Origin of the sequence: Moheibacter sp., from assembly GCF_049672845.1 — a bacterium.
Classification (GTDB): domain Bacteria; phylum Bacteroidota; class Bacteroidia; order Flavobacteriales; family Weeksellaceae; genus Moheibacter.
The window spans coordinates 57,672-114,666 of sequence record NZ_JBATWT010000023.1; the positions used below are offsets into that span (position 1 = coordinate 57,672).

The window sequence follows — 56,995 nt, forward strand, 5'->3', positions numbered from 1 at the left end:
CGCCCAACAAACAAGTGATTTTGCCCGATGTTCAGGATACGCTCAGCTTCCATATTGAAGTTTTGGAACAGAAAATTGATACGCTTCTGGACGGCGAAAAGAAAAAGCTTGTACAACATCTGATCTTGACGAGTTTTGATCCCGGCGAATTTCTGATTCGTTCCCTTCCCGTTGTGGTGGACAATGACACTTTGCTTTCAAGTTCATTTCAAATCAAAGTGGATGAAGTGGTAATCGATTCGGCAAATCTTGCCGGATTTCCCATTAAACCCATTATGGAGGAGGAATATACCTGGAAAGATTATTGGGACAAATACTGGATTTATTTCGCCGTAGGCGCATTGATTTTCCTCATTCTCCTGATTGTAGCGATATTGTTTCTCCGCGATAAAAAACGAAAAGACATATTGGCCAAAACGCCCAAAACACCTTATGATGAAGCCAAAGTTGCGCTGAAGGCAATTGATAAAAAGAATTATCTGGCAAAAGAACAATTTAATCCTTACTATTCTGAATTGTCTTATGTTTTGAGACGCTATTTGGGAAGGGTTTTTCATTTCTCTTCGCTTGAATTATTATCCGACGATTTAATTGATTATTTCAGGAAATCCACTCATCTTGAAAAATCGGAAGTCGATAATCTGAAACAGTTTTTATATGATTCAGATCTGGCAAAATATGCCAAAGCCGTTCCCGAAAAGGAAAAACACGGATTTTATCGTAAATGGGTGGAAGAATTGATTGAAAAAACAAAACCATTGGAGCTGGAAGACGAAACCGTTCAGGAATTACGGCCCAATGAAAAATATAGAAAAATAACCTGATGGGAAGTTTTGAATTTCAAAATCCTTGGATGCTGTTATTGCTTCTTTTGATTCCGTTGTTGATTTTCCTTCGGATTAAAAGAAAAAAGCCGGATTCTGCCCTGAAAATGTCTTCGCTCAAACCCTTTGAAACCACCGACAGTTTTCTGGGTAAGTTAAAGCCTATGCTATATCTGATGCGTCTGGCGGCCATTTTCTTGATTGTCATTGCACTTGCACGACCGCAAATGGTAGAAATGACTTCAACAGTAAAGTCCGACAAAGGCGTGGACATTCTGATGGTGGTGGACACTTCGCTCAGTATGCTGGCGCGGGATTTAAAACCCGACCGTCTGGAAGCCCTCAAAGAAGTTGCTGAGGATTTCTCAATTGCCCGTCCCACCGACAGGATTGGTTTGGTTGCTTATTCGGGCGAAGCCATCGCAAAAGTTCCGCTGACAACCGACCACAGGGTTTTAATCGATGAAATCAGAAAGTTAAAAACCCGCGAATTGGAAGACGGAACTGCAATTGGTGTTGGGTTGGCGACCGCGATTAATCACCTTGCCGACAGCAAGGCAGCAAGTAAAATCATCATTCTGATTACAGATGGTGTAGAATCCATTGATTATCGAAATGATTTGCTTTATGTTTCACCACAAGACGCAACCCAAATCGCTGTAAATAAAGACATTAAAGTTTATACAATTGGCGTAGGAACCAACGGAAGAGCGCCTTTCCCGACGCAGTACGATCCTTTTACACAAGAATTGATTTTTACCATGGAACCTGTGGAAATCGATGAAAACCTACTGCGGTATATTGCTTCCAATACGGGCGGCGAATATTTCCGGGCGACGGACAATGAATCTCTGGAAGAAATTTACAACCAAATCGATCAAATGGAAAAAACGGAAATCAACGAAATAAAATATTATAATTACACCGAACTATTCGGGAAATATTTGGCGTGGGCACTGGCTTTGCTGAGTTTGGAATTAATTTTACGTAAAACCATTTTTAAAGAACTGACCTGATGGATTGGGCGCAACCTGAAAAAAGTATTTGGCTCATTTTTATTCCGGTTTTAATCGGGCTGGCGATTTATGTCTATAACTGGCGAATCAAAACCCGTGAAAAATTTGCAGATTCTCCACTTATTCCTCAATTATTTCCGACTGAATCCAATGCATCTTACTGGTTTAGAGTCATTCTCATCGCAGCAGGATTTCTTTTTGCCTCGCTGGCGCTTATGGATCCGTTGTTCGGAGAAGAAGAAGTCAAAATAAAACGCGAAGGAGTCGATGTGATTTATGCCTTGGATTTATCCAGTAGTATGAATGCCGAAGATGTGGTGCCAAGCCGACTGGAACGCGCCAAAAAAATCATTTCCGAATCGGTGGGAAGATTGGGCGGCGACCGCGTGGGACTGATTGTTTTTGCCGCCGATGCTTATTCGATTTCGCCACTTACGAACGATTACAGTGCCATTCAGTCATACATCAGTAGCGCAAGTCCGGAGTTGATTTCGCAACAGGGAACCAGTTATTCGGCGGTTATTTCCAAAGCAGCCGAAATGTTTGAAAATGCGCCCACCACAGGAAAACTTTTGGTAATTCTTTCAGACGGAGAAGACAATGAAAACAGCGTTTCCAAAGCCTTAGATTTAGCCAAAAATAAAAATATCCATATCGTCACTATGGGAATCGGAACCAAAAACGGAGGTCCCATTCCGGTTAAAGAAGGTCCGTTTGAAACATTTAAACTTGACCGATACGGCGAAACCGTTATTTCAAAACTAGTGGAAAATTCCATGCAATCACTTGCCAAATCGACTTCGGGAATATACATCAGAGTAAATCAGACCAGCCAGTCGTTAGAACAATTGCACGGTTATTTGAATACGCTCGACAAAGAAGTTCAGGATATGGCGATGAGCAAGGACAAAAAACACATTTATCAGGTCTTTTTGGCCATTGCACTTCTTTTTATTTTTATAGATACTTTAACAACTGACCATAAACTTTTTAACAACAAAAAGCAATAGTTTTGTCCCAACAATGCCTATGCTTAAACATATACTGACTATTTTAATTTTGCTGAACCTTTCCCTCTTCGTTTCTGCTCAGAAATCGGAGGCGAAAGACTACATCATCAGCGGAAATCAAAGTTATCTTCAGGGAGATTTTGCCAAGGCCGAAGCCAAATATAAAATTGCACTTTCAGAAGATTCCAATTCTCTAAAAGCTAATTATAATCTGGGCAATGCGCTTTATCAGCAAAAACGTCTGGACGAATCCCGGGTGCATTATGACCGTGTGATTCAGGACAGAAAAGCAACTAAATTGGATAAACACAAGGCCTATCACAACATCGGAAAAACCTATCTGGACGAAAACGACCCGGAAAAGGCAGTTGCCAGTCTGAAAGAAGCACTCAAATTGAATCCTTATGACGATGAAACCCGTTATAATTATGCATTAGCCCGAAAACTTTTGGAAAAACAACAAGAAGAAAAGGAAAATCAGGATCAGCAGAATCAGGATAAAGATGGAAACTCCGGTGAAAATCAAGAGGATTCTCAGGAAAATTCCGACCAAAAAGAAGGAGGAGAAGAACAGAACGACGGAGAGCAAAATCCGCAGAATCAAAGCGGAAACCAGCAGGGCGGTGAAAATGGTGAGGAAAAAGGCGAAGGTGACACACCACAAGGACAGCAAATAACCAAAGGCTCCCAAGGCGAAGGAACCGAATCGCAAAGACCGATGAATACTGAAAGGCAAGAAGGTTTGCTGGAAGCTCTGCGAAAGCAGGAACAGGAAACACTGAAAAAAATAATAAGTCAGAAAGCGCAAAAACAAAGGGTAAATACGGAAAAAGACTGGTAATGTTGAAGAATAATCTCTTGTTGATTTTTGTTATTTGCTCCGCGAATTTTTTGTGGGGACAGGAAGTTACATTCAAAGCCCAAGCCAGCAAAACCGAAGTTTCCGTAAATGAACGTTTTGTGGTTCAATTTGTTCTGACTTATGGACAGGAGAATCTTTCTGTCGATAAACCCTTGAGCTTACCTGATTTCGGAAAACTCCATCAGTTAGGAGAATCCAAAATCAACAGTTTTCAGTTCATCAACGGAAACGTCATCAATCAGTCAGGAATTGAAGTAATGCTGGTAGCCGATCAGGAAGGAGAATTTACCATCGGTGCCGCCACCGTTACCATTGACGGAAAACGATACCGAACCAATCCGATTAAAATTTCGGTAAAAAAAGGACTGAAACCCGTTACGCCTCCTGGACAAAGATTACAGGGTGCATTTCTGACGGCTGAAGTTTCGGAGGAAAATCCTTTCCTGAATCAGGAAGTAGTTCTGACCGTAAAATTATACGCAAGAGATTATTCGATTCTACACCGCCTTAGAAATTACCAGGAACCCGATTTCAATAATATGGTCGCCAAATATGTGAGCGAAAAGCTGGATGACGACGAGAAACAGGTGCTGGTAAATGGCGTAACTTTTATTCAGAAAGTATTGGCACGCTATGTTTTGTTTCCGCAAAAGCAAGGCGAAATCGAAATCGATCCTTTTTCCATAAATGTTTTGATTTCAGGATATTACGGAGCAGAAAATGTTCAGCTCACTTCTGATCCTGTTTCCATGAAAGTACGCGGACTTCCCTCAGGAAAACCCGATAATTTCAGCGGAGCAGTGGGAAATTATAAATTAAATGCTTCGCTTTCCAAAAAAGAGGTCAAAGCAAATGAAGCAGTAAATCTGGAAGTGGAAATTGTGGGTTCGGGAAATCTCAATACCCTGAAAACGCCCGAAATTCCCATACCTGAACATATTGAAAGTTTTGCGCCCAAAAAGAAAGACGCCATTGAAGTGCGTCCTTCGGGGATGAAAGGTGCCGTGGTAGAAAACCACGTTTTGGTTCCGCACTATGGCGGCGAATATAAAATCGGGCCGATTTTGTTTAATTATTTCGATCCGACAAAAGAAAAATATATCACGCTTCAGACCAAAGCATTTGAACTTTCGGTGGACGGACCGGAACCACCTAAAAATGATACGCTTGCCGGAAAAGATGAGCTTTCTGATCATATTCGCAGTGATTCTTCTACTCTGACCAAAATAATTGCACCTCAGCGAATTACGGAAGTAAAAGACAAAGTAGTGGAAACAGTTTCAAAAGAAAATAATTGGATTTGGGTAATTGTGGCAATGGCTGCCATTCTAGGTGGAATGCTGTTTTGGTTCAGAAAAAAGAAAGACAAACCGAAAGAATCGACACCGCCTACAGATAAACAACTGAAATCGCAGTTTAAAACCTCCATCAACAATAAACTCAACAATCTGAAATCTTTGGCTCAAAAGCAGGATAAGTCAGCATTTTTGTCATTACAAGAAGAAATTTTAACCCAGATCGGGATGCACTTCAGCCAGACCAATTTATCTGATTTTACAGAAAATATTGTGGATCAAAAACTTCAGGCTTCTTATGGGAGCCTTGCGCTGGAATGGAAATCTTTGATTTTGGAATGTAAACAATCCAAATATGCTTTTGGAACTGATGAAAAAAACCTGATGACAAAATACAAGGAAACCGAAAATGTTTGGAAAGCTTTTTTAAAGTGAGTTCAATTTAATTTAAGGATATAATTCTTTACCCATTAAGTCAAATCAAACCATAGGTTATACCTTTGCAAAAAAATTTCGGTGTCATGACAGATTTTTTCGCAAAAGTATCTATAAAAGAAATCGGAACCTGTTTTGCCGTTCTATTTGCGGTAATTGATATTCTGGGTAGTTTGCCGATTTTGGTAAGCATCCGTAGCCGCGTGGGATTCATCGAGTCAGAAAAAGCAACACTCGTAGCCGGACTCATCATGATTTCCTTTCTGTTTTTCGGAACCAAAATCCTTACGTTCATAGGAATTGATGTCGAGTCCTTTGCAGTGGCAGGTGCATTTGTTATTTTTGTTATTGCACTCGAATTGATTCTGGGTATCCAAATTCACCGCGATACTTCTCCCGAATCTGCCTCCATCGTACCCATTGCTTTCCCGCTGATTGCCGGAGCAGGTTCGCTTACCACCGTTCTTACACTTCGAGCAGAATTTGGCGACGTAAACATCATCATTGCCATCATTCTGAATATGATTATCGTATATTTGGTACTGCGAAATGCGGGACGACTGGAAAAACTCCTCGGACCGGGCATCATGTCGGTATTGAAAAAGGTGTTTGGAGTAATTTTATTGTCAATTGCCGTCAAACTATTTGTTTCCAACATCGGTGCATTATTCGTTCAAAGCTTTTAAAAAATGAAAACATTTGTCTATATCTCTCTCGTGATCATACTCGGATCATTTATTTATAATCTAATTTCCATGGACTATGGATTGAGCCTGCTTCATGCAGAGAATCGTCCCTTTATCATCGGGCTTGGTGCCGGAATTTGTGGTCTGATTTTATGTTTTATTTTTCTGAATTATTATCGATTGAAATCGAATTTAGAGAACCGATCAAAGCGAGCATAGCACTCTCGATTTTTTGAAAATCATGAATTTCGTTTGTCGAATAAATAAACATGATTTCCAGGTTTCCATTTAATTGAAGTTTATGTTGGTTTTGTCTGAAAGCTTCTCTCATTCTGCGTTTCAGCAAGTTTCGCTGAACTGCTTTTTTGAATAATTTTTTGGGAACGCTTACCGCTACCCGAAATTCAGGAGCAGAATTGCTATCAATATTATAAACGGCTTTCAGTGGAAATTTCTGAATTCTTCTACCCGACAAAAAAAGTCGGTCGATGCTTTTTCGGCTTTTCAGCCGCTTTTCCTTCCCTAGTTTAAGTTTCATCAATTCAGATTATGAGCCTATAATTAATTCAAAGGTAATCCATTCGGGGAAATATAGAAAGAATGCGTAATTTTGTGTAAATTTTAAAAAAGTATAGAAATGTATCCGGAAGATATTGTAATACCCATGAAAGAACAGTTGACGATGAATGGTTTTGAAGACCTGACAACTGTTGAGAAAGTTGACGAAGCCATGAAAAAAGAAGGAACAACACTTGTGATGGTAAACAGCGTTTGCGGTTGTGCCGCCGGTGCTGCCCGCCCCGGAGTGCTTATGTCACTTACCGGCGATAAAGCACCCGATAACCTTACGACTGTATTTGCAGGATTTGACATTGACGCCGTAAAACGCGTTCGCGAATACCTGATGCCGTTCCCGCCAAGTTCTCCTGCCGTTGCCTTGTTCAAAAATGGTGAGTTGGTGCACATGTTGGAGCGTCACCACATCGAAGGTCATTCTGCAGAAGCCATTGCAGCCAACCTCAAAGAGGCTTATGAAGAATTTGTTTAGTCACTGACTTCAAATAAATCTTATAACCCTTTAAATCTCGTTTTAAAGGGTTGTTTTTTTAAATTATCGTACTTTTATCGCCTATTTGATTTCAAATGAAACTAACATACATATTTATTTTCGGACTAATTTTTTCTCTGAAAATAAATGCACAAACACACAATGATTTTCACCAAAGCCTTGTAGATCAGGTTAATTACGAAAATATTGAAGAAAATCTGACCGATTTTGCCAATTTTGGCGAAAAACAATTGGGCTCCAGCGCCGCCACAAATGCGCTGAACTGGATGGTTGGATTATATCAATCCTGGGGTTATACAAATATTGAGCAACATGAAGTAAACCAATGGGGACAAACAGGCTATAATCTGATTGTTACCAAAACAGGAAGCGTTTATCCCGACACCTACATCATCATCGACGGACATTACGATACCATCAACGGTCCGGGCGCAAATGACAACGGAAGCGGAACCGCAATTATCCTCGAAATGGCTAGAATTTTAAAAGATATTAACACCGAATATTCGATAAAATTCATTCATTTCACCGCGGAAGAATGGGGACTGATCGGAAGTTATCAATACGTAGAAGACATTGTCATTCCTCAAAATTTGGACATTAGACTCGTTTTTAACATTGACCAGGTAGGTGGAATCGCGGGTGATATCAATGACACGATTACTTGTGAACGCGATGAATCTTCCCCAAATTACAATAATTCCCAATCTGCCGATTTCACCAATCAGTTGATGACTTGTATGGAACTATATTCCGATTTGGATATCAATCTGAGCTATGCCTATGGCTCGGATTACGTTCCTTTTCAGGAAGAAGGTTTTGTCATAACCGGACTTTATGAATTCAATGAATCGCCTTATCCACATTCCTCTCAGGACACAGTGGCCAACGTTGATTTTGACTTTATTCATCAGGTTGCCAAAGGAACAATGGGCGCACTCTGTCATTTCGCACAAGCATTTAATGTAATGGAAACGGATGATCAGAATTCTGGTTCGGTAATCACTTTTCCAAATCCGGTTGATAAAATTTTAACTGTTAAAACATTGCGTTCAGGAGAAAAACAAATTCAACTGAATGACCTCTCGGGCAAAATCATTTTTCAGGATGTTTTTTCTGATAATGAATTCCATATCGATACTTCCAAAATGCCTGATGGTATCTATATTCTAAATATTTTGGACGGGAAATCGGTTTCGAATCAAAAAATTATTGTTCAACATAAATAAATTCTGCTTTGTTTACGGGTATAGTTGAAAGTATGGCCACTGTGGTAAATCTGGAAAAAGAAGGAACAAATCTTCATCTTTGGCTGGAATGTGATTTTACAGACGAATTAAAAATCGATCAAAGTATCTCTCACAACGGAGTTTGCCTGACCGTTGTTGAAATCAGTGGCAAAGCCTATAAAGTCACCGCTATTGACGAAACCCTAAAAAAAACCAATTTAGGACAAATCTCATTGAACGATAAAATAAACCTAGAAAGATGTATGCGACTGAATGACCGTCTGGACGGACATATCGTGCAGGGACATGTGGACCAAACGGCGGTTCTAAAATCGGTTCTAAATGAAAACGGAAGTTATATTCTGAGTTTTGAATACGATGAAAATTCTACTGGAAATGTTACTGTTCCAAAAGGTTCGATTTGCGTAAATGGCATCAGTCTTACCGTGGTTGATTCTCAAATCGGTGAGTTTTCCGTCGCCATCATTCCTTATACATGGGAAAATACAAATTTGCATACACTGAATCCCGGAGATATTGTAAATTTAGAATTCGATATCATTGGGAAATATATTCAGCGATTGATGAATCGATAAAATATGTTTGACAGGCTCAAATTATCACAAAGGATTTTTGCTGCGATGTTTTTAGTTATACTATTCTCATCGGTTTCCGTATTAATTGTAACTAATTATAGTTTTCGCGAACAAAACAAAATTTTTGCAGAAGACTTACTGAAAAACAAAGAACGACAAGTCATAGATGCAATTGACTATGAACTAGACCGTTATCCCAATCTCGCCACCGACCAAAATATTTATGACGTACTTGAAAATGTAATCCTCGGCATTGCAGATGTACACAAAACCGACATCAATGTTTTTGACGTACGCGGTAATCTGATGCTGACTACCGAAGCGGCCGATATTTCTACACGCGTATTGCCCCAACGCGTTCTGGACAGTCTTTCCCGCAATCTTGAATACTTGGAATTGCCTGTCAATGTTGGCGATGGAAAAACCTTTCTCACCACTTATCGTTACATTACCAACTTCAAAGGCGAACCGGTTGCAATTATCAATTTACCCTATAAATCTGACAATTCTTTTTTTCGGGAAAATATGTATTCGCTTCTGAATCGTTTTGCCGGTGTGATGCTTTTTGTACTGATTGCAGGTGGATTCCTTTCTTGGTTTATGGCCAAACAAATTACCAAAAAAATCGACCTGATTGCGGCAAAAATTAAACAGACCGATGTAGTAATTCACAATAAACCAATTGATTATCAAGGCAAAGACGAACTTCGTCCATTGGTGGATTCTTACAATGAAATGCTGGAAAAACTAAACCATCAATCCAATTTATTGGCTCTGACTGAACGAGAAGAAGCCTGGCGCGAAATGGCCAAACAGGTCGCGCATGAAATCAAAAATCCGCTGACACCTATGCGGATGATGATTCAGAATTATGTTCGCAAATATGATGCAAATGACCCCGAAGCCAAGGAAAAATTAAAAGATCTTTCCGATACTTTGGTTACCCAAATCGATACAATGTCGGCCATTGCAGAAGCTTTTTCCGATTTTGCACGAATGCCCATCAGGAAAGACGAAGAGGTCGATGCCGTTGCTACCATCGAAACAGCCTTGGAAATCTTCCCCGAAAATAGCATTCTTTTTGATTCTTCCGTCAAAGAATTCAAAATCCATTTCGACCGGATTTATATGATCCGCATTATTACAAACCTTGTAAAGAACGCAATTCAAGCCATTCCACACGATAGAACACCCGAAATTCACGTAATTCTTCAAAAAATGAAAGACCAAATGGTCATCCGGATTTCAGATAACGGCGTAGGGATTCCACCCAATCTGGGCGATAAAATATTCGAACCCAAATTTACCACTACCACTGGCGGAATGGGGCTTGGATTGGCGATGGTCAAAAAGATTATCGAAGATTATCATGGCGAAATCCGCTACCAGAGTGAAGAAGATCGTGGAACGGAGTTCATCATCAAAATTCCTTATGTCAAAAGCCATTTTTAAATTCAAGGATTTTTCCATAAAACAGGAAAAATCAGCAATGAAAATCGGAACCGATGGCGTTTTACTCGGCGCATGGGTGGAAACTGAAAACCCGATAAATATTCTGGATATTGGAACCGGTACGGGATTGATTAGTTTGATGCTAGCTCAACGCTTTACCGATGCTCAAATCAAAGCCATCGAAATCGATAAGGATTCGTTTGAAGAAGCTAAATATAATTTCGAAGAAAGTCCGTTTAATGCACGAATTTCAGCTGTGCATAGTTCGCTTCAGCATTTTATTTCGAAGGAAAAATTTGACTTAATCGTCAGCAATCCGCCATTTTTTGAATTGACACATAAGGAAAATTCTTCAAGAAATACCGCAAGACAACAAGCTGAACTTAGCTTTCCCGAACTGATTTCCCATTCTGCGGAACTTTTATCAAACAATGGAAAATTGGCGGTCATCATCCCTTTTGAATCCAAAGATTATTTCGTAGAACTGGCGGTTCAGAAAGGTTTGTTTCCGGAAAAAATCACCAACGTAAAAGGCAATGAAACCTCGTATTTTAAGCGTTCTTTGCTACTATTTTCAAAGAAAGAATCGAAAATTTCGACTCAAGAATTAATAATTGAAATTTCCAGAAATATTTATACACCGGAATATATTTCTTTGACGAAGGATTTTTATCTGAAGATGTAATCAGACTTCTTCAAACCTTTTAATTCTGGGTGGTTACTAAATAAATCTCCAATTATCAAGTAGGAGTCTAACTTTCTCTTTTATCGGTTCAGAATCGGAATAATACTTCAAATGAACTTCTCCGTTTACGGCTTCAATCAGATAATCCCGACCCTGATATCGGATATCAATGACGTGAAAATCAGTTCCTTCCTCCGATTCCGAAACCTCTTCCGGATAAATCATTGCTTTTGTACCCGAAAGAATTTCAATCTGAAATAATTTTCTCATTTCATCGATATTCAGGATTGAATATTCGCCAAGCAGACTGGCAACATATTCATTTACAGGACGATTTCGAAGCGCTACCGGATTATCTTTCTGGATAATTTTTCCTTCTTTTAAAATAATAATCTGATCGGAATAAGCCAGCGCATCCTGAATATCGTGCGTAGTTAATATGACCGTGCAACCCGATTTTTTTGCCCAGTTATGGATGCTTTTTCTGATTTCAAATTTCAACGGCTGATCGAGGTGTGAATAAGGTTCATCCAATAAAAGAAGTTTAGGTCGAGCGGCAATCGCACGTGCAATTGAAACCCTTTGTCTTTGTCCGCCGCTGAGTTTTGTCGGGAATTCGTCTTTAAATTCCGACAATCCTACAACATTCAAAGCCTGTTCAATGGTTTCGTTTTTGGCTGGTAAATTAAAATTGCTAAGGTATTTTCCCACATTTTCAGCTACGGTTACATAATCGAGCAAATCAAATTCCTGTGGCACAAACTTCATATCGGAATGACCGGGAATCAGATTAAATTTAGGTCCGGTAACTTTTCCCTTTTCAAAAATAATTTCGCCCGAATCCAAATCTTCCAGTCCGTAAATCAATTTGAGCAATGTTGATTTTCCACTTCCGCTTTCGCCCAAAACAGAAACAAATTCTCCTTTCTGAACCTCAAAATTCAGATTTTGAACCGTCAATTTATCAGAAGAAAAACCAAAATTTAGTTTGTTTACACTTAACATTAAATAAAATCTATACAATATTACCAAGATTTCTCTGAAAATTATGATTCCTTATCATAAATCAATTCTTTGGGCAAAGTTTTTGCATTATGTTTGCCTAAAATTTTAAAAAAGATGAAAAAAGTATTTTTAGGATTATCTCTTATGGGAATGGTATTCTTTGTTTCTTGTGGAGGAAATAAAGACACTGTAGAAGCTACTGAAGCTCAGGATGCAGCAACTGCTTCTGCCGAATCAGAATCTTACGCAGTTAACACTGCCGTTAGTTCTGTTGCTTGGAAAGCAGGAAAAATCTTCCAGGACACTTCAAAACCTGAAGAAGGACACTATGGTGCAGTTAAATTGAAATCAGGAGAAGTGACTGTAAAAGGTGGCGTTCTTGAAGCTGGTAAATTCATCGTAGATCAGACAAGTTTTGAAAGCGCTGACCTGAACGATGATCCCGATACAAAAGCGAAATTGGATGGTCATTTGAAATCTGAAGACTTCTTGCACGTGGAAAAATTCCCGGAAGCAACTTTTGAAATTACTGCGGTAAATGCTTTAACAGAAGGAGATTATAACACAGAAATTTCTGGAAACCTTGATTTCAGAGGTACTCCAAAAAATATCACTTTCAAAGCAAATGTTAATCAGGAAGGTGACAAAGTAACCATCAAATCTGAAGAATTTAAAATCAACCGTCAGGACTTTGGAATCGTTTACAAAGGTGGTGGTGATTCTATCATCAAAGACGATGTAATGTTGCAGGTTGATGTAACTGCCGACAAAAATCAATAATTTTTGATCATAATTTCTCTAAAGCCCTGAAGTTTCAGGGCTTTTTCTTTTTCCCAAAAGGCTTAACTTTAAACCCAATTAATTTTTTGAATCGATGAAACTTATAGGTCCTTTTTCACAAATCATCACATTGGCAGGAATTGCACTCAAAGGCGCTGTCAAAGACGAACAACTTGAAATCATCAACAACGCCGGAATCCTGACCGAAAACGGAAAGATTCTGCAAACGGGGAACTTTGAAGATTTGAAAAAGGAATTTCCCAATGCGCATTTGGAAGAAATCGAAGGAAAAAATGTACTAATTCCCGGATTTGTGGACAGTCATACGCACATCTGTTTTGGTGGAAAACGTTCGCGTGATTTTGCGATGCGACTAAACGGAAAAACCTATCTGGAAATCGCCGAAAGCGGTGGCGGAATTTGGAGCACCGTGACCAATACCCGTAAAGAAACGCAAGAAAATCTCTATAAATCCACCTTTGAAAACGCTCAGAAATTACTCGAAAACGGAATTACAACCATCGAAATTAAAAGCGGCTACGGACTTTCCATCGAAGATGAATTAAAAATGCTCCGCGCCATTAATCAAGTTAAAAATAATTCCAAGGCGGAAATCGTTCCGACTTTTTTGGGTGCGCACATGAAACCACGTGATTTTGATGGTTCAAATTCTGAATATTTAGAATTATTGGTCAATGAAGTTTTTCCCATTCTGAAAGAAGAAAATCTCACCAATCGGATTGATATTTTTACCGAACAATCTGCATTTTCGGTAGAAGACAGCAGAATTTATCTACAAAAAGCCAAAGAAAACGGATTTGAAATCACCATTCATGCGGATCAGTTTACGCCGGGCGGGAGTCATTTAGCAGCAGAATTTGGTGCTTTAAGTGCCGATCATTTGGAGTTTTCAGGTGAGAATGAAATCAAAGTTCTTTCTCAGAGTGATGTAGTGGCCACAGCTTTGCCCGGCGCGTCCATAGGTTTGGGAATGCAATACACGCCTGCTCGAAAATTACTAGATGCAGGCGCTTCTTTATCGATTGCTTCGGATTGGAATCCCGGTTCGGCACCAATGGGCGATTTATTGACACAGGCATCCATCTTAGCGACTTTTGAAAAGTTATCGATGGCGGAAGTTCTAAGCGGCATTACATTTCGCGCAGCAAAAGCATTAGGATTTACCGACAGAGGAAGTTTGGAAATCGGAAAATTAGCGGATTTTGTTTCTTTCCCAACCGATGATTTCCGGGATATTATTTATTATCAGGGGCAATTGAAACCTAATGGAGTTTGGAAAAAGGGAACAAGAATATCATAAAATTATAATGATTTGATATTTGCATTTTATAGAGATTAAATTCCAAAGAACAATAAATTCATTACTTTTGACCCAAATCAAGTATTTTTTATGATTCAATCCATGACCGGATACGGTAAAGCAGTCGCTGAATGTTCTGATAAGAAAATCACGATTGAAATCCGTTCCCTAAACAGCAAATCTTTAGACCTAAACACTCGCTTGCCTTTTCTTTACAAGGAAAAAGAACTTGACATCCGCAAAATTCTTTCTGAAAAACTTCAACGTGGAAAAGTTGATTTTACTGTGAATACCGAAGCGACTGCTGACAATAAAGCACAGCAAATCAACCCCGAAATCATCAAAGCTTATATTAACGAATTCAAGGTAATCGTCCCTGAAGCTACTGATCCTGAACTTCTTGCCATCGTGATGCGATTGCCAGACGTCATGGCTTTTACCTGCAAAGAGCTCGACGAAGAGGAATGGAATATTTTCGTAAAACTTCTGAATGAAGCCATTCAGAATTTAAATGAATTCCGAAAAGCAGAAGGTAAAGTTCTCGAACAGGATTTCATCCAAAGAATTGAAAAAATAAAAGAATTATTGGTCCAAGTCGAGCCGTTTGAGAAAGAAAGAATTCAAACTTTAAAAGATAGATTTACCAAAAACCTTGAAGAATTAAGCTCTGAATATGACCAGAACCGATTTGAACAGGAATTGATCTATTATCTTGAAAAACTGGACATTACGGAAGAAAAAGTCCGGTTGAAAAACCATTGTGATTATTTTCTGGAAAATCTGAAATCCAATGAATCAGAAGGTAAAAAGTTGGGTTTTATCTGCCAGGAAATCGGTCGCGAAATCAATACTTTGGGTTCAAAATCCAATCATTCCGAAATGCAAAAAATCGTAGTTCAGATGAAAGACGAACTCGAAAAAGTAAAAGAACAGGTTTTGAATATTTTGTAAAAAAGTATTATTTCAACCTCCAAGGTTTATTTTCGTATTGAATAATAACCTTGGAGGTTTTTTAATTTAATTGGATTCAACATAATAATTCACGATTTTTGCCGGATGAATTCAGGCAAACTCATCATCGTTTCGGCTCCTTCAGGCGCAGGAAAAACCACTTTGGTTAAACATTTACTCGAAAATCTTGATTCCATCGAATTTTCTGTTTCCTGTGCGACCAGAAATCCGCGACCCAATGAAATTCACGGCCAAGATTATTATTTTATTTCAACTGAAGAATTCAAACAAAAAATTGATAATCAGGAATTTGCGGAATTTGAAGAAGTCTATGCCGGAAGTTTTTACGGAACTTTGAAATCTGAAATCCAACGAATTTGGGACAAAGGAAAATCGGTGATTTTTGACATTGATGTCATTGGTGGAATCAATCTGAAGAAAATTTATCCTGAAAATTCTCTGTCTATTTTCATTATGCCACCTTCGGTGGAAGAATTGGAAAACCGCCTTCGCAACCGAAATACCGAAAGCGAAGAAAAACTCCAGATGCGGGTTAAAAAAGCCGAAAAAGAACTGCTTTTAGCACCTGAATTTGACAAAATAATCGTGAATAATGATTTGGAGGAAAGTCAAAAAGAAATTGCGGATTTGGTAATTTCTTTTTTAAAAAAGTAAAGCCTTGTTAGGATTTGAAACCCTAACAAGGCTGAAATAAAATCCTAATTCATCACTGCAGCAACCCCGGGCAATTCTTTTCCTTCGAGACTTTCCAGCATGGCACCTCCACCGGTGGAAACATAACTTACTTTTTCGTCGTAACCATACTGTTTCACAAAAGCAACGGAATCACCACCACCAACGAGCGAAAAAGCCCCTTTTTTAGTAGCTTCAGCAATGGCCTCGCCTAATGCGATTGTTCCTTTTGCAAAATTCGGCATTTCAAAAACGCCTAAAGGTCCGTTCCACAAAATGGTTTTTGAACTTTGGATGACTTCTGCAAATTCCTTGTTGGTTTCCGGTCCTGTATCCATACCCATCCAGCCGTCGGGAATTTCATTTACCGGCACAACTTTCCGGTTGGCATCATTACTGAAATTATCGGCAATAACGTTATCCAACGGCAAATAAATATTCACATCGTGGTCGTCACAAGCTTTCAAAATATCGAGTGCCAAATCCAATTTATCATCCTCCACCAAAGATTTCCCGATGTCTCCACCTTGAGCTTTGATAAAAGTATAAGTCATTCCTCCACCGATGATCAGATTGTCAATTGCAGGCAGAATATTGTCAATAATCGTGATTTTTGAAGAAACTTTTGCACCACCCAAAACAGCAGTTACTGGTCCATCACCTGTTTTTAGCACTTTGTCAATGGCTTCCAGCTCCTGTTTCATCAAATAACCGAAACATTTAGCATTTGGAAAAAACTGAGCTATAATTGCCGTGGAAGCGTGTGCTCTGTGTGCAGTTCCAAAAGCATCATTCACATAAATATCTCCCAATTTTGAAAGTTTTTCAGCAAATTCTTTATCACCTTTTTCTTCTTCCGGATGAAAACGAACATTTTCCAATAAAAGTACTTCGCCCGGTTTTAAATTTGTCGCTTTTTTCTTTGCATCATCCCCGATTACATCTTCGGCAGAAATTACATTCACACCTAAAACTTCTGAAACTTTCGCCGCAATGTGTTTCAAAGAAAACTTATCTTCAAATCCGTTTTTTGGACGACCTAAATGCGTCATTAAAATAGCGGACCCACCATCATTCAAAATTTTATCGATTGTCGGTTTAGCAGCCTGAATCCGGGTATCGTCAGTCACTTTGAAATTTTCGTCTTGTGGAACGTTGAAATCTACACGGATTAGTGTCTTTTTGCCTGAGAAATTGAAATCGTCTATCGTCTTCATTTGGAATTAAATTTGTTGAGAGCAAAAATAGCAGAAATCTCAATCCAAAGCATTTTTAGTTGTCCACATTTATATATACATCATTATATTATTTTAAAATTTTAAAAAAAAGAAAAGCCTATGTATATGTATGCACTGTTAATATGTGAATAACTAAAGTTGGAATTATTTTATGGAGAGAAGATTAACAATTATTAATTCGTAATTTTGTTTTGGAATGAATGATTTAGGAGGTTATCAACAAATTTTGTTGATTGTTGAAACCCTAAATTTTAGATAAATTGGTGGTGTGAAACTATCAATAAGTATGTTTAAAATAAGTATGCCAAAATCAAAACTTTTGCTTGACTTGAATCGAAATATTTATAAGCAAAAATTGAAATTTAAAAAGCAAGCCTAAAAGGCAAAAATCAATTAAAAGTAATGGGGAGTTTATTAACATTTATTTTACATTACCTAAACATTGATTTATAATAAGTTAAAGAATTTAAGAAAATTTAATTGTTAATAGGATGAAAATAGCCATCGGAGCAGACCATGCAGGAGTACTTTACAAAGAGAAATTAGTGAAGTATTTAACAGGTAAAGGAATTGATATTCAGGATTTTGGAACGTTTTCAACAGATTCTGTTGATTTCCCAGATTTTGCTCATCCGACTGCTGAAGCTGTGGAAAAGGGAGAAGTTGATTTCGGAATTCTTTTATGCGGAAGTGGTCAAGGTGTGAATATGACGGCTAATAAACACAAAGGCGTTCGTTCGGCACTTTGCTGGAATACCGACATTGCCCGGTTAACCCGAATGCATAACAATGCCAATGTAATTGCGCTTCCGGCTCGTTTTGTGGCGTATGAATATGCGGTGGAAATGATTGAAATCTTTCTGAATACCGAATTTGAAGGTGGCAGACACGAAAAACGCGTAGGAAAAATTCCTTGTTAATTTATTTTACTTTTTCAGTCTTTTTTGCAACGAAACTCTCCCAATATTTGCCCAATCCGTGTTGATTGGTATAATAGAAAATTTTTGGAAAAAATCTGTTTAATTCATATCGGATTTGATGTAAAAATTTAGCCTTGCGTTCTACATTATCAGATTTAACTATCTGAGTCGGAAGATCTTGACTAGCAACTGTAGTAGGTAATAAATTATAAATCAACAAATTATATTCCCATGGATGTTGCAATTCGCAATCAATCGGACGTTGAATGATGGGTTTTTCTGAATTTACTTTCCTTAAGAATTTTTCGGCTCCTTTTCTAGTCCAAATCGCTGCGAGAGTTGTAATGGGTATGCTTTTCCCACAAGCACCAATAAAATATTTTTCATCAACCGATTGTACAAAAATATTTCGTCTTCTGTTGTTTATTAATTTTAAGACGTCCCATTGATGTTTGTCGGGCAAATCTGAATAAGCATTCAAAGTTTTTTCAATGGCAGAAACAAAATCATCCACAAATTTTGCATCATCCTCGATGATAACGGCAAAATCTTTGTCAGAATCCAGAAAGGTTTTTAAAGTTTTGACGTGACTTAAAAAACAGCCAATTTCACCGGGAAGCAGATCCCGGTCATATCGGTTTTTAACTTGAAAACTTTCTTTGTCTAAATTTTTTGCATCAACTGCAGAAATACGTATAAATGGAAGTTGAATTCGATTAAATTCATTTTCCATCATTTCCAAACGTTCAGTGGCTCTATCTAAATTGATTAAATAGGTTTGGTAAGAGGTATTTGACATAATTAGCAGTTAATTAATGCAAATATAATTAAGTTATACTTATTTTTGTTGAGGGTCCCATACGTCCTTTTCGATGAGATTCTTCAAATTATACATTTAAAACATAATCTCACGTAGATGTCAAAAAGAAAATTCAATTCAAAAAATAAAAGGAGTACTTCAGGTAAATTCAACCAGAAAATACTTGAAGTTCTTTTAAAAAATCCAAATAAATTACTGAACTACAAACAAATAGCTTCAGAACTCAAAATAACCAATATCATAGACCGCGAAATTCTCATCAAAGATCTTCAGGCGCTTTTGGCCGATAAAAAAATCAAAGAATCGGATCGTGGAAAATTCAAAGTCAATGCAGATCAGCACTATCTGATGGGAACCATTGACATCACCCAAAGCGGTTCGGCTTATGTTACCGTAGATGGATTGGAACAGGATGTATTTATTCAGAAAAACAAAAAGAAAAATGCACTACAAGGCGATGTAGTGAGGGTTTATTTGTATCCGAACAAAAAGAAAGGAAACCATCGGCCGGAAGGCGAAGTAATTGACGTTGTCAAAAGATTCAAAACGCTTTACACCGGAATTTTTGAAAAAAGTCCCAAAGGAAAATTTGGATTTGTGGTGATGGACAACCGTTCGTTGCACGTGGATTTTTACATTCCGAAAGATAAATTCAACAATGCCGAAACCGGTGATAAAGTGGTTGTGGAACTGAAAGACTGGCCTTTGGATACCGATAATCCTTTTGGAGAAATTGTGGAAGTTCTAGGTCGTCCCGATGAAACAAGCGTTGAAATGCACGCGATTTTGCTGGAATATAATCTTCCAGTTAATTTTCCTGAAGAAGTAGAACGTGAAGCCCAAGAACTGGATGTTGCGATAGATGAAGAAGAAATCCGACAAAACCGGCGCGATATGCGCGATGTGGTGACTTTTACAATCGACCCGAAAGATGCCAAGGATTTTGATGATGCTTTGTCCATCCGGAAGTTGGAAAACGGAAATTGGGAAATCGGGGTTCATATTGCAGATGTAACGCATTATGTACGTCCGGGAACTTTGTTGGAACAGGAGGCTTATAACCGTGCAACTTCGGTTTATCTGGTGGACAGAGTGGTGCCTATGTTGCCGGAAAATCTGAGTAATGTGGCTTGTTCGCTTCGTCCAAATGAAGATAAATACACCTTTTCGGCTGTTTTTGAAATGGATGACAAAGCCCGTGTTTTAAAGGAATGGTATGGCCGAACTGCAACTCACTCCAATCGTAGATTTACTTACGAAGAAGCACAGGAAATCATAGAAGGAGCAGATGGAGATTTCAAAGAGGAAATTCTGACTTTGGATAATCTGGCAAAAATTCTGCGAAAAGACAGAATGAAAGCCGGAGCGATTACTTTTGATAAAGTCGAAGTAAAATTTGAACTGGATGAAAACGATAATCCGGTGGGAACATATTTCAAAATCAGCAAAGATTCCAATCATTTGATTGAAGAATTCATGCTTTTGTGCAATCGCAAAGTATCTGAATTTGTTTCGACCGATAAAAACAAAAAACCCAATAATAATACCTTTGTTTACCGCGTTCACGACGATCCCGATCCCGAGAAATTACAGGATTTGAAACTGTTTATCAAACAATTTGGTTATACATTGGATTTGCGCGACCGATTGTCTGTTACCCGTTCTATGAACCAATTATTGGCAGATGTGAAAGGAAAGCCGGAAGAAAATCTGATTGAAACACTTGCCGTCAGAACCATGTCCAAAGCCAAATATTCAACTGAAAATGACGTCGGACATTATGGACTGGCTTTTCAATATTATTCGCATTTCACATCGCCTATTCGCCGTTATCCCGATATGATGGCGCACCGTTTGTTGCAACATTATTTAGACGGTGGAAAATCGCCTGCCGCCGCACCTGTTGAAGAAAAATGTATCCACAGTTCAGCACGTGAAAAGTTGGCGACGGAAGCAGAAAGAGATTCCATCAAATTCATGCAGGTTAAATACATGGAACAATTTGTAGGCGAAGAATTTTACGGCTTTATAACCGGCGTTCAGGAATACGGAATCTTTGTTGAAATCCCCGAAACCCGCTGTGAAGGAATGGTTCGCTTGCGAAATATGGAATCAGATTCTTTTTATTTCGATGAAAAAAACTATTCAATTGTCGGAAGAAAATCGGGAATTACGTATCAGTTGGGAGACAAAGTGATGATTCGTGTTGCTAAAGCCGATTTGCGAAACAAACAGTTGGATTTTGAGTTGTTGGGATAATTAATCGGTTTCCCAAATCAGTGAAACTTCGTATTTTTTGAAAAGATTGTCTTTGCTGATAATTGTTAAATCTTCCGAAAGAGCCTGAGCGATTAAAATCCTGTCGAAAGGATCTTGATGATGGAAATTTAAAGTGGAATTTTTTAAGATATGTTGTTGTGTAATGGGCAGCGCATCAAAACCGGAATTTTCAATGATTTTGAAAATACTTTCTAAATCAGCATTTAATTCCAATCGACCTATTGAGGTTTTTATCCCGATTTCCCAATAACTCGCAATACTGATAAAGCATTGATTTTCTTTATTTCCAATAATTTCTTTGATTGAATCTGGCAATTTTTCATCATTGGTTATGAACCATAAAACTACGTGTGTATCAATTAGATAATTCATTTTAAATAATCATTGAAACCGTCAATTGGATCATCAAAGTTTTCTTTCATTCTGATGAGTCCTTTTGCTTTGCCTGCAACTCGTTTTTCAGAAATTGAACTTTTTTTCCGGGACTTAAAATTCAGATAATCGATAAATTCTGACACTTCCTGTTTCATCGCCGAAGATAAGTTTGATAATTTTGTATAGATTTGAATATCAGTCACAACTAATTATAGTTAGAATACAAATTTATTAAATAAAGTAGGAATTTATATCAATATCTAACTAAAAATTGAATGAGTATGCCCGAAACAAACAACTAGATTTTGAGTTGTTGGGATAATTCTTATTAACTTGCAAGCTCTATGGAATTGGTCACTTCTGCCATACTGATAGGGATTCTCTTGAGCTTGATTTTAATTGGGCCCGTTTTTTTTATGTTGCTGGAAACAAGCGTTTCACGAGGTTGGAAGGCAGCTATTACTTTGAATTTAGGCGTGATAACAGCCGATATTTTATGTATTCTGGTCGCTTATTACGGCAGTAAAGATTTGGCGATTGCCATTCAAAATAACCCTTCCATCTATATTTTTGGCGGATTTTTTATTTTAATCTATGGCCTGATTATGTTTATTTCAAAGCCCAATTTTAAAATGCGCAACCTGAATCTCGTCAACCGGAATTATTTCAAAACCTTTATGAATGGTTTTTTGCTCAATATTTTAAACATCGGAGTGATCGTTTTTTGGTTTTTCATCGTAAGCACCATCGTAATCCAATATCCGCGTGAAGAGGACACACTGCTGTATATGGGGATAGTTTTAGCTACTTTTTTCATCATTGACCTCGGAAAAATTTTCCTGGCTCAAAAGGTAAAAGACAGCTTTACGGTTCGTCGGATTTTCTGGTTTAAAAAGACCATAGGTTTTATTCTGATGATTTTCGGGTTAATTGTGGTCATGAAAGGATTTGGTGCTTTTGATAAAATTGATCAACGCATCGAAAACCAGATTCAGAAAGGCGTTTCGCACGAATAATCATTCCTTCATTGCCGACTCAATTTTCTCCAAAATAGTTTCAACAGAAATCGTTTTAAAATAATCTTTTTTTTCTGCTTTTTTGGATTCTTTCCCAAAAACAGAAGTTGGTCTTTCTTTCATATTTTCATCCTGAATCACGTCATCCATTGATTGTCCATAACCCAAAAATCCCATAAAAGGATGCGTATTTCCCCAGATTGAAATCACGCGCGTGCCCACAAGAGAAGCCAAATGCATATTGGCCGAATCCATCGAAACCATTAGTTTTAAGTTTTGAATCATTTCCAATTCTTCTTGCAAATCAAATTTTCCAGCAACTGATTTTATATTCCGATTTAATTTTTCCCAGCTTTCAAGTTCAGCGGATTCGTTTTTTCCACCGAACAAATAAACTTGTGTGCCGTTTTCAGCGAGTTTTAGCGCAACGGAGCGTATTTTATCGAGCGGATACATTTTGCCTTCATACATCGCAAAAGGCGCAATTCCGACTGCGTTTTCTTTTTCTGCCGGATTTTCAGTTAATCGATTTGATAAATCAAGTACAAACCCCAAATTCCGGAATACATCGGCATATCGCTCGGGCATTGGTTTGATCGGCTTTCTGATTTTATTTTCTGTTCGGATCAACGCTTTTCTTTCTTTTCGTCCTTTGTTGAGCGAAGCCTTTTTCTTGGAAGAAATAATTTGTCTCAAAATTTTGGTTCTCAATACATTGTGTAAATCTGCAATCGCATCAAAATCATAAGATTTCAATTCTTTTGCAAGTTTAAACAATCCGCCCAAACCTTTGTGTTCATTGTCGAAATCAGCGGTATAAAAACTTAAGTTCGGGATATTTTCAAACAAAGGTTTAAACTTTCTTCTTGATAAATACAGGATTTCTACATCGGGATTTTGTTCCAGAAACTCCCGAATGACCGGAACGGTCATGGCCACATCACCCAAGGCGCTGAATCTCATGACCAAAATTGTTTTTTTACCGCTCATCAGAATTTTTATCTTCTTTATTTACAATCATTTGTAAGTTCATTCCTTCTTTTAACTTTAGCCTTATTTTTTCAATTTCCTCACGCGAAACCGAAATATATTCCTCCATATTATGGGTATGTTTGGAAAGTTTTTTAAGCGAAGCACGGTCTGCCAGTTTAAAGATTTCGCCTTGGCGGATTGCATCTTCGTGATTCCAGCCCAATTCTTCCAACGCATCCACACCGACTTCTATGGCTGTATAAAAGGTTTCTCGATATACTTTGTCATAGCCGGCGTTGAGGTAATCATAGGCATCAAAACGATTTCTGGAACGAATCAGAATCTTTAAATGCGGAAAGTTTTGTCGGACTAATTCCACTAATTTTTTATTCACTTCGGTCGGATCAATTGCCGCAATTAATAAATCCGCTTCGTCTGCTTTTACCGCTTTGAGCGTATTCAGATTGGTGGCATCTCCGAAATGTACATTATAACCAAGTTTTCGCAATAATTCCACTCGTTCACTGTCATTGTCCAGAACCGTTGCATTAAAACCGCTGTATTTGATGATTCTGCCCACCGTATTCCCGAAATCCCCATATCCGGCAATGATAACCTTCTTATCGGTCAGATCCCCGAAATCATATTCGAGATCGTCTTCAAATCCGCCGGCTTTTATTCGTTTCATACCCATCAGCGGCACGATCCATTTTTCGTTTACAATCAGCAAAATCGGTGTTACCGCCATTGTAATTGCGGTTGTAGCGAGCAATAGATCTACCCAATGTTTCGGTATTAACTGTAATTGATTACTGATATTCAGAATTACGAAGGCAAATTCACCGACTTGGGAAAGTAGAAGCGCAAATAATAAATTCTGATTAAATTTTAATTTGAAAATCCATCCGGCAATCATCAATACAATTCCTTTGATGAGCATAATTCCGATCACAAGCGCCACAATTGTCAAAGGCTCATTGGCAATCAAACGAAAGTTTATAGTGGAACCCACCGCGATGAAAAATAAACCCAAAAGCAAAGCTTTGAAAGGTTCAATATCACTTTCCAGCTGGTGTTTAAATTCACTGTTGGCCAATGTCATTCCGGCCATAAAGGCACCAAGCGCCGGGCTTAATCCGACATAGTTCATCAGAACCGAAACGCCTATGACCAGCATCAGCGCAAAAGAAGTAAACAATTCCCGAACCTGCAGTCGCGCAATGTATTTGAAAAATGGATTTACAATATAATTTCCCACAAAAAACACCAGTCCGATGGCAGAAATAATCGCCAGGGTTTTCATCCATCCGGGCGCGCCGTCCAAAAGAGTGTGATGATCGCCATAAGTAACGATTGTAGATTTCACGGCTAGTAAGGGTAAAACAGCAAGAATCGGAATTACCATAATATCCTGAAAAACCAAAACCGAAAAACTCGATTGGCCACAAGGGGTTTTGGTCAGACCTTTTTCTGAAAGTGTTTGTAAAATAATAGCCGTGGAAGACATCGCAACCGCAGCTCCAATGGCTACAGAAGCCCCGAAATTTAGTCCAATGAAATGCAAACAAATGGGCGCTACAATGAGTAGGGTTCCGAAAAGCTGAATGCTTCCGATTCCTACAATTCGCTTTCGCATTTTCCAGAATTCTTTTGGATTTAATTCCAATCCGACTAGAAAGAGCATCATTACTACTCCAAATTCAGCCGCATGCATAATGTCTTCTACTTCATCTCCTGAGGAAGTTCCCAGTACAGGCCCTAAAACAAAAGGGCCAATCAGAACACCGGCAATCAGATAACCCAGCACAGATCCCAATCCCAGACGTTTGGCAATCGGAACACAGAGCACAGCCGCGAGCAGATAGATAAAAGCCTGAAAGAGGGAAATTTCGCTCATCTTTTAGTTTTTGTTTTTTGCCTGAAAAGCGATGGCGTAAAATTTAAACTGTTTGATCATGGCCAGTAAACCATTGGCGCGAGTGGGCGATAAAAATTCCTGTAAACCGATTTCTTCAATGAAATCAGTAGAAGAATTTAAAATATCCACAGGTTTTTGGTTGTTGTAAATCCGAACCAGCAAAGCTGCCAGTCCTTTGGGCAAAATGGCATCGCTATCTGCTTCAAAAACAATTGTATCGGCCTCCATTTTAGCATCGAGCCAAACTGTTGATTGACAGCCTTTTATTATTTTGTCATCCGATTTTTTTTCTTCGGGTAAAGCTTTCAGGGATTTTCCCAGTTCAATTAAATATTCGTATCGTTCTTCCCAGTTTTCAAAGAAGGAAAACTCGTCGATAATTTCGTTTTGGATTTCTTCAATCGTCATTTTACAAAGGTAATTATTTTGAAAATTAAATGGATTGAAGAGTTGAATTTGATAATTTTGTGTGAATTTATCTAACAGAATTTGTCCCCGACATGAAAATTTTAGCGCTTGACACCAACCACGAACTTTTGATTTCCGGACTGCGCGATGCAGGATTTCAGGTGGATGAAAATTACCATTCGCCAAAAGAAGAAATCGAAAAAATAATTTCTAACTATGAGGGAATTATCATCAGAAGCCGCTTCCCGTTGGACAGAGAATTTCTCACCCAAGCTAAGAAATTGAAATTCATAGGAAGAGTTGGTGCGGGACTGGAAAATGTGGACGAAAAATTTGCAACCGAACAAAATATTGTTTTGTTCAATGCGCCTGAAGGAAACCGGGATTCGGTTGCGGAACATGCGGTCGGAATGCTTTTGATGTTGCTACATCGTTTAAAAATTGCCGATAACGAAGTCCGAAACGGAATCTGGAAACGAGAAGAAAATCGGGGTGACGAATTGATGGGCAAAACGGTGGGAATCATTGGGTATGGCAATATGGGAAAGGCTTTTGCACAAAGGTTGAAAGGATTTGGCGTGGAAGTGATTTGTTATGATATTTTGGAAAATATAGGAGATGAAAATGCGCGGCAGGTTTCATTGGATGAATTATTTGAGAAAACCGAAATTTTAAGTCTGCACACTCCCCAAACGCCAGAAACCACCCGAATGGTTGATAAAAACTTCATAGCATCTTTTCGAAATTCTTTTTATTTAATCAATACGGCAAGAGGAAAATCCGTTGTCACAAAAGATTTGGCGGAAGCCTTGATTTCAGGTAAAGTGAAAGGAGCCTGCCTGGATGTTCATGAGTATGAGAAATCTTCTTTTGAAAATCTGCTATTGGAAGAAATACCAGAAGAATTCCGCTATCTGATTGAATCCGAAAAAGTTATTCTCGCTCCACACATTGCCGGATGGACTCATCAAAGCAAGGAAAAGCTCGCACAGGTTATTTTGGATAAAATTTTGGCATGGAAGCAAAAAAATGGTTAAACTTGCAAAATATTACGGGGATGTAGCTCAGTTGGCTAGAGCGTTAGACTGGCAGTCTAAAGGTCGTGGGTTCGAGCCCCATCTTCTCCACAAAAAAAGCCGTCTCAGATCATCCGAGACGGCTTTTGTCGTTAATACATAATTTGTTATTGTCCGGCTTGCTGTTGGGCATCATTAATCATCTTATCATTTGCTGTAATGGCAAACTCCACACGACGATTTTGAGCTCTACCTGCGTCGGTATCATTAGTTGCACGTGGATTGCTTTCTCCTTGTCCAATTGATGAAAGACGTGAACTTGCAATACCCTTTGACTTCAGATAGGATACGACAGATGCAGAGCGTCTTTCGGAAAGACCTTGGTTGTAGGTGTCAGAACCTTTGCTGTCTGTATACCCAACCACCAAAATGTCGGTGTCAGGATATTCCTGGAAAACACCAACCAATTTATCAAGGTTTGATTTTGCCTGAGCTGTAAGGTCTGATTTATCATATTCAAAACGAACGTCAGACTGTTCGTCCAAAATAACCTGAATTCCTTCGGCTGTACGTACAACTTCAGCACCGGGCAATGTATTTTCAATTTTTTCCGCTTGCTTGTCCATATTACTACCAATGAGACCACCGGCTACACCGCCGATTACAGCACCCGCAATGGCTCCTAATACAGCATTGTCACCGCTTCCTACATTGTTTCCAAGCACTCCACCAATTACAGCCCCGGAAGTCGCTCCAACAGCGGCTCCTCTTTGTGTATGGTTGGTGTTTTTTACGGCCTCACAGCTTGACAAAAAAAGCCCGGCAGAAATAGAAAGAATTGCCAAATTATTTTTAAAAGATTTCATATTTTTTGTTTTTAGGTTATTAATTTTTGGTAAATGTATAGAATACACTCAAAGGTTTTCCTTCAAAGCTTAATTCTTGTTGAAGCACTATAGAAGAACCGGTGTTGCTGGCTACGCGCATTTTGTAGCCGTCCACAACATTTTTCGGCCTCTCTCCTTCGTATATTTTCTTAAAGTTAAAATAAAACTGACCATTTGTTTCGGTTAAAAACCATTTGATTTTGGTTGTTTCACTTGGACAATTTGATCCACCGTTTAATGTATAATTTCCTGTTGCATTGTTTTGCACCAAATGCCATGTACTTCCTTGAAAGCATTGTGTTTTTGCCTGATCAAAAACTGTAATGTCGACTTGGTTTTCGTTAATGCCATCAACCGAAACATCTGTGATAGTCCAGTCGCCTCGCATCATTTTTTCATTGTCCGCAACTAATTTTGTGTTGGTACACGAAGCCAAGAAAATAAATGAAGCCAAACATGCGAACATGAAATTTCTTGCTGCATTCATTTTGATGCCGAATCGGAATTCGTTAATTTTAGATTTCATAGTTTATAATTTTTAATTAAAATTCAGTAAAAAACGACCTTTATAAATTCGATTTAAGCGCATTTCTTTAAAATTACGACTTATTCCCTATCGACTATAAAAATAATTAATTATTTGGTTTAATTTTCGTTTTTGCTGATCTGATAGATGACTGACGAATAGTTTCCTGATAAAATTCCAGCCAAGTTTGACAAGGTTCCAATAATTATCGCTCTTAAAAAACCTAAACTGTTTTTCTTGTATTTCTCAGAAAGTAAACTCACATAGTAGCTATCAAACCATAACGGATACTGTTTTTCAATTTTCATACCAAAACTGTTAAAAAGCTTTTGCATACTGTTGGGAGAGAAATGCCAGAGATGTCGGGGCACATCATATGCCGCCCAATAATTTTTATAGAATTTAGCATCAAAAGATAAATGGTTGGGAACCGCGATATAAATTTTACCACCTGGATTTAATTTTGATTTGAGTTCTTCCAAAAATTCGAAGAGATTAGGGATGTGTTCCAAAACGTGCCACATGGTGATGATGTCAAACTTTTGATTTAGTTCATCAATGGGCTTATCCGTTATGAATTCAAAACCTAATTTTTCACGGGAAATATTCAAGGCTTTCGGGTTAGGCTCCACACCGAAAACTTCTAATTTTTTACCTTTTGCGTAAACCAAAAAGTCTCCGGTCCCACATCCGTAATCCAAAATTTTATTACCCGGAACGGTATCCATTAGTTTGGAAAATTTATAGCTAAGATTGTGATTTTTTACAAATTTATACATTCTATCCATCAGCGTTTTTTCAGAATCTGTATGAGAAATATAGTTCTCGCTTTCGTAATAATCATTTAGATTTTCCAAAGGCTGCGGATTTGTTTCCAGAAATCCAAAGTCTTCATTTTCTTTCAGCCGAAATTTTTCGCCTGTTAGAAAATAATCATTTAATTCAAGCGTAAATTTATTTGAAAGCCTTTCTGGATCAGGGTTTTTGTTCATGGTTTCACGTGGAACATATTAATTATCTTCCCATAAATATAAGCAGAATGCTGATGTCTGATGGTGATACTCCGCTTATGCGGGAAGCATGGGCTATCGTTTCGGGACGTAATTTTTCAAATTTTTGACGGGCTTCGGTAGAGATGGACTTTAATTGTGAATAATCGAAATCTTTCGGGATTTTCAGATTTTCCAATCGTTTTAATTTGTCTGCATTGTCCTTTTCTTTTTGAATATATCCTCTGTATTTTAATTGGACTTCGGCTTGCTCAATCTCCTCTTCATCTAATTCGTTGTCGGCAATGAAATTTTTCACACGGTCAATTTTGGTCAGATCCTCCATTAAAATTTCGGGTCTTGTAACTACCGAAACCATCTTTACGCTTTGTGTAATGGGTGAGCCATTTCCGGCTTTGATGGCATCGTTTATTTCATCGGGAAGTATGGATTCTGTTTCAAAATAATGCACTAATCTTTTCGCTTTTTCGAACTTCTCCTCTACCCTTTTCAGACGCTCTTCAGACGCCAAACCGATTTCGTGTGACATAGCTGTGAGACGCTCATCGGCATTGTCCTGTCGAAGTAAAATTCGATATTCTGCTCGGGAAGTAAACATTCTGTATGGCTCTTCTGTACCTTTGGTAATCAAATCATCAATTAATACGCCGATGTAGGCTTCATTTCTTTTCAGAATGAAAGGCTCTTTTTCATTCAATTTTAAGTGTGCATTAATTCCTGCAATCAAACCCTGACTAGCCGCCTCTTCATAGCCTGTCGTACCATTAATCTGTCCGGCGAAATAAAGGTTTTCAACAAGTTTGGTTTCCAAAGTATGTTTCAATTGGGTGGGCGGAAAATAATCATATTCAATGGCATATCCGGGACGAAAAATTTTCGCCTTTTCAAAACCCGGAACAGAGCGCAATGCTTTGACCTGAACTTCATCTGGAAGCGAAGTAGAAAATCCGTTTACATAATATTCTATCGTTTTCCAGCCTTCCGGCTCGGCGAATATCTGATGTCTTTCCCGTTCTGCAAATCGGTTTATTTTATCTTCGATGGAAGGACAATATCTGGGGCCTGTGCTTTGAATGGCGCCATTAAACATGGGCGAACGATCAAAGCCTTCCCGTAATAAATCGTGTACTTCTGGATTTGTATAAGTAATCCAGCAACTGCGCTGATTTGTCAGTTTTGGAGTTTCTGTAAATGAGAATTTTTGAGGATTTTCGTCTCCTTGCTGTTCTTCCATTTTAGAAAAATCCAAAGTTCTGCCGTCCACGCGCGGAGGTGTTCCGGTTTTCATTCGCCCGGATTCGAAGCCTGTATTTACCAATTGTTCCGTAATTCCTGTCGCTGCTTTTTCGCCCATTCTTCCTCCTCCGAATTGTTTTTCACCAATGTGAATCAATCCATTTAAAAAGGTTCCGTTGGTAAGGATTACGGCTTTTGAACGTATGCTCATTCCCATTCCGGTTTGTACGCCTACGACTTTATTTCCTTCGATTAGAAGCCCTTTTACCATATCCTGAAAGAAATCTACATTTGGGTTTGCTTCGAGCGCAAGACGCCATTCTTCTGCAAATCTCATGCGGTCTGATTGAGCGCGCGGACTCCACATAGCCGGCCCTTTTGATAAGTTCAGCATTTTGAACTGAATCATGGTTTTATCGGTAATAATGCCTGACATCCCGCCGAGCGCATCAATTTCACGCACAATCTGTCCTTTTGCGATTCCACCCATTGCGGGGTTGCATGACATTTGGGCGATGGTTTGAAGGTTCATGGTTACCAATAGAGTTTTAGAACCCATATTGGCCGCTGCTGCAGCTGCTTCGGCACCCGCATGACCACCTCCAACCACAATTATATCGTATTCGTTTAAGTACATTTACTTCTAAATTTATTGAATTGTTCCACGTGGAACATTAATTTATTTCATCAAAAAATGAGAGGTATTTATCTTCTATATTTCGCATCTCTACTGCCTGTTCATCTGTTTTATCCTTATAATTCATAAAATGGAGAATTCCATGAATTATTACTCTTGCAAGTTCTTTTTCAAAACTAACATTATTCTCTATCGCATTTTCACGAATCCTGTCAATGCTGATGTAGATATCCCCTGACAAAGAATTACCCTCAGAGTATTGAAATCCGATTACATCTGTATAATAATCATGTTGTAAGTATTCGATGTTGATTTGAAGCAAATATTCATCATCACAGAAAATATAGTTGATTTCATCTGTTTGAAAACCCTCTTTTTCCACTGCAGATAAAATCCATTTTTTCCAAAGTTCTTCGTTAGGAATCAAAAAATCTGTTTCGTAAAAAAATGCAATCATTTTGCAAATTTAAAACCAAAATCCGAGAGAAACATTGAACAAGCCTGATTTTGTGTTGGGTGAGTAAGTCCACATACCTATGATAGGCCCCAAGGGACTGTCATATCCGTAACCTAAACCATATCCGACATATTTGTAATTCAGTAGATTTAATTCGTCAAAATTGTCTTCAACATTTGCGAAGTTCACAAAACCGGAGAGATAGTGATTTTTTAATATGCGAGCTTGTAATTTCGATCCCAAAACCATTAGATTGTCTCCCGAAACATATAGGAATGGAAGTCCGTAAAAGCGCGAATAGGTCATAAATTGCTGTTCAACATATCCGCCTAATCCAAATTTTTGCGAACGAGGCGGATAATTACTTAAATAGGTGCCAAATTCACCGAAACCTTTGATGGAAATCCAAGAATTTAAAGATTTGTTTCCTTCCAGATTTGTAGAAATCATAGAAGTTTCGTTAAACTCATCTGTATTTGAGCTGAACAAATACTTAAAAGTTCCATTAAACTTCAGCCCGTTTCTTGGAAAATTCGGATTGTCCAGATTGTCTGCTTTGAAATATCCGTAAGCACTCAGAAAATAGCTGTTTTCAATTCTTCTGTTGGGATCAGATGCCGGTAAGTTTTTGGTTTTTATGTCCAGATATTTGTGTTCAATTCCACCACCCAGCGCATATTTTTCAAATAATGTGGACTGAATATACGCTTGATTTACAAATTCATTGAATTTATATAAATATGAAACATCCTCTGCAGAATCTGAATAACTTCTGGGTCGCGCATCGGTATCAAATTGTTTAAAGCCGGAATAAATACCAAAACTTGGATAAAGCCCATTGTCAACATAATAATTGAATTCGTATCTGGGAAAATCCCCTAAAACCAAATCTGCAGAAAGCGTAGAATTGTCAAAAAGAAAATGTTTACTTGTAAAATTTACCAAAAGCCCTGTTTTGAATAAATCATCATAATGCAAACCAAATTTTACGGATTGTTTCGAGGCATTTTCTCTCAAAAAAATAGATAGTGTTTTGTGTCCTTTGTCATTTTCTTTGATTCGATAGTAAATTTTGTTGAAATTCCCGGATGAATAGAGCGATTTGATGCCTAAACGAATGTTTTCGTAACTCACCAGATGAGGTGGAGTAATTCCCAGTTTTCCTTTTATATACGAACGGTTATAGTTTTCCAATCCATTGATTTCCAAATCAGTAATCAGCACATATTCATTGCTTTCAATAGGTTTGTGACTAATTTTTTGATTTCCCTGTAAACGAGCAATTTCTTCCAGTTGTTCGTAAACTCCCTCTGCGGCAACAATTCCGGCGGTGATAATCTGGTCTTTCTGGTCAAAACTCGTCACTGAATATCCAACCAAATCAGGTCGAATGCTTAAATCCACTAATTCACTCTGTTGTTTTGATTTTTCTGAAATGTTATAAGAGATAATTTGTTCGATTACTTTGGTAGCGGAATTTAACTGTTCCTGATCCAGTAAACCTTCCTGTAAATCAATTCCGATTATATAATCAGCCCCCAGATCTATTACTTCCTGCACCGGATAATTATTCCTAACTCCACCGTCAATGTACATTTCACCGTTGATGTAAACCGGCTCCAAAAGCGTCGGATAAGCGCCACTTGCCGTCACAACCTGCGGTAAATAGCCCTCATGAAATACGACGGACTCACCATTGCTTAGTTTAGTGGCAACACAAACAAATGGAATCGGAAGTTCATTGAAATCATTGATGTCATGTACATGTCGAAACAAATAAGTCAGTTCGTCGGAAGTCCCCTGTCCGCTTGAAATAGCATTGGGAAAACCCAGTTTGAAATTATCAAAAGGAAGTTCAAGTATGTACTTCTCGCGATAGGATTTATCAAAAAAAGGAAGTTCTTTTCTTGATTTTTCATTCATAATCAAACTGTTCAGATCCAGCGAGTACATGATTTCTTCAAGTTCTTCAGCCGAATACCCCGAAGCATAAAGTCCGCCTATGATGGCGCCAATACTGGTTCCGCCTATATAATCAATTTTCACGCCTGCAGCTTCGATTACTTTTAGCGCGCCAATGTGGGCATAACCTTTCGCGCCACCACCGCTCAAAACCACACCGACTTTTGGGCGTTTGTCTTGGGCAGAAAGTTGGCAGAGAGAAAAGAGAAAAACAAAAATCAAAAATGAAATTTTTCGTTTCATAGACCGCAAATGTACAACAATGTCAATGATTTATATCTGTTAAAAACCTTGAAGGATTTTGCCTAAATGTTATATTTTTGAAAAAAATTAGCAATGAAAGTAGCAGTTGTGGGCGCAACCGGAATGGTTGGAAGTGTAATGTTAGAAGTATTGGAAGAAAGAAATTTTCCTTTGACCGAACTAATTCCTGTCGCATCAGAAAGATCGGTCGGTAAGAAAATTCATTTCAAAGAAAAGGAATACACCATCGTTTCCATGCAGGATGCCATCAATATGCAACCCGAAATCGCGCTTTTTTCTGCCGGTGGTGAAACTTCCAAACAATGGGCTCCGGAATTTGCAAAAGTCGGCACTACTGTGATAGATAATTCTTCTGCCTGGCGGATGGAACCCCATATTCCACTGATCGTTCCCGAAATCAATGCAAATTCTCTGACTTCTGAAAATAAAATTATTGCAAATCCAAATTGTTCCACGATTCAACTTGTGATGGTGTTGAATCCGTTGAACAAGAAATACGATATCAAACGTGTGGTTGTTTCTACTTATCAATCCGTTACAGGAACGGGAATGGAAGCCGTTGAACAATTAAATGGAGAAATTGCAGGAACCAATCCGAAGATGAAATATCCTTATCAGATTTTCAAAAATGCCTTGCCGCATTGTGATAGTTTCGATGAAATGGGTTACACAAAAGAAGAGCTGAAACTTACCCGTGAAACACAGAAAATTCTCAACGATAAAACAATTGCGTTGACCGCCACGGCAGTGCGTGTTCCTGTTCAGGGCGGACATTCGGAATCGGTCAATATTGAATTTCATAATCCTTTTGACGAGTCGGAAATCAGAAGAATCTTACATGAAACGCCCGGTGTGGTTTTGCAGGACAATCCCGAAACCAACACATATCCGATGCCTTTGTATGCTGAAGGAAAAGACGATGTTTTTGTGGGTAGAATCCGGAGGGATTTATCTCAGTCAAACTCATTGAATATGTGGATTGTAGCAGATAATTTAAGAAAAGGTGCTGCGACAAATACGATTCAGATTGCAGAATATCTGGTGGCAAATAATCTGATTAATACAAAAACTTTAGCCTGAGTTCATGCAAATTGAAAGCGCACAAAATCCCAAAATAAAAAACCTTCTGAAACTTCAGGAAAAATCACGCGAACGCAAAAAACAAGGACTTTTTGTGGTGGAAGGCGTTCAGGAAAATCGCATGGCGATGGAATCCGGATTTGTGCCGGAAGAATTTTTCATCTGTGAAAATATTTTCAATGAGGAATTGGAATTGTCCTGTTATAAAAAATATTTCGTTTCCCCTGCCCTTTTTGGGAAAATTGCTTACCGCGAAAGTACAGGCGGAATTTTGGGCATTTATAAAACTCTAAATAATTCTTTAGAAGAAATTAAATTAAAAGAGAACCCCCTGGTTGTGGTTTTGGAGGCAGTTGAAAAACCCGGAAATCTCGGTGCGGTTTTGCGGACTTGCGACGGCGCGGCCGTAGATTTGCTCGTGGTTTGCGATCCGCTTGTCGATTTTTTTAATCCGAATGTAATTCGCAGTAGCGTCGGAACGATTTTTACGAATCAAGTTGTTTCAGCCGAAAAACAAGAAGTACTGAATTGGCTAAAAAAAAATAAAATTCAGATTATTTCTACTTTTCTTAGAGAGGAAACTCAAAGTTTGTATGAAACAGATTTCAAAAAAAGTTCTGCAATCATTTTAGGAACCGAAGCTTTTGGTCTGACTGATTTTTGGGCAGATCATTCAGATTTTTTGATAAAAATTCCGATGAACGGAAAAGTGGATTCTTTAAATGTCAGCAACGCGGCGGCCGTCTGTATTTACGAAGCAGTACGACAAAGAAGCTGAATTTTGAAAAATTTAAAGTTTTCGACCTAAAAACGACCTTTATAAATTCAATTTCCCGAAAGATTTATTCAAAAACCTGATTCAGGACATTCAAAGATTTTGGGTGGCGGAAATCGGAAATATGAAGCTCAAAGTATCGGATTATCGTGGTTAAAAGCGATTTTCTTTGTTGTTGATTGAAATTATTTTCGTTTTCCTGAAAAAATTCCAGAGAGACAAGTTTTTCAAAATTTTGAAGTTCGGATTCTGAAATGTAAAATTCGGCAGGAATTTCTTCGGAAGAAACACCGTTAGTCAGATCGAAATATTTCTCGCCTGATTTCAGATGCGGATAAAACCCTAAGTATTTTGTAAGATTAATCAGAAACCACAAATGAAAATCGGCATAAGCTTTTTCTTTTTGGTCAAATTCGTTTAAAGAATTTTTCATAAAATGAAACAAAGCCGGATTGGATTCTTCTTCTCTTAGAACTGAATTGAGAATTTCTGTTAGAAAAAGTGCGATCGTCGTTTTGGCAGGCGACTGATAAATTGAAATGTAATGATGAATTTGCGAAACTTCTTTAAAATATAAAAGTTGGTGCGTGTTTTTATCGTCAAAAATGATTTCAATCTGGTTCAGCGGAATGAAGAGTGCATTTTTCTTGTTTTTCCCTGAATAAACCGATTTGGCGATGAAAGATTTCAATCCGGAAGATTCGGTATAAACTTTTATGATTTTTCCTGAATCTCCGTATTTGAGTGATGAAAGAACAATTCCCGGCGTTTTGACAATCATTTTATCTTACGATTGCGATTTTGGTTTGTTTATTTTCGGAACCATCTCGGTTGGTCATCAAAACCAGGTAAATTCCCGAAGCGACAGGTTTTCCTTTCATATTTTTGGTATCCCATTTGGCTACGCCACCCGAAGCTTTGGTTTTGAAAATCAGATTTCCCACCACGTCCACAATTCGTACATCGGCGTCATTTGGAAGGCCTTTTATAGTTACAAGGCCATTGAATCCCGGACGAACAGGGTTGGGATAAGAATAAACATCTCCAAAGGAATCACCAGCCGTCACGGCATCACTGCGGAAAGAAACCAAGCCTTTGTCGGTCGCAAAATAAACCACACCTGAAGCAAGTTCAACTTTAATTTTGTTCACACGATTAGAAGGCAAAGGAGAGTTTTCAGCGGTAAAATGATATACTGTTTCAGTTCCGTCTTCTGAAAAACAATACACACCACCAGAGTCAGTAGCTACCCACTTTTGATTGGCTCCGTCAACTTGTATATCATTTACAGCGACATCTGTCAAAACTGCTTCCGGGATGCCGTTTTGTTCGATAATGACAGGTTCTGCCTGAAATCCTTCTGATTGTATCGCCTGGATAGGGTTATACAAAACCCTCAGACCCAAAGTTGTCCCGATCCAAAGGCTTCCGTCCAAGTCAATTGCGGCTGTTAAAACCTCACTGGAAGGAAGATTTCCTGTATTTGGCTGCGAATTGATTGTATAAACTGTTTGCATATCGGTTACCTTTAATCCACTGGCTTGACGGGGTAATGGCATGAAAGCGAATCCCTGATAAACAAGAGGTTTGCGGGCGCCAGCTGTTTCGTTTGCCTGCAGGTCAATGGCATCCCAGCTTCCGGAAGCAGATTTTCTGATGGCGTAGCTTCTTCCGCCAACTTCAACATAAGACTGACTGATCCACAAATTTCCTTCTTCATCCATAAAACTGCCACCGATTCTTTCTCTGAACTTAATTCCGCTGTTTTCAGAATTATAATGCTCTACCATCTGACCATTTTTGAATTTAAACATTCCTATGTGAACATCTGCCTGAGACCAGGAAGGATGTTCAAACCAAGGGGAAACATAGATTTCGGTTGAGTCATTTGGGTTGATTTCTATATCTATAATATCTTTGGCTCCCAGCATTTCTTCAGAAGTGTTGTGAATCCATTGGGTGCCGTTGAAATGATAAAACCCGTCAGCATTTGACTGAGGTGTATTGTAATTGTTAACCCCGCCCGGCGCAATCCAGATTTGGTCCCCCAAGGCATTGACCGAATATGATTTATTGTTATAAGGTCCGTCCGGAACGATTTCACTTAATCCATTAATTAGTCCGAATAATGAAGAACCACCATAGGTTATGTTTCCGGCTTTTAATGCCGTATTTAAATTTTGAGTAAAAGAAACAGTTTCTATGATACCGAAACTTTCGTTATAATTTGTAACGCTGTTGGGCTGTGTAATGCTTAAAACATTTCCATTAACGCTCAGATCCCGTAATCCCGGGAAGTTCCCAAAAGAAGTCCAGTTGCTGCCGTCAAAACGATAAACATTTCCGTTTGTTGCCGCTACTAAATTATTCTGAAATACTACGATTTGTTGAAATGGCGTAGTAGGCATTCCCTCTGGTTGTTGCCAAGAAACAAAATTGGCAATAAATTCATCGAGTGTGTGGGTAAAAATCCCCTTGTCACTTGCTGCATAAATAACACCATCCAAAACCGCAGATTCCTTCACTCCGAAATAAACACCTGTTTGAGAAAAATAAGTGGTTTCCATAAATTCAAACTCTTCCAGACTGAAAGTCGCCAGCCCGAATTCGCCTGAAATAACGGCCGTATTCTGATATGGAAAAATATGATTCACAATTTTGCTTCCGGTATAGGACTGATGAAGTGGAATTTCCAATAAATTGTGATTTTCATCCGGACCGAGCATATCCATCTCCCCTCTTTCATATCCGACAAGCAAAAGCTCAAGTTCCGGGCTGTAGCTGAACGCAGATACGCCTACATCATTCAGATCATTGACCTTTGAAATTTTTTCAATTTCGCCCGAATTTGGATCATAAGAAAACAAACCATTTTCAGCACTGCAAAATATAAATCCGTTTATTTCCCAAATATGCCTGATGTTGTTATAGGAGAAATGATCTTCCCACCGCGTTGTGTTCTGGGCCAGACAAAAAAAGGCAGGGCAAATCAAAAAAATCCACCGAAACAAGATGGGAAAGTAAACCGGTTTTTGTTTGGCCATAACTGAAAAGTATTTTTGAAACGAACGATTTTCAAGCATATTTAGTATAAAAAACTTTAGAAGTTTTGTTTAACCATGTATTTGTCATAAAACGCTTTGATATGACCGACAGCCTCTTCAGGGGTATCTACAAGCCGATACAGTTCAAAGTCTTTCTCGCTTATATTTCCTGCTGTCAAAGCAGTTTCTTTTAACCAATCAATCAGACCAGACCAGTATTTCTTGCCGACCAGAACGATTGGAAAACGACCGGTTTTTTTGGTCTGAACCAGCGTAAGCGCTTCAAAAAGTTCGTCCAGGGTTCCGAGCCCGCCCGGAAGGACGATAAAACCTTGGGCATATTTTACAAACATCACTTTACGAGCAAAGAAATAATCGAAATTGATACTGAAATCGTGATCTACGAATTTGTTGAGTCCGGTTTCAAAAGGAAGCCTTATTCCTATTCCCACTGATTTTCCGCCGCCTCGCTGTGCGCCTCTATTTGCCGCTTCCATTATTCCCGGTCCTCCGCCGGTAATGACACCAAATCCAAGCTGCGTAAGCTGATAGGCAATTTCTTCAGCCATTTTATAATATTCGGAATCAACCTGTGTTCTTGCCGAACCAAAAAGCGATACACTCGGTCCTATTTTGGCCATGATTTCGTAGCCGTGAACAAATTCCGACATGATTTTAAACAGCGCCCAGGAATCGTTTGATTTAACTTCGTTCCAGGTTTTGGGAACCAATTTTTCCCTGATTCTGTCTCTTTCTTCTTTCTCGCTCATCTTTAATTTTTTTTATAATTTTATAGGAATCAAATCCTTGTATTTCTCTGAAAACAAAAATCCTTTCACAATCGAATCTACGCCTTCATCATGCTCAACCGGAATCATTCTTTCCCTGATTATCTGTGGTGTTTTTATCTGGTGATTCAATTCATAATATCCATAACCCAAACAAATTCCCTTTTCAATCCAGACAAATGAATTCTCACCTATTTTTCTTCCGTTTCCGGTCATCAGAAAACTCTTGTTGTCCAAATTAATTTTCTCCAGAAACGCATCCACCCGCTCATTATAAGACTCGATACTTTCCTCTCCCACACAGGCCCCATGACACTCTCCTATTTCATAACTGAAACAATTTTCATCACATTTTGAAATGCCGTTCAAAAGCGGACAAAGTTCAAATTCTTCTGTAACAAGCGATAATAAATTCTGTGCAAAGGGAAGGCTTGTCATCCGTAAAACGCCATTTCCTTTTGCCTCTCTGGATTTTTCAATATAAAGGGTTTTGTAGCCGTTTTTTTTGCCCAGATAAATCATGTAAGGGAAACTGATTTTCTTCGAACGTTCGTTAAAGGTAGGCTTTAAACGTTGGAGTTCATGATTTTCTTTGATCCAGGAGATGAGTTCGTTTCCGGTAATTTCATATTTTACGCTTTCCAGCGCCATTCGCACTCGGTTGCTCAGGGCATTTTTTCCGGTAAGAATTTTTCTGATACTTTGCGAAATATTATGCGAACGAGACAGGTAAACCACGTTTTTATTGGAGTCGAAAATGTAAAACATCCCGATTGCATTTGGTGCATCATTGTAGAATTCCGAAAACCGGCCCGATGAAGTTTTGGTTTCATTCGAAATTTCGTTTTTCGAAATATCTTTTAAGAAATCCTTGTCCAGCAAAAGTTTAAAAATTTCGAGTGTAGCCCGTGCATCACCCGATGCCCGATGCCTGTCTGCAACCGGAATCCCGAGCTCTTTACTTAGTTTTCCGAGCGAATAAGAAGTGGCTTCCGGAAAATATTTTTCGCAAAGCGGAACCGTATCAATGGTTTCACGGTAATACGTATAGCCGAATTTTCTAAATTCCTGTTTGAGCATCCGGTAGTCAAAATCCACGTTGTGTCCAACCAAGATGGCGCCGTCTGTTATTTCAATAATCCTTTTGGCTATTTCGTGAAATTTAGGTGCAGATTTTACCATTTTCGGTGTTATCTGCGTTAATTTCTGAACATACGCATCAATTTGGCGGTCAGGCGAAACCAATGAAATCAACTGATCCTCTATGTTTTTTCCGTCAAAACGGTAAATGGCAACCTCAATGATGTCCTCTTCTCCTTTTTTCCCGCCGGTTGCTTCAATGTCAAGTATTGCGTACATCTATCGCTTCTTAATTTTTCCAAAAAAACCTCTGATGATCTGGTTGCCGATGGTGCGGATGAAACTTTTGGTGGTTGAATCAGTCAGGATGGTTTCCAATGTGGATTTTTCCTTTTTGGGTCGCCCCGGCGATCTCTTGGGTTCAGGTGCATTTGCAACGGCTGCCTCCAGCTTTCTCGAAAGGATTTCAAATGCTGACTCTTTGTCCAGATCCTGTGAATATTTACTCACCAAATAGGATTCATTTACAATCATATCAATTTCCGACTCCGTCAGCACATCCATCCGTGAAAGCGGCGCGCGCATATAGCAGTGTGCCAGCGGTGTGGGAATTCCTTTTTCGTTCAGAGCGGTTATAAAAGCCTCCCCGATGCCCAGTTGGGTAATGACTTCGTCGGCTTTATAATAAGTGGAAATCGGATAATTTTCCACCGCTTTTTGGATCTGTTTCCGGTCTTTGGCCGTAAATCCGCGCAAAGCATGCTGAATTTTCAATCCCAATTGACTCAAAACAGCATCGGGAACATCTCCTGGAACCTGCGTACAAAAATAAAGTCCCACGCTTTTTGACCGAATCAGTTTGACCATGGTTTCAATCTGGTCGAGTAAAGCTTTACTGGCTTCGTTGAAAATCAGATGAGCTTCATCGATGAAAATTACCAGTTTTGGCTTTTCCATATCGCCGACTTCCGGCAATGTTTCATAGATTTCGGCCAATAAACTGAGCATAAAAGTGGAAAACAAACCGGGTTTGTTTTGAATATCCGTCAGTCTGATTACGCTCACAACACCTTTCCCGTCGCGGGTTTTCATCAGGTCGTTTACCTCAAAAGAAGGTTCGCCAAAAAATCGGGTTGCACCTTGTTGTTCCAGGGCTACAATCTTTCGTAGAATCGTTCCCAGTGAAGCCGGTGAAATTGTACCGTATCCGGCTGTAAGTTCTTTTTTTCCTTCACTGTTTTCACTTACATATTGCAAAACTTTCCGCATATCGGCAAGATCCACCAAAGGAAGTCCTTTGTCGTCACAATATTTAAAAATAATCGAAATAATGCTGGTTTGGGTATCGTTCAGTCCGAGTATTTTACTGAATAAAATCGGGCCGAATTCTGTCACGGTAGCCCTTAATCTTACGCCTTTTTCATCGCTCAGACTTAAAAGTTCAACCGGAGCGCCTGCCGGCGAATAATCCAACCCCAATAGTGACTGACGCTCCTGAATTCCTTTGTCATCAGCATTTCCCGGACGTGCGATTCCGCTCAGGTCACCTTTTATGTCCATCAGCAAACTCGGAACGCCTTTCAGGGAAAGTTGTTCGGCCAGAATCTGTAAAGATTTGGTTTTTCCCGTTCCCGTTGCGCCTGCAATCAGGCCGTGACGGTTCATGGTTTTCAGCGCAACGGAAATTTCGGCATCGGCCAAAACCTCGCCGTTTAGTTTGGCTTTTCCCAAAACGATTTTATCGCCTTTGTACTGGTAATTTTTCTGAATTTCCTGAATGAATTCTTCTCTGACAGACATAAAAAATGATGGTTAATGGTTGTGAATTAATTCCAAAAACTAATTTGTGGTAAATATACATAATCACAACGAAAATAATTTTATCGGCTTTTTTACTTCTGAAATCAGGGAAGTTTGAACTCTGTCACAACCGGATAATGGTCAGAAAGTTTGGCATCTCTCAGGACTTCGTAGCGCGTAGGCAGAAATTCATCGGAATGGAAAACATAATCCAGTCGCAAAGGATATTTGAAATCGTGGAAACTGGTACCGGAAGATTTGCCGAGTTTGGGATAAGGATCTTTTAACCAGTATGTAATTTGCTGGTATTCATACGAATTGGGAACTGCATTTAAGTCACCTGCTAGAATTACGGGATGTCTGGAACCCGTGATGTAAGGCATCAGTTGTTTAATCTGATTTTCATGCAAAAGAAATCCTTTGGTGAGTTTGTTTTTCAGGACGATTGAATTGGCTTCGGCGGCTTCCAGATCGTTTACGCTCTCTTTCACCAGTTTTTTATCGATCAGCATCGGTTCCAAATAAACATTGATGATGCGGATCGTGTCGGTTCCGGTATCAAGATCGGCATAAGCTGCTAATCCCACGGTTTTATTTTCACCCGAAAAGATTTTTTTGAATTCGATAATCGGGTATTTGCTAAATATCTGAATCAGCGAATGTTTTTCATGGTAATAATCCGCAAAAGCGGAATCTTTCAGGTTTTCAAAAGTTTCATTTCGCCAATACACTTCCTGTAGCAGCACCACATCGGCTTTTTCTTTATTGAAAAATTCCACAAATCCGGGTTTCCGTAAATATTGTCCGTTCAGCGTAATCAATTTGAAATCAGGTTCGGTTGAAACTTCTTTTCCGAAGAACTGATAAGTTTTGACCAATGGAAAATACAATCCAACCGACAGTAAAAGAAATAGAATCGCATAAGGCGCACGACGCCAGAAAAGAAAGATGATCACCACCAGATTGATCAGCACCAAAACGGGGTAAATAATCGGTAGAAATCCAAAATAAGGAAAAGTTGAGGGCGCAATATGAGGTGCGAGATAGATGCAGTACGACAACCCCAAAAACAAGAGATGTGATGAAAAGAAAACCGGATCCAGTCCGCGCAAACGCAATCCCCTACCCATTTTTACCTGCTTTGAAAAGAAAATCTTTTTCTTCTTTGGTTAAACTTTCATATCCCGAACGAGAAATTTTGTCCAGAATTTTATCAATTTTCTTCTGTTTTTCGACTTTTTGCGAATTAAATTCATAATCATCACGCGGCGTAGCAGGTCGTGAAGTTTTGGATTTTTTCTTTTGGGGAAAGAAAACCGGACGAACGATTCCGCCGAGGAAGTCATTTCCTTTTTCAAATTGTTTCATGTACAAGAACCCGAAAGCAGCACCGCCCAAATGTGAAATATGTCCGCCTACATTTTCGCCGGAGAGAATCATCAGTACATCAAAGGCCAGTAATCCATAGCCGATGTAATCCAGCGGAATGTTGAAATTGAAAAACATCAGCTGGACTTTGGTTTTGGGAATATAAGCGACCAGTGCGAAGAATATCGCGTAAACGGCTGCCGACGCACCGACTAAACCTTGTCCGTAATCAAAAACATATGAGAAACCCATAAAAAACAGTGAGCCCGAAACCGATCCGAAAATGAAAAAAGTCAGAAAATCTTCTTTTCTGAAATAGCGCAGAAACAATTGCCCGATGAAATAAATCATCAGACAGTTCAGCGCCAGATGCAGCACACCGCCGTGGAAAAAAGTATAAGTCAGAATGCCCCAAGGCTGTGAAAAAAATTGTTCAAAACTGGGTTTGGCGTCAAAATAATGATGAATTTTCCAAACGCTGTTTCGGAAAAAGAAGAGGTCAATCAATATGGAAAACACAAAAACGCCGACACAGATAAAAATCAGTTTGACGTTGATGTTTCCGTTTTTATAATTTGTTTTTAATTGTTGAATTAAATCCTTCATATTACCATTCTCTGTTCAGTTTTTTCTTCCACGAACGTACAAGAATAAAGCCAATTATCGCTCCTCCGATGTGTGCAAAATGCGCAATGGGATTCCAGGCATAATCCTGAACGGCCATAAAAAACTCAAGCCCAATCAAAGCCGGAATAAAATACTTGGCTTTCACCGGAATCGGCAGGAAAATCAAAGCCAGTTTGGCGTTGGGATATAAAACCCCAAAAGCCACCAAAATCCCGTAAATCGCACCGGAAGCGCCCACCATAGGCGTTACATAATATCTTAATAGTTCTTCGGCTTGTTTAGGCGCGCCTTCCCCGAAGGTGGTGTACATTCCCGGCTGAATTGATTTTTTTGCATTAATTATTTCATTTAGGTTGAAATTCATCCCTTCCACAACCGGTTTTAATTGTTCGATTTGAATGTAATTTGTGAAATTAAACAAGATAAAAGAGCCAAGTCCGGCAGCGAAATATAGAATCAGAAATTTTTTAGAACCCAAAGTATGCTCAACAGTTGATCCAAACATCCACAGCGCAAACATATTGAACAAAATATGGGAAATGTTTGGAAAAGGCGCATGCATAAACATATGTGTAATGATTTGCCATGGTTGGAAATTGACCGATTCCGGATAAAAAGCACCCAAAATACTTCCTAAATCAATTCCTCTCGTAGCAAAAACAATCGTAGCCAAAAAGAACAATCCATTGATAATCAACAGGTTTTTCGTGACAGCCGGTATGGGTTGATTGAACATATTTTAATTTAATTTTTTAGTGATTTCATTTTCCGGAATCTGTACAAAAACCGGTTTTCCGTAAGGAGAAAAATTGGGTTCGTCGAGTTGCAACAATTGCTGTGCCAAATGTCGGGCTTGTTCCGGTAACAAAACTTCTCCTTTTTTGATGGCTGAATTTTTAGCGATAATCTTGGAAATTTCCACTTTGAAATCCACTTTATCGTGCCATTCCAAATCATGTAAAAAATCTGAAAATATCCCCGGGATTTCTTCCGAATCCACATCGGTAGGCAAAGCATTCACCAAAATCCTGTCCTTCACAAATTCTACATCAAATCCAAAATTGACCAAATCCATTTCAATGGTTTTCAGCATCGAAATTTCCGATTCATTCGAAGGAATTTCTATGGGGAATAAAAGCCGTTGGCTCAGCGCATTTTCACGGGCAGAACGACTCAGATTTTGAAACAAAACGGTTTGGTGCGCCCGGTTTTGATCGATGATCAGAAGTTCGCCTTTGTGTTGGGTAATCAAATATTTATTCATCCACTGAAGCACCTGAAATTCTCCGATTTCGAACTCTTCTTGACTTAAAAGCGCTTCGGGATGTTTGTTTTCAATTTCAAATTCCGAAAAGGATTGGTAGAAATCCTGAACCGGTCGGATATCCTTTTGAGTCGGATTGGTTTCAAAAGGATTATAACTTCGATCCACGCGGATTTCCGGCGCTCTGACCGGTTGGTTTTGTGGTTTACTCGGAATAAATGCCCAGTCCGGATTTTGATCGAAATCCAGCGAAGGCATGATGTTGAATTGTCCCAAAGCATGTTTCACGGCCGAACGCAAAACGGCGTAAATGCTGTATTCGTCTTCAAATTTGATTTCAGTTTTGGTCGGATGGATATTGATGTCGATTTTGGTTGGATCGATTTCCAAATTCAAAAAATAAGAAGGCACATATTGATTGGGCAATAGATTTTCAAACGCATCGATAATCGCTTTGTGAAGGTAATTGCTCTTTATAAATCTTTGATTGACAAAGAAATACTGTTCGCCTCTTTGTTTTTTTGCACTTTCGGGTTTGCCGACAAATCCGCTGATTTTGACCACATCGGTTTCTTCGGCAATCGGCACGAGCTGCGCATCCATTTTCCGTCCGAAAATCTGAACAATCCGCTGGCGTAAATTCCCTGATTTCAGAATATAAACTTCGGAATCGTTATGATAAAATCGGAAGTTAATCTGTTCGTGCGCCATAGCCACGCGCAAAAATTCTTCTTGAATATGTCTTAATTCAACTTGATTGGATTTCAGGAAGTTACGTCTTGCGGGTACATTGAAAAACAGATTTTTAACCGAAATCGAAGTTCCTCTTGGCGTTGCTGCGGGAATCTGATCCCGAACGGTTCCGCCTTCAATGACCAAACGGTTTCCTAATTCTTCCTCTTCCTTTCTGGAAACCGCATCTACCTGCGCTACTGCAGCGATGGAAGCCAGGGCTTCGCCTCTGAAACCTTTGGTTTGAATGTGAAAAATATCTTCGGTTGTACGGATTTTGGAAGTGGCATGTCGCTCAAAAGCCAGCCGTAAATCGGTAACGCTCATGCCCAAACCATTGTCCACGACTTGAACGTGCGTTCGTCCGGCATCTTTTACAATTAAATCAATTTCTGTTGCCCCTGCATCTACTGCATTTTCAATCAATTCTTTTACCACCGAAGCCGGTCGCTGCACTACTTCACCGGCAGCAATCTGATTGGCCACATGATCGGGCAAAAGCTGAATTACATCTCCTGTCGAAACCATAGCTTACAAAGGTAGAATAAGAACTAAAAAGTAAAAAACAGAATGCAGAAAGATTTAGAAATCTAAAGTTTTTTGCGGAAATCCGCCATCACAACGGCCGTTACCCCGGCTTCGGTTCCTTTGTTTCCGTGTTTTCCGCCGGAACGTTCAATGGATTGCTGTTCGTTATCATCGGTCAATACACAGAAAATTACAGGTGTATCGTACTGAATGTTGAGGTCTTTGATGCCTTGTGTGACGCCTTGACAAACGTAATCAAAATGAGCTGTTTCGCCACGGATTACGCTTCCTATGACGATAATGGCGTCGTAATTACCTTTTTTGCACAATTGACTTGCGCCGAAAATCAGTTCAAAACTTCCCGGAACTTCAAAGGACTGAATGTTTTCTTCCTTTGCTCCAAGGTCCATTAAAGTTTCAATTGCACCTTTTTGAAGATTATACGTGATATGATCGTTCCATTGTGAAACAACAATGCCGAAACGATATGCTTCGGCATTGGGCAATTTTGTTTTATCGTAAACCGACAGATTTTTATTTTCCGTTGCCACCTGTCGCGTATTTAAGTCGTTCAATGAATTTTTCCACTTCGCCGTTTCCTGCATGCGGATATTTATCGGCAAGAGTTTGGAAATATTTAAGCGCATCGGCATTTTGACCCAGCTGAATAGCCAGTTTGCCTGCTTTTGTATAATACATCGTCTGAATTATTTCGATATCGGTTCCTTCCGCTGCTTTTACGTAGTAAGGAAGTGCTTCTTTTTCTTTTTTGGACTCTACCAAAGCATTCCCGATCATTCCGTTTTTCTGAGCCGTTAAAATTTCGTCGTCTGATTTGAATTTTTCAAGCATCGAAACAGAAGAAGCATAATCGCCTAACTGATAATAAGCGATACCTGCTTTGTAACGGGCGATGTTTCCACCTTTTGTTCCGCCGTAATTTTCCACGATTTGTTCGTAACCCAAGAAACTTCCCGGACTTCCTTTCAGTGCAAGAACTACAGAATCCTGCTGGAAATACTGGTCGGCTTGAACCATTTCGGCAAAAGCTTTTTCAGATTTAGGTTCCAAAACGGTTTTCAGGTAAACGAAATATCCAATGGCTACAAGCGCCAAAACGCCCAGCACACCTACGATGATTTTTGAATGTTTTTCAAAGAAATTTTCCGCTTTGTACGCGGTTTCGTTCAAGCTGTCAAGAACTTTTTCCGTTGTATATTCTTGTTTTTTTCTTGCTTTCGCCATGGTTGTTTGAATTTCAAGTGTGCAAAAATAGGCTTTTTTACAAATTCCCCCAAAAATACCGTGTAAAAATAAAAAACCCTCAATTGTTTTCTAACAAATTGAGGGTTAAATATTTCTGTTTAAATTAAATCAGAAGAAATATCCAACTGAAAGATTCAGCATATTGGATCTGTTTTCTGTCTGGAATTCGCCTGTTCCGGCGATGTTATATTTCGTAATATTTTTTCCCAAACCGAATTCGTAACGCAAATCGATGTTCAGATTTTTGATGTTTACTCCGGTTCCGATCTGCCAGCCAAGACCAATTTCGTCTCTTTCATCCGCATCCGGAAAATTAATTCCGTCCGAATCAATTGTATCTTCAAAATTCAGTGAAAACACAGGTCCGGTCTGAACTTGCACCAATCCCATTGCAAAAGTTGTCCCTACATTTACGGGAATGTCCAGTCTACTTTTTTTCACGTCAACATCATACCCTTCTTCTTTGTATTCGTTCTTAAATGCGGTATAAAGCAATTCGGGCTGAACGTACAATCCGCCAGCTTTGATTCGTACCATTGCTCCCCCCTGAAAACCTACAGAGCCTTTTCCTTTCTCGTCGATCACTCCATTTAGCGCGGTAATGGCTCCTTTGTCGGCATTAAAAACAAGACCGGCTTTCAGTCCGAAGTTGATGTTTTGCGCATAAGCGTTCAGCGCAAACATGAAAAATCCTAATAACAATAATTTTTTAGTCACATTCATTTTAGTTGATTTTATGTTTTTGAATAATTTACTTTTTGTTTGAATTTGCTTTTTCATCCAACAAAACTTCACGTAGTTTGGTAAAGAGCTTTGAAGAATAAACGAAATCGATGACCGCTTCATTGTCTGCTGTCAAAATTTCATTTTTATCACCCGACCATTCCAGATATCCGTCCTTCAGGAAAACGATTGTTTCGCCGATTTCCATTACGGAATTCATATCGTGGGTATTGATGATGGTTGTGGTGTTATATTCGACCGTTAATTCGTGCAAAAGCTGGTCAATTACCATGGAAGTTTTGGGGTCGAGTCCTGAATTGGGTTCGTCGGCAAAAAGGTATTTGGGTTTGTTGACGATAGCGCGTGCGATGGCAACTCTTTTCTGCATTCCACCCGAAATTTCAGAAGGAAATTTAGAAAAAGATTCTTTGGTCAAATTCACTCTTTCCAAAACTTCTTCCGAACGCATATTCATCTCTTTCATAGACAAATCGGAGAACATTTCCAGCGGAAATCGTACGTTTTCCAAAACCGTCATCGAGTCAAACAAAGCACTTCCCTGAAAAACTGTCCCGATTTCGCCTCTTAATTTTTGGCGTTCTTCGTAACTGAATTTGGTGGTATCTCTTCCATCAAATAAAATTTCTCCCGAAGTCGGGGTGATTAATCCGGTCATTGATTTCAGAAAAACCGTTTTACCCGAACCCGATTGACCAATTATAAGATTGGTTTTCCCGGTTTCAAAAACCGTGGAAATTCCTTTGAGCACTTCAATGTCTTCAAACTGCTTTTTTAAATTCTTTACTTCAATCATCAGCTCAAAATCGTTTGGGTTAACACTAAATTCAGGATAATCAAAATCACCGAAGTCCAAACCACCGCAGATGTACTGGATCTTCCCACTTCAAGCGAACCGCCTTTTACGTGGTAGCCGTAATAAGCAGGAACTGTTGCAATCACAAAAGCAAAACAAACGGTTTTAACGAAAGTATAGACAAATAAACGTGTGGCCATAGGGATTTGAAGACCAATGATGTAGTCGGATTTTGACCACATTTGAGTAACTTCTCCGATGAGATATCCGCCCACCAGCCCCATCGCTATACTGATCATAATCAAAATCGGATTGAACAAAACCGAGGCGATGATTTTGGGCATTACCAAAAAGGAAGGTGAGTTGATCCCCATTACGTCCAAAGCATCGATTTGCTCGGTAACACGCATAGTCCCAATGCTCGAAGCGATGTATGAACCCACTTTCCCGGCTAAAATCAAAGAAATAATCGTCGGAGAAAATTCAAGAATCAAAACTACTTTGGTGGCATAGGAAATATAATAATCCGGAACCGGGATATCGGCTCCCTGAAAGTTCTGAGCCATTTGAATCGCCGTTACAGCACCCATAAACAGAGAAATGAAAGCAACAAGACCTACGGAGCTCATTCCTAAATCATAAATCTCTCTCATAATGAGCTTTCGGAACACTTTTGCTCCTTGTGGCTTTTTAAAAACTTTTTTCAGGAACAAAAAATAGGCTCCTATATACCCCAGTAGTTTTAACATACGGTGCAAAATTATGACTTTTTTTGTCATCCAAGTTTTTTTAACTTTCGCAAATGAAACCGGATTTGCTAAAAAAATATCTTCCGCCGGGCGCAATGCCTTTCATTTCAGATTGGCTGGAAGATGTGGGCATTGTTATAAAAATTAAAAATTCGCGCCGAACCAAACTGGGCGATTATAAATTTGACCCGAAGTCAGGAATTCATCAAATCAGTATTGACAAAGAACTTCAAGCAAATGCTTTCTTTTTTGTGCTGACGCACGAAATCGCTCATTTGAAAGTAAATCAAGAATTTGGTCGGAAGGTTAAATCACATGGAATCGAATGGAAATCTACATTCGGAAAAATGCTGGTGGAAACACTGGAAATTTACCCTGAAAACTTAAAACCTTTTATTCTGAATCATGCCCGTAACCCCAAAGCCAGCGTGGGCGCCGATAAATTTCTGTTTCAAAAATTATTTCTTCATGAAGAGCATCGGGAAAAGCTCGTGGAAAACATAAGCGAAAATCAAAAATTCAGGATTGGAAAAAGGGTTTTCGAGCGAGGTTCTAAGCGAAAAATAAGGTATCTTTGCAGAGAACTAAAAACAGGAAGATTGTTTTTGGTAAACGGGCAGGCAATTGTAGATGAAATAATCAAGGAATGAAAAATAATTACTTTGGAGTGATCATGGCAGGAGGAATCGGTTCCCGTTTTTGGCCGCTCAGTACAACTGAATATCCCAAACAATTTCACGATATTTTAGGAACCGGAAGAACTTTTCTTCAAAATACATTTGACAGGCTGAAAAAAATAATTCCGGTTGAACAGATTTATGTGGTGACACTGGAAGAATATGTGGATCTTACGCTTCAGCAACTTCCAGAAATTTCAGAAAGTCAAGTCATTGCAGAGCCAAGCGGAATGAATACAGCGCCTTGTAATCTTTATGCAGCCAAACTGATTCAGGAAACAGATCCCGAAGCCAACATCGTGGTTGCACCTTCGGATCACGTCATCTTGAATGAAGACATCTTCATCAAAAAGCTTGAAATTGCACTGAAGGAATCGGAAGAAAAAGAAAGCCTGATTACGCTGGGGATTCAGCCCACAAGACCTGATACCGGATACGGGTACATTCAGTTCATCGATAATTCAAAATCGGAAATCAAAAAAGTAAAAACTTTTACCGAAAAACCCGGGATTGAACTTGCCGAAGTACTTTATAAATCGGGAGACTTTCTTTGGAATGCCGGTATTTTTGTCTGGAAAGCCAAGACAATTTTAAGTGCTTTTGAACAACATCTTCCGGAAATGTTTGAATCCTTTCAGAGGATTAAAAATCCGCTAAGTTCCGAAAAAGGAAAAAAGGAAATCAAATCGATCTACTCGACCGTTCAGATGATTTCCATTGATAATGGAATTTTGGAAAAGGCTGATAATGTCTTTGTTATTCCGTCTTCCTTTGGTTGGTCAGACTTGGGAACCTGGAAATCGCTTTATGAGAATTCGGAGAAAAACGGTGGGAATAACGTCAAAAAAGGGAAACACATTCTTACTTACAACACAAAAGATTCATTGATTTATACCTCGCAAAACAAAGCCATCATCGTGGACGGCCTTGAAGACTATATCGTGGTCAATACCCGTCGGGCTTTGTTGATTTGCCCAATGGATAAAGATCAGGCGATTAAAGCTTTTGTAAGTGATTTAAAACTGAACAAAGGCGAAAAGTTTACTTAATTAAATTTTAATTCCAAGCTTTCTGTGCGTGCGTCGATACGCCCATTTTTCTTTGTAATCAATCCATTTCTGGCCTCTGAATTTACGGATGTAATAATCCAGATGCCGCATGAAAAATATGTTGTACATCATGCCCAGAAAACGTATCGGATCTTGTGGAAGTGCGCGCAATGACATGGAAAATCCGCCGTTCATATAGGAAATAAAATGCCACCATTCGCCCGGAATATAAAGCGCGTCGCCATGATGCATATGCGCTTCGAAACCTTGGGCTTTTTCAAGCGCCGGATATTTCTCAAAATCGGGATTGTTCATGTCGATGGATTCGATGTTACAGATCGACATCGGAACTTTATACAAATTGGTATTTTGCTCAGGGCCAAACAATAACACGCGTTTATGTCCTTCAAAATGAATATGCAGATTATCCCCCAAATCGATGTCATAATGCATAAAAGTATGCGCTTTGCTACCGCCAAAAAACAGCGCCGGAATTCGTTTGAAATAATTCATCCCTATGTCCGGATATTCAAAATCCTTTTCCAGTTGGGGCAAATTGTCTTTGACCATGTAGAAAAAAATGCGCAAGTCTGTAGGTTCGTTGTTTTGTAATTTGTCGAGGTATTCGCGCATTTTCATGTGCGTCACCGGCTCATACGAACTTTTATTGCCTTTGGTCGGTTCGTTATTGTAGAGTGGAACCATCTGGTCCCCGGCGATTTTCTTGATATAATCAAACCGCCATTTGTCATTCCAGGAATCGGTCAAACCCTCTATCAGAACGGGTCTTTTCTTTTTCAAATAATTTTTTACAAACTCCTCTTTGGAAATCCCCTTAACGCGGTCGACCGGAGCTAAATTGAATTTTCCCATAACTTTCAAAATTAATTATTTCTTCCAAATTCATAAGCCGAATTTATAAATAAAATCTGCCTAAACATAGACAGCCTTTAATCTGAAAAAAATCACAACCACTGAATATTTTTACGGATTCAGTTTTTCACAATTAATTTCTTCATGACAGCTCCTTTTTCGTTTTTGATTTGGACGAAATAGATACCGTTGCTCAAACCGTTTGTGGAGATAGTTGAACCAGAAGAAATGTTTGAGATTTCTTTTACGACTTTGCCTGTCATATCCATGATTTTCACATCCGAATTTTGACTTAGATTAGAAATCGTGAAATGATTTTTTGCCGGATTGGGATAAATGTTCATTTCGTTTGCCTGAATATCTTCAACGCTCATCGCATCACATGCATCTATTACAGCTTGCTCGCTGGCACAGTCGCCGAGATTTCCGGAAATACTTCTCCAACCTTCTCCTTGCAGATAGGTACAGAAATTAGGAAGATTACAGACCGAAAGCAAAGGGTTGTCCAGGATTAGCAAACCTTCCCAATCCGCACCGCTGATAGTTGCGGGATCCACATTTTGCAAGGCAGAAATGTCGGTCAATTGCGTATTGTCTTCAATAAAAATGGCAGTTACCGAAGTTAGATTTTCTAATCCTGAAAGTGAGGTTAGAAAACTTCCATTAATATCAATGCCCCATATAGCAGTTAGATTCTCCAATCCTGTTAAGGAGGTCAATAGCGGATTATCGAAAACAGCTAAAGTTGCATCTTCACCCATATTCAAGTTTTCTAAATCGGAAAGCGAATCCAGCTGAGGGTTGTATCCCAGACTTAGCCCGTAAGTTAGATGTGTAAGGTTGTTTAGTCCGGATAGAGAAGTAATCTGTGTGGAGTAAATCCCTAAACCACCAATAGAAGTCAAGTTACTTAAAGGCGCAAGACTTGTAATGTCAGTTGGAACATCAAAATCACCAATAGTCAGAAATCCTTCAATTTCTGTACAAGCAGCATAGGTAACAGCCATGTCATCTACCTCTGCCTGAGATGCTAAAATCACGTCCCCCCATTCGTCGGGCGTAGGACACTGTGCCTGAAGTTTTCCGGTTAAGAACAACAGAAAAAAAACGACAGATAATTGTAAAATTCTTTTCATAATCATTTGGTTTAATTGTTATTTGAATCACAAATTTTAGGAGAAATAAAGCCTGTTACAACGAACAATAGACGAATAAGCGATTTAATAGACGAATTATTTCATTTTTTTGTGTTTTTACTAAAACTGATTCAGTGAAACCCTTTCGATCTTTAATAATTGACGATAATGAGATAAACTTACTCATGACGGTTTCTTTTGTGAGAGCCCATCCCCAACTTGAATTTCTGGGAAGTTTTGAAACGGCAGATGAGGCGCTCACTAAACAAAATTTTTCCGATGTGGATGTATTGTTTTTGGATATTGATATACCGGGAACAAATGGTGTCGAATTTCGGAAAATCGTGGATAGAGTTCCGGCTTGTATTTTTATTCCGGCTTATCCCGAACATGCATTGGACAGTTTTTCGGTGGAAACGCTTGATTTTGTAGTAAAACCTTTAAAAAGAGCAAGGTTTGATCAGTCAGTTGAAAAATTGACACAGTTCATGACCCTTCGTGAAAAAGCCAAACTCTATGAAAATCACATAGGAGGCGATTTCATTTATATCAAAGAAGGACATCAGGAAACCAAATTAAATTTACACGAAATCATTTATCTGGAAGCACTGAAAGATTATACTTTAATCATAACCGAAAACAAAAGGCATTGTGTTTTGACAAGCATTGGAAACCTTTTGAAAGAAAAGAGTTTCAGTCAGTTTGTACGTATTCACAGAAGTTTTGCCGTAAAAAGAGATATGATAAAATCCAGAGGAAGCAATGAACTAAAACTCCAAAACAACATCGTACTCCCGATAGGAGGAAGTTATAAGGAAAATCTGACCCTTTTTTGACAAATTTTTCAAACCAAAAACTACTCAACTAAAACCAATTTTATGCAAAATTCTCTACTATCATTTATTTTTCTATTGTTTTTTTCATTAATGATTTCTGCTCAGAAACAAGGACAGGAAAAGATAGACTCATTAAAAACGGTACTGACCCATACAAAAATAGATTCCGTCAAATTGACTACAATGAGTATTCTTGTCAGATATCTTTATGAATTAGGGGATTATAAAGAATCTATGGCTCAATCTGAAGAGTTGTTAATGCTGGCTAAAAAAGCAAAAAACAGAAAAGCTGAAAGTAAGGCTTATAATAATATTGGCAATATTTTTTTAGATCAATCCAATTATGTTCAGGCTTTAAAATATCATAATTTAAGTCTGGAGATTTCACAAGAACTGAAAGATGAATTGGCCATTGCAAGTGCATATAACAACATTGGTCTGCTTCATTATTACAAAGGCGATTATAAAGAAGCCCTAAAAGCCCAATTAAAAGCATTAAAAATTCGAGAAAAAGATGGAGATGAAAAAATGATTGGTGTTTCTTATCTGAATATCTCTTTGGTATATGGCAGCATTGGAGAGCGTGATACGGAACATGCTTATTTAGAAAAGGCTTTATAACTGGCTCGTAAAAATAAAGATAGAGGGTTGGAGGCAAGTGTGATGGAAAATATGGGGATACCATACTACGATCAAGGAGAGCATATTAAAGCCATAGAATACTTTGATAAAGCGTTGGAAATCTATCAAAATTTAGGCGAAAAGACTTCAATTTTAAGAATATCCGTGCACAAAGCACAAGTGTATTTGATTGTAAGATCGAAGTAAAATCGGAAAAGGAACAGAGATAAAAATGTGGTTTTAGAGAAATTGATTATCTTAATTCCTTATAAGCCGAATTAATTTTATCCACCAAATATTTCCTTCCGATTAACTCCGAACAAGTCAAAACAGCTCCTATCGTCACACCCAGAATTCCATGCATACTGATGCTTTGTCCGGTCAGGAAGAGGTTTTTGATTTTGGTACGCGGCGAAAGGTAATTCCGCATCGGGAAATCGGCATCTTTGGCAAATCCGTACATACAACCCGTGGAACTTCCGATGTAATCCCGATAGGTCAGGGGAGTGGCCACATAAGTCGATTGGATGCAGTCGCGGATGTTTGGGAATTTTTTCTCCAATTCGTTCAGCAGAATTTCGGTTTTTTTAGCTTTGAATTTTTCATATTCCGCACCACGATCATCTTTTTCCGCAACCGTATTAAAAGAATCTTTCCATTTCTCAACCTCATCGTATTGCATATAAGTCAAAACGCTGATTCCATCTGCAAAACCATTGTTGTCCGATTTTGCACTAAATGAAACCATATAACCTTCCGGCCAATTTTTCTCTTCGTAATCAGCACTTGTCCAAACATTTGCCTCATTTTTAAAGTGATAATAATTATGTTTCAAATAGGGAAAAGAATTGGGTTTGAGCGTGATGTACAAACTAAAGGAGGAAACCGTATCTTCCGCTTCAGAAATTCGTTTCAAATAAGATTTTCTCAAATGAAAGTTTTCAATCAACTTCAAAGTGATTTTGGGGTCGATGTTTGAAATGAATTCTTTCCCTCTGTAAATAGCTCCATCAGAGGTTTTGACAAATTCAACTTCACCCAAATCATTCGCCGAAATTGAAACCACTTTTTTGTGTTTGAGAACGGTTACGCCCAGTTTTCGGATTTCTTTGATCAGCAATTTCGAAATCTGACTTCCGCCATTCACGCAGCGCCAGGCACTTTCGATGTAGGAATTAATCGAAAGCGAATGCACATAAAAAGGTGTTTTATTTTCAATTCCGGCATAGAGAAAATTCGTTCCGGCTAAGACTGCACGAAGTTTCGGGTTTTCGGTCAGTTCATTGATGACTTCACTCGCTTTCAACGACATCA

General features: G+C 38.8%; 58 protein-coding genes and 1 tRNA gene (2 of these 59 only partly in view). 27 read left to right on the forward strand and 32 right to left on the reverse strand.

The features are described 5' to 3' along the window. From WBF63_RS07910 to WBF63_RS07935, 6 genes are all read left to right on the forward strand, one after another. Window positions 1–824: the 3' portion of a hypothetical protein gene (locus tag WBF63_RS07910; protein ID WP_424369169.1), read on the forward strand. Its footprint begins 199 nt before the window's first position; the window shows 824 of its 1,023 coding nt (coding positions 200–1,023); its start codon lies off the left edge, out of view; it ends in the stop codon at window positions 822–824. Then, on the forward strand, window positions 824–1,840 hold the full coding sequence (locus tag WBF63_RS07915; RefSeq protein ID WP_424369170.1) for a VWA domain-containing protein: 1,017 nt from the start codon (window positions 824–826) through the stop codon (window positions 1,838–1,840). The genes WBF63_RS07910 and WBF63_RS07915 overlap by 1 nt, the downstream gene beginning before the upstream one ends. Beyond that, window positions 1,840–2,850 carry a VWA domain-containing protein gene (locus WBF63_RS07920; RefSeq protein WP_424369171.1) on the forward strand — a complete coding sequence of 337 codons (1,011 nt, stop codon included), beginning with the start codon at window positions 1,840–1,842 and terminating at the stop codon, window positions 2,848–2,850. The genes WBF63_RS07915 and WBF63_RS07920 overlap by 1 nt, the downstream gene beginning before the upstream one ends. A 19-nt stretch (window positions 2,851–2,869) precedes the next feature. Further along, window positions 2,870–3,691: a tetratricopeptide repeat protein gene (locus tag WBF63_RS07925; protein ID WP_424369172.1), complete on the forward strand. Its 822-nt coding sequence runs from the start codon at window positions 2,870–2,872 to the stop codon at window positions 3,689–3,691. After that, window positions 3,691–5,442: a BatD family protein gene (locus tag WBF63_RS07930; protein ID WP_424369173.1), complete on the forward strand. Its 1,752-nt coding sequence runs from the start codon at window positions 3,691–3,693 to the stop codon at window positions 5,440–5,442. The genes WBF63_RS07925 and WBF63_RS07930 overlap by 1 nt, the downstream gene beginning before the upstream one ends. An 86-nt stretch (window positions 5,443–5,528) precedes the next feature. After that, window positions 5,529–6,128: a MarC family protein gene (locus WBF63_RS07935; RefSeq protein ID WP_424369174.1), complete on the forward strand. Its 600-nt coding sequence runs from the start codon at window positions 5,529–5,531 to the stop codon at window positions 6,126–6,128. A gap of 157 nt (window positions 6,129–6,285) precedes the next feature. Here the strand turns inward: WBF63_RS07935 and rnpA are convergent, their stop codons facing one another. Then, the gene (gene rnpA, locus WBF63_RS07940; protein WP_424369175.1) at window positions 6,286–6,666 is read right to left on the reverse strand and encodes a ribonuclease P protein component; all 381 of its coding nucleotides are present in this window, start codon (window positions 6,664–6,666) and stop codon (window positions 6,286–6,288) included. 99 nt (window positions 6,667–6,765) lie between these two features. Between rnpA and WBF63_RS07945 the strand changes: the two genes are divergently transcribed. The 5 genes from WBF63_RS07945 (at window position 6,766) to WBF63_RS07965 (ending at window position 11,159) form a co-directional block, all read left to right on the forward strand. After that, a complete protein-coding gene (locus tag WBF63_RS07945) occupies window positions 6,766–7,176 on the forward strand; it encodes a BrxA/BrxB family bacilliredoxin (RefSeq protein ID WP_424369176.1) in 411 nt (136 codons plus the stop codon). A gap of 95 nt (window positions 7,177–7,271) precedes the next feature. Further along, the gene (locus WBF63_RS07950; protein ID WP_424369177.1) at window positions 7,272–8,426 is read left to right on the forward strand and encodes a M20/M25/M40 family metallo-hydrolase; all 1,155 of its coding nucleotides are present in this window, start codon (window positions 7,272–7,274) and stop codon (window positions 8,424–8,426) included. An 8-nt stretch (window positions 8,427–8,434) separates the two neighbouring features. After that, window positions 8,435–9,022: a riboflavin synthase gene (locus WBF63_RS07955; protein ID WP_424369178.1), complete on the forward strand. Its 588-nt coding sequence runs from the start codon at window positions 8,435–8,437 to the stop codon at window positions 9,020–9,022. Window positions 9,023–9,025: 3 nt separating this feature from the next. Continuing rightward, complete coding sequence (locus WBF63_RS07960; RefSeq protein ID WP_424369179.1) at window positions 9,026–10,474, forward strand: ATP-binding protein; 1,449 nt, start codon at window positions 9,026–9,028, stop codon at window positions 10,472–10,474. Next, a complete protein-coding gene (locus WBF63_RS07965) occupies window positions 10,455–11,159 on the forward strand; it encodes a tRNA1(Val) (adenine(37)-N6)-methyltransferase (protein WP_424369180.1) in 705 nt (234 codons plus the stop codon). The genes WBF63_RS07960 and WBF63_RS07965 overlap by 20 nt, the downstream gene beginning before the upstream one ends. Window positions 11,160–11,195: 36 nt before the next feature. On the opposite strand, the gene WBF63_RS07970 is transcribed toward WBF63_RS07965, so the two are convergent. Continuing rightward, entirely contained in the window at window positions 11,196–12,164 is a 969-nt protein-coding gene (locus WBF63_RS07970) for an ABC transporter ATP-binding protein (RefSeq protein ID WP_424369181.1), read from the reverse strand. 114 nt (window positions 12,165–12,278) lie between these two features. On the opposite strand from WBF63_RS07970, the gene WBF63_RS07975 reads away from it, so the two are divergent. From WBF63_RS07975 to gmk, 4 genes are all read left to right on the forward strand, one after another. Next, window positions 12,279–12,944, forward strand: a complete 666-nt coding sequence (locus tag WBF63_RS07975) for a YceI family protein (RefSeq protein WP_424369182.1) — start codon at window positions 12,279–12,281, stop codon at window positions 12,942–12,944. Window positions 12,945–13,038: 94 nt separating this feature from the next. Next, on the forward strand, window positions 13,039–14,265 hold the full coding sequence (gene hutI, locus WBF63_RS07980) for an imidazolonepropionase (protein WP_424369183.1): 1,227 nt from the start codon (window positions 13,039–13,041) through the stop codon (window positions 14,263–14,265). Window positions 14,266–14,355: 90 nt separating this feature from the next. Further along, entirely contained in the window at window positions 14,356–15,216 is an 861-nt protein-coding gene (locus WBF63_RS07985) for a YicC/YloC family endoribonuclease (protein ID WP_424369184.1), read from the forward strand. Window positions 15,217–15,321: 105 nt separating this feature from the next. Next, window positions 15,322–15,891, forward strand: a complete 570-nt coding sequence (gmk, locus tag WBF63_RS07990; protein WP_424369185.1) for a guanylate kinase — start codon at window positions 15,322–15,324, stop codon at window positions 15,889–15,891. Window positions 15,892–15,935: 44 nt separating this feature from the next. On the opposite strand, the gene WBF63_RS07995 is transcribed toward gmk, so the two are convergent. Next, entirely contained in the window at window positions 15,936–17,126 is a 1,191-nt protein-coding gene (locus WBF63_RS07995; protein ID WP_424369186.1) for a phosphoglycerate kinase, read from the reverse strand. Between the two features lie 512 nt (window positions 17,127–17,638). Between WBF63_RS07995 and rpiB the strand changes: the two genes are divergently transcribed. After that, window positions 17,639–18,067, forward strand: coding sequence for a ribose 5-phosphate isomerase B (gene rpiB, locus WBF63_RS08000; RefSeq protein WP_424369187.1), 429 nt, complete (start codon window positions 17,639–17,641; stop codon window positions 18,065–18,067). 1 nt (window position 18,068) lies between these two features. On the opposite strand, the gene WBF63_RS08005 is transcribed toward rpiB, so the two are convergent. Further along, window positions 18,069–18,866 carry a glycosyltransferase family 25 protein gene (locus WBF63_RS08005; protein ID WP_424369188.1) on the reverse strand — a complete coding sequence of 266 codons (798 nt, stop codon included), beginning with the start codon at window positions 18,864–18,866 and terminating at the stop codon, window positions 18,069–18,071. A 117-nt stretch (window positions 18,867–18,983) separates the two neighbouring features. Between WBF63_RS08005 and rnr the strand changes: the two genes are divergently transcribed. Then, on the forward strand, window positions 18,984–21,146 hold the full coding sequence (gene rnr, locus WBF63_RS08010; protein WP_424369189.1) for a ribonuclease R: 2,163 nt from the start codon (window positions 18,984–18,986) through the stop codon (window positions 21,144–21,146). On the opposite strand, the gene WBF63_RS08015 is transcribed toward rnr, so the two are convergent. Then, window positions 21,147–21,539: a type II toxin-antitoxin system VapC family toxin gene (locus WBF63_RS08015; protein WP_424369190.1), complete on the reverse strand. Its 393-nt coding sequence runs from the start codon at window positions 21,537–21,539 to the stop codon at window positions 21,147–21,149. Continuing rightward, window positions 21,536–21,745, reverse strand: a complete 210-nt coding sequence (gene vapB, locus WBF63_RS08020) for a type II toxin-antitoxin system VapB family antitoxin (RefSeq protein ID WP_424369191.1) — start codon at window positions 21,743–21,745, stop codon at window positions 21,536–21,538. Before vapB ends, WBF63_RS08015 begins: the two co-directional genes overlap by 4 nt. Window positions 21,746–21,886: 141 nt before the next feature. Here vapB and WBF63_RS08025 point away from each other — a divergent pair, with 141 nt between their 5' ends. After that, on the forward strand, window positions 21,887–22,558 hold the full coding sequence (locus WBF63_RS08025) for a LysE family translocator (RefSeq protein ID WP_424369192.1): 672 nt from the start codon (window positions 21,887–21,889) through the stop codon (window positions 22,556–22,558). Here the strand turns inward: WBF63_RS08025 and WBF63_RS08030 are convergent, their stop codons facing one another. From WBF63_RS08030 to WBF63_RS08040, 3 genes are read right to left on the reverse strand one after another with little or no spacing between them, the layout of a single operon-like run. Next, on the reverse strand, window positions 22,559–23,548 hold the full coding sequence (locus WBF63_RS08030) for a glycosyltransferase family 9 protein (protein ID WP_424369193.1): 990 nt from the start codon (window positions 23,546–23,548) through the stop codon (window positions 22,559–22,561). Beyond that, window positions 23,538–25,427 carry a monovalent cation:proton antiporter-2 (CPA2) family protein gene (locus WBF63_RS08035; protein ID WP_424369194.1) on the reverse strand — a complete coding sequence of 630 codons (1,890 nt, stop codon included), beginning with the start codon at window positions 25,425–25,427 and terminating at the stop codon, window positions 23,538–23,540. The genes WBF63_RS08030 and WBF63_RS08035 overlap by 11 nt, the downstream gene beginning before the upstream one ends. A 3-nt stretch (window positions 25,428–25,430) precedes the next feature. Next, window positions 25,431–25,856, reverse strand: coding sequence for a SufE family protein (locus WBF63_RS08040; protein ID WP_424369195.1), 426 nt, complete (start codon window positions 25,854–25,856; stop codon window positions 25,431–25,433). A gap of 92 nt (window positions 25,857–25,948) precedes the next feature. On the opposite strand from WBF63_RS08040, the gene WBF63_RS08045 reads away from it, so the two are divergent. Next, a complete protein-coding gene (locus tag WBF63_RS08045; protein ID WP_424369196.1) occupies window positions 25,949–26,893 on the forward strand; it encodes a 2-hydroxyacid dehydrogenase in 945 nt (314 codons plus the stop codon). 16 nt (window positions 26,894–26,909) lie between these two features. Further along, window positions 26,910–26,983: transfer RNA gene (locus WBF63_RS08050), tRNA-Ala, on the forward strand. 56 nt (window positions 26,984–27,039) lie between these two features. Here the strand turns inward: WBF63_RS08050 and WBF63_RS08055 are convergent. From WBF63_RS08055 to WBF63_RS08080, 6 genes are all read right to left on the reverse strand, one after another. After that, on the reverse strand, window positions 27,040–27,738 hold the full coding sequence (locus WBF63_RS08055; RefSeq protein WP_424369197.1) for an OmpA family protein: 699 nt from the start codon (window positions 27,736–27,738) through the stop codon (window positions 27,040–27,042). Between the two features lie 19 nt (window positions 27,739–27,757). Next, complete coding sequence (locus WBF63_RS08060) at window positions 27,758–28,285, reverse strand: hypothetical protein (RefSeq protein WP_424369198.1); 528 nt, start codon at window positions 28,283–28,285, stop codon at window positions 27,758–27,760. A gap of 119 nt (window positions 28,286–28,404) precedes the next feature. Further along, window positions 28,405–29,277 (reverse strand): class I SAM-dependent methyltransferase, encoded by an 873-nt coding sequence (locus WBF63_RS08065; protein WP_424369199.1) that lies wholly within the window; start codon window positions 29,275–29,277, stop codon window positions 28,405–28,407. A gap of 22 nt (window positions 29,278–29,299) precedes the next feature. Further along, complete coding sequence (gene mnmG / locus WBF63_RS08070) at window positions 29,300–31,168, reverse strand: tRNA uridine-5-carboxymethylaminomethyl(34) synthesis enzyme MnmG (protein ID WP_424369200.1); 1,869 nt, start codon at window positions 31,166–31,168, stop codon at window positions 29,300–29,302. Window positions 31,169–31,205: 37 nt separating this feature from the next. Continuing rightward, window positions 31,206–31,625, reverse strand: a complete 420-nt coding sequence (gene ybeY / locus WBF63_RS08075; RefSeq protein ID WP_424369201.1) for an rRNA maturation RNase YbeY — start codon at window positions 31,623–31,625, stop codon at window positions 31,206–31,208. A 9-nt stretch (window positions 31,626–31,634) separates the two neighbouring features. Beyond that, window positions 31,635–33,830 (reverse strand): patatin-like phospholipase family protein, encoded by a 2,196-nt coding sequence (locus WBF63_RS08080; protein WP_424369202.1) that lies wholly within the window; start codon window positions 33,828–33,830, stop codon window positions 31,635–31,637. A 93-nt stretch (window positions 33,831–33,923) separates the two neighbouring features. On the opposite strand from WBF63_RS08080, the gene WBF63_RS08085 reads away from it, so the two are divergent. Both WBF63_RS08085 and WBF63_RS08090 read left to right on the forward strand, forming a co-directional pair. Further along, the gene (locus WBF63_RS08085) at window positions 33,924–34,931 is read left to right on the forward strand and encodes an aspartate-semialdehyde dehydrogenase (protein ID WP_424369203.1); all 1,008 of its coding nucleotides are present in this window, start codon (window positions 33,924–33,926) and stop codon (window positions 34,929–34,931) included. Between the two features lie 4 nt (window positions 34,932–34,935). After that, entirely contained in the window at window positions 34,936–35,709 is a 774-nt protein-coding gene (locus tag WBF63_RS08090) for a TrmH family RNA methyltransferase (RefSeq protein WP_424369204.1), read from the forward strand. A 64-nt stretch (window positions 35,710–35,773) separates the two neighbouring features. On the opposite strand, the gene recO is transcribed toward WBF63_RS08090, so the two are convergent. From recO to WBF63_RS08160, 14 genes are all read right to left on the reverse strand, one after another. Then, window positions 35,774–36,487, reverse strand: coding sequence for a DNA repair protein RecO (recO, locus tag WBF63_RS08095; RefSeq protein ID WP_424369205.1), 714 nt, complete (start codon window positions 36,485–36,487; stop codon window positions 35,774–35,776). Between the two features lies 1 nt (window position 36,488). Next, window positions 36,489–38,750: a T9SS type A sorting domain-containing protein gene (locus WBF63_RS08100; protein WP_424369206.1), complete on the reverse strand. Its 2,262-nt coding sequence runs from the start codon at window positions 38,748–38,750 to the stop codon at window positions 36,489–36,491. 56 nt (window positions 38,751–38,806) lie between these two features. Then, window positions 38,807–39,520, reverse strand: a complete 714-nt coding sequence (locus tag WBF63_RS08105; protein ID WP_424369207.1) for a TIGR00730 family Rossman fold protein — start codon at window positions 39,518–39,520, stop codon at window positions 38,807–38,809. 12 nt (window positions 39,521–39,532) lie between these two features. After that, window positions 39,533–40,897, reverse strand: coding sequence for an exonuclease domain-containing protein (locus tag WBF63_RS08110; protein ID WP_424369208.1), 1,365 nt, complete (start codon window positions 40,895–40,897; stop codon window positions 39,533–39,535). Then, window positions 40,898–42,418 carry a helicase HerA-like domain-containing protein gene (locus tag WBF63_RS08115; protein WP_424369209.1) on the reverse strand — a complete coding sequence of 507 codons (1,521 nt, stop codon included), beginning with the start codon at window positions 42,416–42,418 and terminating at the stop codon, window positions 40,898–40,900. It lies immediately after the preceding gene. 104 nt (window positions 42,419–42,522) lie between these two features. Then, window positions 42,523–43,548 carry an endonuclease/exonuclease/phosphatase family protein gene (locus tag WBF63_RS08120; protein ID WP_424369210.1) on the reverse strand — a complete coding sequence of 342 codons (1,026 nt, stop codon included), beginning with the start codon at window positions 43,546–43,548 and terminating at the stop codon, window positions 42,523–42,525. Next, window positions 43,541–44,392 (reverse strand): rhomboid family intramembrane serine protease, encoded by an 852-nt coding sequence (locus WBF63_RS08125; protein WP_424369211.1) that lies wholly within the window; start codon window positions 44,390–44,392, stop codon window positions 43,541–43,543. The genes WBF63_RS08120 and WBF63_RS08125 overlap by 8 nt, the downstream gene beginning before the upstream one ends. Before the next feature lies 1 nt (window position 44,393). Then, window positions 44,394–45,149: a rhomboid family intramembrane serine protease gene (locus WBF63_RS08130; protein WP_424369212.1), complete on the reverse strand. Its 756-nt coding sequence runs from the start codon at window positions 45,147–45,149 to the stop codon at window positions 44,394–44,396. Window positions 45,150–45,152: 3 nt separating this feature from the next. Further along, window positions 45,153–46,937, reverse strand: coding sequence for a DNA mismatch repair endonuclease MutL (mutL, locus tag WBF63_RS08135; protein ID WP_424369213.1), 1,785 nt, complete (start codon window positions 46,935–46,937; stop codon window positions 45,153–45,155). 62 nt (window positions 46,938–46,999) lie between these two features. Beyond that, window positions 47,000–47,488, reverse strand: a complete 489-nt coding sequence (gene ribH / locus WBF63_RS08140) for a 6,7-dimethyl-8-ribityllumazine synthase (protein ID WP_424369214.1) — start codon at window positions 47,486–47,488, stop codon at window positions 47,000–47,002. Continuing rightward, entirely contained in the window at window positions 47,472–48,182 is a 711-nt protein-coding gene (locus WBF63_RS08145; protein WP_424369215.1) for a tetratricopeptide repeat protein, read from the reverse strand. The genes ribH and WBF63_RS08145 overlap by 17 nt, the downstream gene beginning before the upstream one ends. 129 nt (window positions 48,183–48,311) lie before the next feature. Further along, window positions 48,312–48,926, reverse strand: a complete 615-nt coding sequence (locus WBF63_RS08150) for an outer membrane beta-barrel protein (protein WP_424369216.1) — start codon at window positions 48,924–48,926, stop codon at window positions 48,312–48,314. A 28-nt stretch (window positions 48,927–48,954) separates the two neighbouring features. Continuing rightward, a complete protein-coding gene (locus WBF63_RS08155; RefSeq protein WP_424369217.1) occupies window positions 48,955–49,740 on the reverse strand; it encodes an ABC transporter ATP-binding protein in 786 nt (261 codons plus the stop codon). Further along, complete coding sequence (locus WBF63_RS08160) at window positions 49,740–50,489, reverse strand: MlaE family ABC transporter permease (RefSeq protein ID WP_424369662.1); 750 nt, start codon at window positions 50,487–50,489, stop codon at window positions 49,740–49,742. Before WBF63_RS08160 ends, WBF63_RS08155 begins: the two co-directional genes overlap by 1 nt. Window positions 50,490–50,542: 53 nt before the next feature. On the opposite strand from WBF63_RS08160, the gene WBF63_RS08165 reads away from it, so the two are divergent. Together WBF63_RS08165 and WBF63_RS08170 are read left to right on the forward strand one after the other, a co-directional pair. Continuing rightward, on the forward strand, window positions 50,543–51,139 hold the full coding sequence (locus tag WBF63_RS08165; RefSeq protein ID WP_424369218.1) for a SprT-like domain-containing protein: 597 nt from the start codon (window positions 50,543–50,545) through the stop codon (window positions 51,137–51,139). Continuing rightward, a complete protein-coding gene (locus tag WBF63_RS08170; RefSeq protein WP_424369219.1) occupies window positions 51,136–52,215 on the forward strand; it encodes a mannose-1-phosphate guanylyltransferase in 1,080 nt (359 codons plus the stop codon). Before WBF63_RS08165 ends, WBF63_RS08170 begins: the two co-directional genes overlap by 4 nt. Here the strand turns inward: WBF63_RS08170 and WBF63_RS08175 are convergent, their stop codons facing one another. Then, a complete protein-coding gene (locus tag WBF63_RS08175) occupies window positions 52,216–53,088 on the reverse strand; it encodes a cupin-like domain-containing protein (protein ID WP_424369220.1) in 873 nt (290 codons plus the stop codon). A 119-nt stretch (window positions 53,089–53,207) separates the two neighbouring features. Further along, window positions 53,208–54,224 carry a T9SS type A sorting domain-containing protein gene (locus tag WBF63_RS08180; protein ID WP_424369221.1) on the reverse strand — a complete coding sequence of 339 codons (1,017 nt, stop codon included), beginning with the start codon at window positions 54,222–54,224 and terminating at the stop codon, window positions 53,208–53,210. A gap of 134 nt (window positions 54,225–54,358) precedes the next feature. On the opposite strand from WBF63_RS08180, the gene WBF63_RS08185 reads away from it, so the two are divergent. The 3 genes from WBF63_RS08185 to WBF63_RS08195 are packed head-to-tail and all read left to right on the forward strand — an operon-like array spanning window position 54,359 to window position 55,888. Then, the gene (locus WBF63_RS08185; protein ID WP_424369222.1) at window positions 54,359–55,060 is read left to right on the forward strand and encodes a LytR/AlgR family response regulator transcription factor; all 702 of its coding nucleotides are present in this window, start codon (window positions 54,359–54,361) and stop codon (window positions 55,058–55,060) included. Between the two features lie 42 nt (window positions 55,061–55,102). Next, the gene (locus tag WBF63_RS08190; RefSeq protein WP_424369223.1) at window positions 55,103–55,681 is read left to right on the forward strand and encodes a tetratricopeptide repeat protein; all 579 of its coding nucleotides are present in this window, start codon (window positions 55,103–55,105) and stop codon (window positions 55,679–55,681) included. 42 nt (window positions 55,682–55,723) lie between these two features. Next, window positions 55,724–55,888 carry a tetratricopeptide repeat protein gene (locus WBF63_RS08195; protein WP_424369663.1) on the forward strand — a complete coding sequence of 55 codons (165 nt, stop codon included), beginning with the start codon at window positions 55,724–55,726 and terminating at the stop codon, window positions 55,886–55,888. A gap of 46 nt (window positions 55,889–55,934) precedes the next feature. On the opposite strand, the gene WBF63_RS08200 is transcribed toward WBF63_RS08195, so the two are convergent. Further along, a protein-coding gene (locus WBF63_RS08200) for a phytoene desaturase family protein (RefSeq protein ID WP_424369224.1) crosses the window boundary here: on the reverse strand, window positions 55,935–56,995 show its 3' portion. The gene runs 475 nt beyond the window's last position; only the last 1,061 of its 1,536 coding nucleotides appear in the window; the start codon falls outside the window, past its right edge — the gene reads right to left on this strand; its stop codon occupies window positions 55,935–55,937.

What these genes read in the sequence shown, in the direction of transcription:
- WBF63_RS07915 (WP_424369170.1), top strand. Translation starts at nt 824, where the DNA reads ATGGGAAGTTTTGAATTTCAAAATCCTTGGATGCTGTTATTGCTTCTT.
- WBF63_RS07920 (WP_424369171.1), top strand. Translation starts at nt 1,840, where the DNA reads ATGGATTGGGCGCAACCTGAAAAAAGTATTTGGCTCATTTTTATTCCG.
- WBF63_RS07925 (WP_424369172.1), top strand. Translation starts at nt 2,870, where the DNA reads ATGCTTAAACATATACTGACTATTTTAATTTTGCTGAACCTTTCCCTC.
- WBF63_RS07930 (WP_424369173.1), top strand. Translation starts at nt 3,691, where the DNA reads ATGTTGAAGAATAATCTCTTGTTGATTTTTGTTATTTGCTCCGCGAAT.
- WBF63_RS07935 (WP_424369174.1), top strand. Translation starts at nt 5,529, where the DNA reads ATGACAGATTTTTTCGCAAAAGTATCTATAAAAGAAATCGGAACCTGT.
- rnpA (WP_424369175.1), bottom strand. Translation starts at nt 6,666, where the DNA reads ATGAAACTTAAACTAGGGAAGGAAAAGCGGCTGAAAAGCCGAAAAAGC.
- WBF63_RS07945 (WP_424369176.1), top strand. Translation starts at nt 6,766, where the DNA reads ATGTATCCGGAAGATATTGTAATACCCATGAAAGAACAGTTGACGATG.
- WBF63_RS07950 (WP_424369177.1), top strand. Translation starts at nt 7,272, where the DNA reads ATGAAACTAACATACATATTTATTTTCGGACTAATTTTTTCTCTGAAA.
- WBF63_RS07960 (WP_424369179.1), top strand. Translation starts at nt 9,026, where the DNA reads ATGTTTGACAGGCTCAAATTATCACAAAGGATTTTTGCTGCGATGTTT.
- WBF63_RS07965 (WP_424369180.1), top strand. Translation starts at nt 10,455, where the DNA reads ATGTCAAAAGCCATTTTTAAATTCAAGGATTTTTCCATAAAACAGGAA.
- WBF63_RS07970 (WP_424369181.1), bottom strand. Translation starts at nt 12,164, where the DNA reads ATGTTAAGTGTAAACAAACTAAATTTTGGTTTTTCTTCTGATAAATTG.
- WBF63_RS07975 (WP_424369182.1), top strand. Translation starts at nt 12,279, where the DNA reads ATGAAAAAAGTATTTTTAGGATTATCTCTTATGGGAATGGTATTCTTT.
- hutI (WP_424369183.1), top strand. Translation starts at nt 13,039, where the DNA reads ATGAAACTTATAGGTCCTTTTTCACAAATCATCACATTGGCAGGAATT.
- WBF63_RS07985 (WP_424369184.1), top strand. Translation starts at nt 14,356, where the DNA reads ATGATTCAATCCATGACCGGATACGGTAAAGCAGTCGCTGAATGTTCT.
- gmk (WP_424369185.1), top strand. Translation starts at nt 15,322, where the DNA reads ATGAATTCAGGCAAACTCATCATCGTTTCGGCTCCTTCAGGCGCAGGA.
- WBF63_RS07995 (WP_424369186.1), bottom strand. Translation starts at nt 17,126, where the DNA reads ATGAAGACGATAGACGATTTCAATTTCTCAGGCAAAAAGACACTAATC.
- rpiB (WP_424369187.1), top strand. Translation starts at nt 17,639, where the DNA reads ATGAAAATAGCCATCGGAGCAGACCATGCAGGAGTACTTTACAAAGAG.
- WBF63_RS08005 (WP_424369188.1), bottom strand. Translation starts at nt 18,866, where the DNA reads ATGTCAAATACCTCTTACCAAACCTATTTAATCAATTTAGATAGAGCC.
- rnr (WP_424369189.1), top strand. Translation starts at nt 18,984, where the DNA reads ATGTCAAAAAGAAAATTCAATTCAAAAAATAAAAGGAGTACTTCAGGT.
- WBF63_RS08015 (WP_424369190.1), bottom strand. Translation starts at nt 21,539, where the DNA reads ATGAATTATCTAATTGATACACACGTAGTTTTATGGTTCATAACCAAT.
- WBF63_RS08025 (WP_424369192.1), top strand. Translation starts at nt 21,887, where the DNA reads ATGGAATTGGTCACTTCTGCCATACTGATAGGGATTCTCTTGAGCTTG.
- WBF63_RS08030 (WP_424369193.1), bottom strand. Translation starts at nt 23,548, where the DNA reads ATGAGCGGTAAAAAAACAATTTTGGTCATGAGATTCAGCGCCTTGGGT.
- WBF63_RS08035 (WP_424369194.1), bottom strand. Translation starts at nt 25,427, where the DNA reads ATGAGCGAAATTTCCCTCTTTCAGGCTTTTATCTATCTGCTCGCGGCT.
- WBF63_RS08040 (WP_424369195.1), bottom strand. Translation starts at nt 25,856, where the DNA reads ATGACGATTGAAGAAATCCAAAACGAAATTATCGACGAGTTTTCCTTC.
- WBF63_RS08045 (WP_424369196.1), top strand. Translation starts at nt 25,949, where the DNA reads ATGAAAATTTTAGCGCTTGACACCAACCACGAACTTTTGATTTCCGGA.
- WBF63_RS08055 (WP_424369197.1), bottom strand. Translation starts at nt 27,738, where the DNA reads ATGAAATCTTTTAAAAATAATTTGGCAATTCTTTCTATTTCTGCCGGG.
- WBF63_RS08060 (WP_424369198.1), bottom strand. Translation starts at nt 28,285, where the DNA reads ATGAAATCTAAAATTAACGAATTCCGATTCGGCATCAAAATGAATGCA.
- WBF63_RS08065 (WP_424369199.1), bottom strand. Translation starts at nt 29,277, where the DNA reads ATGAACAAAAACCCTGATCCAGAAAGGCTTTCAAATAAATTTACGCTT.
- mnmG (WP_424369200.1), bottom strand. Translation starts at nt 31,168, where the DNA reads ATGTACTTAAACGAATACGATATAATTGTGGTTGGAGGTGGTCATGCG.
- ybeY (WP_424369201.1), bottom strand. Translation starts at nt 31,625, where the DNA reads ATGATTGCATTTTTTTACGAAACAGATTTTTTGATTCCTAACGAAGAA.
- WBF63_RS08080 (WP_424369202.1), bottom strand. Translation starts at nt 33,830, where the DNA reads ATGAAACGAAAAATTTCATTTTTGATTTTTGTTTTTCTCTTTTCTCTC.
- WBF63_RS08085 (WP_424369203.1), top strand. Translation starts at nt 33,924, where the DNA reads ATGAAAGTAGCAGTTGTGGGCGCAACCGGAATGGTTGGAAGTGTAATG.
- WBF63_RS08090 (WP_424369204.1), top strand. Translation starts at nt 34,936, where the DNA reads ATGCAAATTGAAAGCGCACAAAATCCCAAAATAAAAAACCTTCTGAAA.
- recO (WP_424369205.1), bottom strand. Translation starts at nt 36,487, where the DNA reads ATGATTGTCAAAACGCCGGGAATTGTTCTTTCATCACTCAAATACGGA.
- WBF63_RS08100 (WP_424369206.1), bottom strand. Translation starts at nt 38,750, where the DNA reads ATGGCCAAACAAAAACCGGTTTACTTTCCCATCTTGTTTCGGTGGATT.
- WBF63_RS08105 (WP_424369207.1), bottom strand. Translation starts at nt 39,520, where the DNA reads ATGAGCGAGAAAGAAGAAAGAGACAGAATCAGGGAAAAATTGGTTCCC.
- WBF63_RS08110 (WP_424369208.1), bottom strand. Translation starts at nt 40,897, where the DNA reads ATGTACGCAATACTTGACATTGAAGCAACCGGCGGGAAAAAAGGAGAA.
- WBF63_RS08115 (WP_424369209.1), bottom strand. Translation starts at nt 42,418, where the DNA reads ATGTCTGTCAGAGAAGAATTCATTCAGGAAATTCAGAAAAATTACCAG.
- WBF63_RS08120 (WP_424369210.1), bottom strand. Translation starts at nt 43,548, where the DNA reads ATGGGTAGGGGATTGCGTTTGCGCGGACTGGATCCGGTTTTCTTTTCA.
- WBF63_RS08125 (WP_424369211.1), bottom strand. Translation starts at nt 44,392, where the DNA reads ATGAAGGATTTAATTCAACAATTAAAAACAAATTATAAAAACGGAAAC.
- WBF63_RS08130 (WP_424369212.1), bottom strand. Translation starts at nt 45,149, where the DNA reads ATGTTCAATCAACCCATACCGGCTGTCACGAAAAACCTGTTGATTATC.
- mutL (WP_424369213.1), bottom strand. Translation starts at nt 46,937, where the DNA reads ATGGTTTCGACAGGAGATGTAATTCAGCTTTTGCCCGATCATGTGGCC.
- WBF63_RS08145 (WP_424369215.1), bottom strand. Translation starts at nt 48,182, where the DNA reads ATGGCGAAAGCAAGAAAAAAACAAGAATATACAACGGAAAAAGTTCTT.
- WBF63_RS08150 (WP_424369216.1), bottom strand. Translation starts at nt 48,926, where the DNA reads ATGAATGTGACTAAAAAATTATTGTTATTAGGATTTTTCATGTTTGCG.
- WBF63_RS08155 (WP_424369217.1), bottom strand. Translation starts at nt 49,740, where the DNA reads ATGATTGAAGTAAAGAATTTAAAAAAGCAGTTTGAAGACATTGAAGTG.
- WBF63_RS08160 (WP_424369662.1), bottom strand. Translation starts at nt 50,489, where the DNA reads ATGTTAAAACTACTGGGGTATATAGGAGCCTATTTTTTGTTCCTGAAA.
- WBF63_RS08165 (WP_424369218.1), top strand. Translation starts at nt 50,543, where the DNA reads ATGAAACCGGATTTGCTAAAAAAATATCTTCCGCCGGGCGCAATGCCT.
- WBF63_RS08170 (WP_424369219.1), top strand. Translation starts at nt 51,136, where the DNA reads ATGAAAAATAATTACTTTGGAGTGATCATGGCAGGAGGAATCGGTTCC.
- WBF63_RS08175 (WP_424369220.1), bottom strand. Translation starts at nt 53,088, where the DNA reads ATGGGAAAATTCAATTTAGCTCCGGTCGACCGCGTTAAGGGGATTTCC.
- WBF63_RS08180 (WP_424369221.1), bottom strand. Translation starts at nt 54,224, where the DNA reads ATGAAAAGAATTTTACAATTATCTGTCGTTTTTTTTCTGTTGTTCTTA.
- WBF63_RS08190 (WP_424369223.1), top strand. Translation starts at nt 55,103, where the DNA reads ATGCAAAATTCTCTACTATCATTTATTTTTCTATTGTTTTTTTCATTA.
- WBF63_RS08195 (WP_424369663.1), top strand. Translation starts at nt 55,724, where the DNA reads ATGGAAAATATGGGGATACCATACTACGATCAAGGAGAGCATATTAAA.